This window comes from Porphyromonas levii (genome assembly GCF_018206105.1).
GTDB classification, from domain to species: Bacteria; Bacteroidota; Bacteroidia; order Bacteroidales; family Porphyromonadaceae; genus Porphyromonas_A; species Porphyromonas_A levii.
The window spans coordinates 57,672-115,342 of sequence record NZ_JADRGN010000002.1 but is presented as its reverse complement, the minus strand read 5'-3'; the positions used below and the strand labels follow the sequence as shown (position 1 = coordinate 115,342).

The window sequence follows — 57,671 nt, the reverse complement described above, 5'->3', positions numbered from 1 at the left end:
CTGTTTTCTCAGCCAATACCTTTTCTAACCGCTCTCCAGATAGCTTATCATACTCCTTTTGAGCAGACTTCAAGGCTTTAGCCTGCTCCTGAACCACACTATCCACCGCCTTTCCATCGAAGTAGGCTTTGCGCTGTGCCTCAATACTTTTGTAAGACTCCTTTACTTCAGACAGCTCCTTCCTTGCTTCCTCCTCCAGTTGTACCGACTTCCGAAGCCCCCCTATTTCCTCTCGCAATCCTTCCGCCTTCTCTCGTAGCTTCAAGAGACGAGCCGAAACCTCCTGTCGTTCCTCCTCCTCAGCAATCGGAGCTTGCTCACTCGCAGATGGGTGGTACAGCGCACCGCACACTGGACAAGGCGTACCATTGACCAGCTTTGACCTTAGGTGCGATACTTCGACCGAGAGAGAGCGCTGGAGCACCTCCATCTGCTCACTAACCTTAGTAATCTCTGCCTGAGTCTCTTGTAACGCAAGCACTTGGCGACTTAATTGCTCCGTACTCTTCGCTTTCAGCACGCGATTCAGCCTCTGGCTATCCTCCTTCTTTTGTTGCAAAGCCACATCAAGACGCCTTGCCTCACTCAGCATAGGTTCGCTCTCTGCAATTACTTCCTCTGCCGATACCATCCGTATTTTTGCCTCATCAATCTTGGTGTCCATAGCCACAAGGTCAGCTTGGAGGTCATGCAGTTCCTGCTCCAGTTGCTGTTGTTCATACTTATTATCTTTGAGTTGCTGTTCCTTATCCTTCTTCTCCTTATAAGTCGGAGCGATAGGTAATACAGCTTCTACCGCATTCAGTTCGGCTCGAAGAGGATCGGCCGAATCGTGTGCTTTACGAGCTGAGGACAATGCTATTTTTCCCTCCTCTACAGCACGTGTCCTTCGAGAATGCTCCTCCAACCATGCCAGACTACTCTTGCAAAACTCCTTCTGTTTACTCAGTTCCGTTTGCGTTTGTGCAATCTCCTTGAGTCTGCTTTGCTTCTCATGCAATACCTCCTCCGGTAATGGCATCAGCTGATTTATTTGACTATCTAACTGCTCAATCGCAGCCTGAGCCTCTCTATTTCTTTCATAGAGACGCATAGATATACGACGGTAAATATCTGTACCCGTTACTTTCTCTAAGAGCTGAGTCTTCTCGCGCTCCTCTGCTCTAAGGAAAGCTGCGAAGTCGCCCTGAGCTAAGAGGATGGTTCGTCGAAACTGATCGAAAGATAGTCCCACCAAGTGCTCTAGTTGCTCCCTAAGCTCCCGATTATTACCTTGTAATTGATGGCCGCCCTTTAGCTCCGTTACAGCTATTTGCTCACCCTGTATACGTCCCGCGGGTTTACGTCCTGCACGCCATACCGACCAACGACTACGATACTCTAGTCCATCTACCGCCTCAAAGTCCACTTCGGCATACCCTTCACCCATACCACGTCTCAATATTCGGCGGGCATCCTTAGGCGTTAGCTCCTCATCCCCTTCTCGCTTTCCGCTAGCGGCCACTAGTCTAGGTACCTCGCCATAGAGCGCTAGCGTAATAGCATCGAGCAAGGTACTCTTTCCTGCTCCTGTGCTCCCAGTGATAGCAAATAGCCCTGCCGACTTCAATGGCTCCTGACCGAAGTCTATCTCAAATTCTCCCTCGAGAGAGGCGAGGTTCATCCCTCTTACTGCCAATAGCTTCATAAGTCCTCGTCTTCCTGTATTTCACTAATTACCATGGATAGTAATGCCCGCATCTCATCGGGCATCTCAGCCCCGCCATATCTTTGGCTGAAAGCCTGCTCAGCCACTTCTAGCTCGGATGCACGCTCCAACACCTCTAGCGAGTGCAACTCCTGCCTCCCTATGCTAGAGGGGTATAGAGGCTGAGCCAATACCAACCTTGCCCGTTTCCCCTTAAGCGCTGCCTCCAGCTCTGCACGCAAAGCGGGCTCTGGCTCAGATAGCTCCACCAGCACCCTAAGCAAAGGTGCTTCTTTGGCTAGTTCTTCACCCTCGGGAAGGTCGGGTAGAGCGCTAATCTCCTCTAGCACCTTCTGCTTGCTATTAGGACCAATGGTCTTCAACTCTAATGGTGAAGGGTAAGAAATAGTACGCACTTCTGTGCGCTCGTGGTCCAACTCTGCTAGGAGTACCCCTTGGCTGTAGTGCTCCTCAGTGAAGGACATAGGGAGAGGTGCTCCAGAATATCGTATCTGCTCTATTCCCCCTACCCTCTGAGCCCTATGGAGATGCCCCAAAGCAGTGTAGGCTATGCGCTCCGAGAAAGCCTCCACAGGGACATACTCTAGACCGCCTACAATAGCCCTTTCGGAATGGTCATCGGGAAGTACCTCTCCGCCTACTACATGCAGATGCCCCATAGCGATGATAGGGGTACAATCGTTAGGCACTTGCGCCACTAACTCTTGATAAAACATCCGCACCCCATCGGCATAACCCCTATCTGATGAATAATCCCCCTGTCTAAGGTAGGGAACAGCCAAACAAGTCCCGCCTCCTCTTAGGGGAATCATAAGAGAATTGTAGTCTATAGTCCCTTCTTCTGTCTTGCGCACTACCCCTCTCACCTGAATATCCAATTGTTCGAGAAGCTCCCTGGGGGCTTCTAGCCTAGAAGCGGAATCGTGATTACCCGCGATAATCACGACCTGAGGCCGATGTGCCAAGGTAGACAGTTGAGCTAAAAAACGGTAGTAGAGTGCACTAGCTCGCGCTGCCGGATTCGGACTATCGAAGATATCCCCAGCTACTAATAGCAAATCGGGCTCTTCTTGTACCAATTGTGCCAAAAGCCAGTCCAAAAATAATGCCTGTTCCCAATGCCTATCCACACCAAGGAGCGACTGACCCAAGTGCCAATCTCCCGTATGTATTATCTTCATAACGTCTCTATGCTAAAGAGTAACTCCCCCTCTCAATGCTCAAAGATAACGATTATCAATGGAAATAAACAATCAGAAAACTAAGACAAAACAAAGCTCTGCAGCACCTCAAGAATACACCCAATCCAAACGTCTATCGTATATTCCCAAATAGCTCATAGGCAAGTACTTGCAACGAATCGCGCTTGCGGTAAAATTTATTCCTAGGAATAAATTTATTTTTCTGTACAAATAAAAATATTTATCTCTAGGAAAAGTTTTATTTATTCCTAGGAATAAATTTGGTTACTATGGCTATTCACAGTGAGCGCTCGTCAGAGGCGCAAACAAGGGTATATAGTCAATGAGTATAGGCAATTAACCCCGGAGGTTCGTAACCCACCATCTGAAGGGGACTTATGCTGTTATGTGGCAGTGGAAATAGCCTCCTTCAGGGGGTTGGGGGCTTATACAAATTTAGGCTTATGGCTGTAGTAACCTGCAGTGTATTTTAGTATCTTTGTCGTGTCGTTTAATAATGAAGTAAATTACGAATCAATTATGGTAAGAGTAAGGTTTGCGCCCAGCCCTACGGGTGCTTTGCATATTGGCGGTGTAAGGACTGCCCTCTTTAATTATCTCTTTGCACGCCACCATGGAGGCACTATGATACTGCGTATCGAGGACACAGATAGTAAGCGATTTGTCCCTGGTGCTGAGACATATATCGTGGAGTCGCTTCGGTGGCTCGGTATCGGGATAGATGAGGGGATAGGGACGGACAACCAGCCTATGGGACCTTACCGCCAAAGTGAGCGTAGAGGAATATATAAGGGCTACATACAGGAGCTCTTGCAAGCTGGGAAGGCGTATTATGCTTTCGACACAGTGGAAGAGCTAGAGGCAGCACGTAACGCAGCAGATAACTTCAGCTACGATGCGCGCACTCGTGGCAAGATGAGAAATAGTCTATCGCTACCAAAGGAAGAAGTTGAGCGCCTACTAGGGAGTGGGGCTGAGTATGTAGTGCGCTTCTTGGTAGAGCCAGATAGGGATGTGGAGGTGCAGGATCTGATAAGAGGTCGTGTGGTGATTAATTCTAACATCCTCGATGATAAGGTACTCTACAAGAGCAGTGATGAGCTTCCTACTTACCACCTTGCCAATATCGTGGATGACCACCTGATGGAGGTAACTCATGTGATTAGAGGTGAGGAGTGGTTGCCAAGTGCTCCGCTGCATGTATTGCTGTATGAGGCATTTGGCTGGAAGGCACCTGAGTTTGCCCACCTCTCATTAATTCTAAAGCCTACAGGCAATGGTAAGCTCAGCAAACGCGATGGAGACAAACTGGGATTCCCTGTTTTCCCACTAGAGTGGATAGACCCTACTGATGGCGCAGTATCTATGGGCTATCGTGAGCAAGGCTATTTGCCCAATGCGGTGGTCAATTTCCTAGCTCTACTTGGGTGGAACTCTGGTACAGAACAGGAGATTTTCTCGATGGAGGAGCTGGCAAAGCTATTCACGCTTGATAGATGTAGCAAGAGCGGGGCTAGGTTTGACTTCGAGAAGGCAAAGTGGTTCAACCACCAGTACATTCAGCAACTCTCTTTGGAGGAACTCTCTAAAATAGTTCGCCCAATGCTGGAGGCTGACGAGCTATCTCCATCTGAAGAAAAACTACAAGAAGCCATTGGGACAGCGAAAGAGAAAGTGCAGCTACTACCCGACTTCGTTCGCGAGATTCGCTACTTCTTTGTAGCTCCTGAGACGTTCGAGGAGAAGGGAATGAAGAAGCACTGGAAGGAGGAGACACCTGTATACATCCGCGAGATGATAGCTCTACTAGAGTCTCTAGATAATGAGGCTTCGGCAGAGGAGATAGAGCGGGCTCTATATGCACGCATCAATGGCGATGAGTCGCTACCAATGGGCAAGGTGATGAACGGCATGCGTATGGCGCTAGTGGGCGAAGGTCGTGGCGCGAAGATTCATGAGATTATCCATGTGTTGGGCATTCCTGAGGCGATAAGGCGTATGAAATATGCTCTAGAAGTGAATAAGTAGAGCCTTTGCACGAAAGCAAACTACGGCGTCGCTTTCGTGTAACATTCTCAAGTAAGACGACAATACTAGCGAAGGACTAGGAGAGAAGTGCATGTATGAGGACTGAGACTTGCAGACCTCGTACATGCACTTCTCTTTGTTGCCTTAATGGCTGAAGCCTACGAGAAAGTTTCTCTTTGGGTGGCCTTGCTATGCCACATCCTATGGCGAAAGGCGTATTGATAGAACTTCCGATAGAGGAGGTATACGAGGGGATAATAGAGAAGCAGGACGAGTGGATGCAATTGGGCATGAAGATTGATGCCGTAGTACTCTGGAGTAAAGAGATAAGTTAGTGTTTCCGTAGCGAAGGCAAGGTAGCGGAGGACAACAAGAAGGAATGTGGGAAGGCTCCCAAATACTTGTACTATTAGGAAGCTAAGGAGTGCAACAGGGATAAGAAGGCTTGTGAGAATCGTTATAGGGATATTGCTCCATAAGAAGCTTAGGGAAGCGGCACCAAAACTGGTAAGGAGTATTGGTAAGACTCCGACTTGGGCAGATAGACTAATAGCGATTAGGGTAGAAAGCCACTGGAGTCTACGGTTATGTGGTCTAAGATATAGCTTTATGAGAAAGGCAAAGGTATAGATGCCCCAAACGGCGCTAACACTGAGGAGTAGACCGATGCTATAGTACGCAAAGGGGTTGTGGAATAGGAGGAGTAGCAGGATAAGTGAGAGCATTTGGATGGGGTCGACAGGGCGATCTATCAACTTGGCTCCTAAGATGATGCTACTCATAAGAAGCGCACGTACGGTGGCAACTGAGGCACCAGTAAGGAGGGTATACAGGACGAGGAAAAGGAGGATGAGCCCATAACGGTAGTGGCGATAACGATGGCGCCAAAGGAGTTTGCCCATAAGGAGACTTAGGAGCCCATAGACAATACCGAGGTGGTAGCCACTAACGGCTAGGATATGAGCTACACCCGAGGCGGCAAACTGCTTCTTTAGGTCTTTGGAAAGATAGGATCTATCACCTAGGGCAAGGGCATAGATTAAGCCTCGATCTTGCCATGGGATATGGCAATGGGCTTGTAGCTCAAAGCTATCGATAAGGTATTGCCGGAACCGCTGTAGACGACTGATAAGCGGTGGATGGGACATTGTCTGGAGGGTGTGAAGGGTATGGAGATGTCCTTCGGCTTGGACGCCTTCGCTCTTGAGGTAGTTACGGTAACCTCGACTCGTAATCGTATGGAGGGATGAGAGGTCTAGGGTTGCCCGCCCTTCTTTGCCATAGCAGTCTGGTATCTCTTTGGGGGAATGGAGCTGAATCGTGAGCCATTGTCCCTGTGGTAGCTGTATCTGAGCTTTGTACTGTATTTGGCTCTCGGCACTAGCTCCTATGGGGTAGAGGATACGTATGGGTGTCTGATAAAGGGTGCTTCCTAAGGGAAGGCCATCAATGGGTCGGGCACGTAGTGAGAGGTAAGCGCCAAAGAGAATACCCACGATAGAAAGCCACATGAGTAGCTCTATCGTGGGTATTCTCTTGGATAATATCAGTGCTATGATGGATAATGCCCCTAGCACAATGCTGCCCCATAGGAAGTAACCACTTTCATAGAGGACAATACCGAGGAGGCATCCGATGAGGAGCCTAAGCGCAGGGCGATGCCGATAGCCTATGAGTGGGAATAAGGGGGACTGGGGTGTCAAGGCATGCGTGCTGTAGGCTAGGCTTGAAGGAGTTGGCGTATGGTCTCGGCAGGATTGTCCGACCCAAAGACGTAGCTACCAGCCACGAGAGCTTCGGCTCCTGCTTGGAACAGCTGTGGAGCGGTGATATCATTGACGCCACCATCAACTTCGATAACGACATTAAGGTCTCGCTCATCTATCATACGACGGAGCCTAGCTACCTTGTCGAGCGTCTGGGGAATAAATTTCTGTCCTCCGAAACCTGGATTTACGGACATAAGCAGTACGACATCTAGATATGGGAGGAGATCATAGAGCTGTTCTACTGGTGTATGAGGGTTGAGTACGACTCCTGCCTGCATCCCTGCGTCATGAATTTGCTGCATAGCCCTGTGAAGATGTCGGGAAGCTTCGTAGTGCAAGGTGAGGAGGTCGGCTCCAGCATCTGCAAAAGCGGTGATATACTTCTCTGGTTCCTCTATCATGAGGTGGACATCAAGCATCTTGGTGGTCGCCTTGCGTATAGCATGAACCACGGGTATGCCAAATGAGATGTTGGGAACAAAGCGACCGTCCATGATATCGAGGTGAATCCACTCTGCCTCACTGGCATTGAGCATCTCGATATCTCGCCCAAGATTAAGGAAGTCAGCGGATAGTACCGATGGGGCAATTATTCTTTTTCTCTCCATAGTATTTAGTTATTGATAACATGTATTCGCAATAAGTCATTCTCTTCTTTGAGTCTGCGGATCAGGTAGTTTAACTCCGACAGATTGGGCACACGTACCCTGATCTTACCGATAGCGCGATCGATAGAGCTGGAAAACTCTATCTGAATGAGTGGAATATGCAGCTCTCTAATAGAATTGAGGATATTAAGCACAAAGCCGTCTTGATTGACGCCCTCCACCTCCAGTGTGACACCGAAGTTGGAATGCACATGAGAACCCCATGATACCGCAAGTATCTTATCGCCATGGCTTGCTTTGAACCTTATAGCATTGGGACAGCTCTTCTTGTGAACCTCTACTTGGTTCTTATCGTTTAGGAGCCCATCTACCTCATCTCCGTAGATAGGCTTACAGCATAGTGCACGGATATAATTGCGACGCCCATCTCGAGCCGTAAGAGTATACATCTTCTTGCGGTCTTCTAGAGGTACGCTCGGCACCTGAGTCTCATCGGAGTCGAGCCATAGTTGCCTATCCTCGCCACCGTATCCACCTTTTTGGTGCAACTCTAATAACTTGTGAATCAACTCTTCATCAAGATTAACTTCACCCCTTAGCACAGCGAGATAAAAATCGTCTACACTGGGGAAGTTAAGAATAGAGCCCATGTGTGGCATGACTTCCGAGATATCGTACTCGTGCTCTCGCAAGAAAGCCTCCAGCATATTCTTGCCACGCTCTACGTCTTTACGTCGATTATTGATGAGATAGCTACGAATAGCTCGTTTAGCTTGTGGACTAGTGACGTAACTGAGCCACTCTACCCGAGGCTGGACTTTAGAGGCAGTGAGCACCTCTACCTGATCGCCATTGTGAAGAGGGTAATCAATGTTCACCATACCGTGATTGACCTTGGCACCAAGACAATGGTTGCCAAATTTCTCACCCAATCTATAGGCGAAGTCTAGTACTGTGAAGTCTTGCGGCACACGCATCTGCTCCCCTCCTTTAGTAAAGATGAGCATATCCTGTGTAGCGAACTTATACATCATGGTCTCGTAATCGTCCGAAGCACTAGGCCCAGGATTACTCAGTAGTGCACGAACATTATTGAGGATAGTCTGCTCTATCTCATCGACCTCCCCGGGAGTCTGCTTGTATCTCCAGTGTGCGGCGAGTCCGCGCTCTGCCATCTGATGCATTCGATAAGAGCGAATCTGTACCTCTACCCACTCACCCAATGGTCCCATTACAGTGATGTGCAGAGCCTGATAACCGTTTTCCTTTGGTTTTGTAAGCCAATCTCGGGTACGGTCATCCTTAATACGGAAGTGCTTGCTTATAGCTCGGTAGATACGGAAACAGTCGTCGTACTCAGTTTCAGGAGAGTTTGGAAAGAAGACGATACGTATAGCATAGAGGTCATAAATCTCACTGAAAGAGAGCTGTTTGCTAGTCATCTTCATCCAGATAGAATAGATGCCCTTCATCCTATGCTGTATCTCGTACTGCAGCCCAGTACGATCCAAGTCGTCCTTCACCTCGGCATAAAACTCCTGGAATAGCCTCGATCTCTTTGGTCCACTCTTCTCTATCTCCTTCTGAATCTCCTGATACTGTTGTGGATGGTCATATTTGAGCGATAGATCATTGAGCTCGCTCATGATATCATACATACCTAGTCGCTCTGCCAGAGGTGCGTAGAAGAGGCGTGTCTCAGAAGCAATCTTCACTTGCTTAGTCTCCGGCATACTTCCCAGTGTACGCATATTATGCAGACGGTCGGCAATCTTGACAATAACGATACGAATATCATCATTGGCTGTCAGTAATAGGTGACGAATATTCTCCAGCTGCGCCGAAGCATTCTCCTTACCCATCATCACTTCTGCCAATATCTCTCCCGATAGTTTGGTTAGTCCGTCTACAATTCGCGCTATCGTACTACCAAACATATCTCGGATATCCTCTACCGAGTAGTCTGTATCCTCCACCACATCATGGAGCAAGGCAGATGCTATTGAGGTAGACCCAAGCCCTATCTCGTTACAACAAATACTAGCGACAGCTATAGGGTGCAAAATATATGGCTCCCCACTCTTTCGCTTTGCTCCCTCATGTGCTGCACGTGCAAGGTTAAATGCCTTAACGATTACATCAGTGCGCTTTCGATGATTGGAATTAAGATAGTCGGCCAAGAGTTGATCAAAAGCCGACTGAACTACCAATCCATAATCTTGCTCAGTTTGTATACCCATACTTTGACTTGCTCCCCTACTTGTCTACCAAACAAAAGTACATAAAAATGAGGACATGCACCAATACTATAGCTTAGTACATAGTGAAAAAGAGTGCTACGATGATACCATCGTAGCACTCTTATATCGTAGCCCGTAGGGGAATCGAACCCCTCTTTCCAGAATGAAAATCTGATGTCCTAGCCGATAGACGAACGGGCCAAACCTATAACGACGCTATCTGTAGTGTGCTATTTCAGATTAGCCCCCAAACGCTTCTCCACGGCTTAGACAGCCAGGGCATTAACATGCTGTGCAAGAGAACTCTTGAGGTTGGCTGCCTTATTCCTATGAATCCTACCCTTAGATGCCATACGATCTAGGAGAGAATTAAGCTCTGGCAACTTGCTCTGAGCCTCAGCAGCATCTGTAAGTGCGCGGAAGTCACGAACAGCATTACGCATCGTCTTACCATAATAACGGTTGCGAACACGCCTAGTGCTACTCTGTCTTACTCTTTTTAGCGCAGACTTATGATTTGCCATACTTCTTGTATAAAACTTCTGTTATTCCTAATAAAAACCTGTAGCCCATAGGAGAATCGAACTCCTCTTTCCAGAATGAGAATCTGGCGTCCTAGCCGATAGACGAATGGGCCAACTTCAAAGCAATCCGTGCTTGAGTCTCTCAAAACTCGCTCATCACCTTTGCGAGTGCAAAGATACAAAACTTTTCCGAATCTCCAAAACTTCTCAAAAGAAATTTCAATCTAAACTCAAGCTCGCTTCCAGACGCTCCTGGAATCAACGACGAATGCCAAGCTCTTTGATGATGTGGCGATACCTTTCGATATCCTTCTCCATTAGATAATCGAGCAAGCGGCGACGCTTACCTACCAACATCTTAAGTGCACGAGACGTATTATAATCCTTTCGATTTGACTTCAAATGCTCAGTCAAATGCGAGATACGGTAGGAGAACAATGCTATCTGGCTCTCAGCGGAACCAGTATCAGTGTTAGACTTCCCGTGCTTCTCGAAGATCTCTTGCTTCTTCTCTGAATTCAAGTACATGACTTTATCCTGATATAATTAAACAAAACAACCATGACGCTCTCTCGAACGCTACCTACGCTTAGGTGATTGCTCGGCAAAGATACAAAAAATTGCCAAAGCGACAAACCAATTACCGACTAAGTTTTGAACAATTGCCCCTATACACTACTATTCTACCTACTACCGCCCAATTATGGTCACGTATAGCGATGAGCACAGACACGCCTCTTCCGAATCATTATCACCCACTTACACAATAACCTCACAGCAGTAGCAAAGCCAAATTGGGCTAGCGGTCAATTCCATAAGCCGAACTATAGACCAATTAAAGCGTGCATACTTTATTCCACTCGCCTGAGTAAGAGAATGCACTTGCCTGAGCAAAAAAAAGTCCCTCGCGGGAGGGACTAGAGTTTCTCCCCTGAGGGACTGGAGTCTCTCCCCTGAGGGACTAGAGTCTCTCCCCTGAGGGACTGGAGTTTCTCCCCTGAGGGACTGGAGTCTCTCCCCTGAGGGACTAGAGTCTCTCCCCTGAGGGACTGGAGTCTCTCCCCTGAGGGACTGGAGTCTCTCCCCTGAGGGACTGGAGTCTCTCCCCTGAGGGACTGGAGTCTCTCCAGCGAGAGACTTATATAAAACTAGGGAGGACAGTGGGAGCATATACGTTATCGTAATCTTGATGATTAATACAACGACCCCCTCCATTCAGTCCAAACCTTGAGCAGTTTAGAGAATATAATCGATGGCTATCGCTTGCGTCCGAAGAAAGTTCCAAAGATGGTGCGTGTAATCTCTCGTCCTATCTGCGTAGTCAGTTGGCGTTTGGTTGTCTTGAAAAGCGTACCCAGTGCTTCCTCCACAAAAGACTTAGGCTCATTTTTCTTAGCCCTTGCGGCTTCGGCTTCAGCCTTTTGCTGTGCTCTCAATTGCTTCTCACGCTCCTTCTGCGCTTCGAGCGCATCTGCTGCCTCTTGGGAAGCGAGCATCCGTGCTGTAAGTATCTCATGAGCGCTTTCAGGGTCTACCTCTTGGGCGTACTTACTGAAGAGGGACGACATCATCATAAGATTTTTACGCTCTATTTCGCTCAGAGGTCCTATGAAACTCTGAGGCGGAAGAATAGCTACCCGTTCGGTAATACCAGGGGCTCCCTTGGGTTCCAGCATACTCACTATAGCCTCTCCTGTACCAAGCCCCATGATGGTCTCCTGCATATCGAACTTAGGATTGGGGCGAAAACCATCGGCAGCCGCCTTGATAGCCTTCTGATCTTTAGGGGTATAAGCACGCAAAGCGTGTAGCACGCGATTGCCCAGCTGTCCGAGCACACTCTCGGGCACATCCGAAGGGGTCTGCGTGATAAAGTAAATACCAACTCCTTTGGAGCGGATTAGACGGACTATTTGCTCCACCTTCTCTAGCAGTACGGGGCTAATATCATTGAATAAGAGATGAGCTTCATCGAAAAAGAAAACCATCTTGGGCTTATCCAAATCCCCAACCTCGGGCAGATTCTCAAATAAATTGGAGAGTAACCATAGGAGCAGTGTCGAATATATCCTTGGCGAACGGCTTAGCTGGTCCGCAGCAAGGATATTAACGACCCCTTGCCCGTCTACTTGCCGAAAGAGGTCTGCAGGGTCAAGATCCGGCATACCGAAGAACTGATGCCCACCCTCACTTTCCAAGCGCATAAGTGCACGCTGAATTGCCCCTATAGATGCAGGAGAGATATTACCATAAGTGGTGATAAACTCCTTACGGTTGTCCCCCACAAAGCGCACCATGGTCTGGAGGTCATCTAGGTCTATCAAAAGGAGCCCTTGCTCATCTGCAATACGGAATATAATATTGAGTACGCCACCTTGGGTCTCATTAAGCCCTAATAGGCGCTCCAACAACAAAGGGCCTAAACTAGATACTGAGAGGCGTAGAGGATTACCCTTTATTCCGAAGACATCCCAAAACTCTACGGGACACCCTGCATACCTATAACCCCTCTCCTCTAGTCCGTACTGTGCTACACGATTCGTAACGCTCTCCTTATTGCCACCCGCCTTGGCAATCCCAGAGAGATCTCCCTTCATATCTGTGGCGAATACAGCTGTACCCATCTGGCTGAAGGTCTCAGCAAGAGATTGTAGTGTCACGGTTTTGCCCGTACCTGTAGCTCCAGCGATAAGCCCATGCCTATTCATCATCTTGGGGACAAACCCCACGAATCCCTCGCCACTATGCCCGATGAGTGGCAACTGCTCCTTATTCTCGATCATAATTACCTTTCTTTCTTAAATACAACTCTGTCCAAAGATAGCAATATTACCCAGACTTGAAGTGTTATCTGACTTTCTCAATGAGCACTTCTGGATTTTCGAAACGCACAGAGAGCCATCTCCTGATCACCTTTTCCTGCTCTTTACTAAGCGACTTGGTAATACGCAAGCGAATAAATGGCAAGGTATCGACTTGCATGGAATCGGTACTAAAACAATAGAGTTGGGCTACCTCAACTTTCGATACCTGATCAAAGAGTTGCTTCACCTCAGCACTTACATCTTGGCACTTTCGGTAAAAGGCTTGCTCCTTATTGAGCTGCAATTGAAGCGAGTCATTTCTCAGCTGTAGGAACTGGGCAACACTCTCCGAAGAACTCTTCTGTTGCTTCAAATCGCTCAGGATAGAGTGCCTTACTTCCTCACTCATGCTCTCATCATAACCTTGCCTTATCTTCAGCTGGGTATTACGCAGTCCGTAGTCCACCAAACGCTTCTGAAGCAGCAATAGATCACTCTCCTCCAAGCGCTTACCTATCATAGAAGCCGTAATAGTATTGATGCTATCCCCTCTATTGTATTCGTACTTAAGAAGGAAGCTATCCTCCATAACCATTTCGTTCTTAACAAAACTGGCAACCCTCTGCTCCTCTATGCTCTTGCTAATCATCTGGGATGCCAAGTACACACTGGGGATTGTAGTACAGAGGACAATCACAATCATCCAGCGATTTATACGCTTACCATGCTGGGGATCGACGTAGGTAAACTTTCGGAAGTTGAGGAGCTTGACCATCACATAAGTGGACAGGCAGATAAATACGGCATTGAGGATAAATAAGTAGAGCGCCCCAAAGAAGTAAGACATCTGCCCTGTCCCCAATCCATACCCTGCTGTACAGAGCGGTGGCATCAAGGCTGTAGCAATAGCTACTCCAGGGATGACTTGTCCTTTGGTACGGGTGGCACCCGCCACAATACCAGCGATACCACCAAGTAGTGCAATGAAAAGATCATAGACTGTAGGCTGAGTACGAGCCAATATCTCGGACTGAGCTGTAGATATTGGGGTAATCAAGAAGTAAAGCGTGGAGGTAAGAATAGCGACCCCAACGGCAAAAACGAAATTGCGAAGGCTCCTCTTCACTAGTTCGTAATCGACAATCCCAAGTCCTAGCCCTAATCCTATGATAGGTCCCATAAGGGGTGAGATAAGCATAGCTCCGATAATCACTGCAGTACTATTCATATTAAGACCTATAGAGGCTATAAATATAGCACATATCAGGATCCAGACCCTAGCGCCCCTAAACTCCACATCGGCACGAATCTGTTCTATCGTTTGCTCTTCATTTTCCTTCTCCCTATTGAGGTCGAAGTACTTTTTCAGCCAAGCCTTTAGAGTAACGTTGTTGGTCTCATTCATGATATCTATCTTTTATTATTGTGGCAAAGCAATTCTAGATAATATTCCTTGGATAGCAGCAATCGCTATCCCGTAATTAGTCATGGGTACACTCTGCGCTACCGCCATATCTTGACGATTGAGTAGGTGTTGGCGATTAAACATACAAGCCCCACAGTGGATAACGAGGTCATACTTCGTAAGATCTGCAGGGAAGTCGTTACCATTAACATGGTCAATAACTAGTCCTTCTCCGTACTTCTTCCGTAGCATCATTGGGAGCTTAACACGCCCAATATCTTCGGAAGTAGGTGCATGGCTACACGCCTCAGCAATCAAGATACGAGCATCAGGTGCTAAGTTGTTGAGTGCTTTTGCTCCTGCCAGTAGTTCGGGCAGAGACCCCTTATAGGCACTCATGAGTACCGAAAAGGAGGTCAGTGGCACCCCATCCGGTACCATCTCCTCTACTTGCTTAAACACTTGTGAATCGGTAATCACGAGATCAGGCAATACCGAGAGCTTATTGAGTGCAGGCAAAAACTCCGATGGCTGGAGACAGAGCACCTGACATTGCTTATCCAAAAGCTCTCTAATCGTTTGCACTTGAGGCAATATGAGTCGACCTTTAGGGGCAGCACTATCTTGTGGCATTACTAGGATTACAAGATTGCCAGCCTTCACCAGTGACCCAGTAATAGTATGCTCCTCTGCCTTTGACTCCGAAAGCACTTCGGCAAGCATAGAGATAACCTTAGCTCTTCTCTGAGGAGCATTATACTCCTCATTATCTCTACTAGATTGGATAGAGATGACTTTGGCACGAGGATACTCCTGCTCTAATCTGGTATCCACCTTAGCTCCATGGGGGACAAGGCAGAGAATCACATCGGCACGGCGAAGCGCACGCTCTGTTGCCTCCATTCGTCTCTGTCCCAATAAGGTTTCATCCCCTACTCCGGGAGTATCGACCAAGACAACAGCACCAATACCTGGCAGTTCCACAGCCTTGGAGACCGCATCGGTAGTAGTTCCAGCAATATCGGATACCACCGATGCCTCCTGACCGAGGAGGAGATTGAAGAGGCTCGACTTACCGCTATTTACCTCTCCGTATAGTACTATGTGGGGACGATCTCCTTGGGATATCTTCTGTTTCATACCGACAATAGCCAACTTATTCAAGTCCTAAAATATACTTTATCTTTCTCAGACAGCTCATTACGCTTACTCAGAAAGAACTGCTAGAAGCGGAAGTCGCGCTCGCCCTCTTTGATACGCTTAATCCTCTCGGCAGCTATGGAGCGGACTTTGAGGTGCGGGATATGCTCTAGCTCGTCCTGGATTGCCTCTTGGGCAAGAGCTCGAGTAGCTGGGGAAGCGTAGTCTTCTATATACTCTTGAAGGGTCATGAGGGCATTGGGGCCACAGCAATTTCCAATCTGTCCGCTCTTACAGAGCTGCATAAAGCGGTCTCCGGTACGTCCCTCTCTATAGCATGCAGTACAGAAACTAGGCACATGTCCCTGTTCTAGTAGCCAAGCAACCACTTCGTCGAGGGTACGATGGTCGTTGACCTCGAACTGCTGAGAGTTCTCTGCCTCGGAGGGAGAAGCATACCCGCCTACCGTAGTACGAGAACCGCCACTTACCTGAGAAACACCTACATGGAGTGCTGCAGAGCGTACAGATTCCTTCTCACGTGTAGAGACGATAATACCAGTATATGGGACTGCAATACGTGCTACCGCAATGATGTGTAAGAAGATATCATCGGGAATGGAGTTGGGGAAATCTTCTACATCAATATCATCGGCGGGACAGATACGAGGAACACTAATGGTATGGGGACCTACCCCATATTTAGCCTCGAGGTGCTCGGCATGCATCAATAATCCTATAAAGTCGTAGAGATAAGTATTGAGCCCGAAGAGTACGCCGCAGCCTACATCATCAATTCCTCCCTCCATTGCTCTATCCATTGCCTCTGTATGATAGGCATAATCGCTCTTAGGACCTGTAGGGTGTAAGGCTTCGTAGTTGGCTTTGTGGTAGGTCTCCTGAAAGAGAATATAGGTACCAATACCCGCCTCGTGAAGGAGGCGATAGTCCTCTACCGTAGTTGCAGCAATATTGACATTGACACGCCTGATGGCTCCGTTTTTATGCTTGATGGAGTAGATAGTCTTGATAGACTCTAGGAGATACTCCATGGTATTGTACTTAGGATGTTCGCCAGTCTCAAGAGCGAGTCGTTTGTGCCCCATATCTTGCAGTGCGATTACCTCGTTGCGAATCTCTTCCTGTGTAAGCTTACGTCGAGGGATACTCTTATTCTTCATGTGATAGGGGCAGTAGGTACAGCCATTGACACAATAGTTGGAGAGATAGAGGGGCGCAAATAGCACGATGCGCTTGCCGTAGAAGCGATGTTTGATTTCATTGGCTAGGTCGGCGGTAGCTTGCCTTATCTCTGGATCTGTAGCAAGAAGAAGCACAGCCGCTTCGCGATGCTCTAGCCCCTTGGCTTGGCGCCCTTTCTCTATAATTATACGCTGAAGGGCAATGTTGTCCTTATTAGCTTCGGCATAGGCAATGCTATCGAGGATCTCACCATGGTGGATAAACTCCTCTGCTTTGGATGAAAATTTATCGTATTGCATATATCATATTAATGTGAATAGCGGCTACAGTGTAGTGTAGCCATATTGAGAAAGCTCTGCACGGAGCAAGGTGAGCCCTTCGGCAGCTTCACTACCTGTGCGAGCTTTGTTATTGTATAGCGAATAGTAATCCCTATATGTAGGTGGTGAGAGATTGGGCATCACTACATTAGCTCCTGCATCTAAGGTTTTCCGACGACCATCGGAAGCTAAGGACGCTACTGCAGTAGTAGCTGGAATATTAGCATTGGGGCAAATGAGCCGACAAAGTGCCACCATACGGAGGGTAAGATCAAGACTGCCACTAGGATAGTGGCGAAATGGGGTATCATTGTGGGGGATAAAGGGACCAATACCAATCATATCTGGCTGAAACTGTTGTATAAAGCATAGATCCTTAGTTAGATGGTGGAGGGTCTGCCCTGGGGAACCGACCATACCACCTACGCCCGTTTCGAACCCTATTGCTTTGAGAGCGCGAAGCGCCTCTAGGCGAGTGGCAATGGTCTGATCTACTGGATGTAGTTGCTGGAAATGAATGGGATCTATGGTCTCATGCCGAAGGAGATATCTACGTGCACCTGCTTCGTAGAGAGCTTGGTATTCGTCCATCATCATCTCTCCCAAAGATAGTGTGATGGTAATATCAGGGTAGCTCTTATGTATTTGCGTAATGAGTTGCACTAGTCTTTCTCCCCTCCAATAGGGGTCTTCACCTCCCTGAAGTACGAAGGTCTGAAACCCTAGCTTTGCTCCTATCTGACACGTCTCTAATATTTCATCGTGCGACAGACGATAACGCACCACCTCTTTATTGCCACTTCGGATACCACAATAATAACAATTGCAGCGACAATAATTGGATATCTCGATAAGGCCACGCAGGAACACTGTGTACCCTAATCGATTCCTCGCCACCTGCCCAGCTATCTCTTCGATCTCGGTAGTTGGCAGAGAAAGAAGGGAGAGGAAATCCACTTCAGACAACCTCTCCCCATCTTTGAGTTTATTTATTAATATCTGCATAGGTGAGGTCAATCGTCTCCATCTCCTTTTGCAGTTGTTTCCTGCCGGAGACAATATCATTATGAGCACTTGGCCCATGGATACAGCCACCTGGGCAGCACATTACCTCTACAAATTGGCCTCCAGCTTTACCCTTAGCAGCATAGCCCTTTAGCTTAGCAATAGTACGCTTGTCAAGGTTGCTAATCATCTCAGTAGATATCTTATCTACCTTATCCGCCGTTGCTGGATTGGTACGCAAATAGCTCTGAACGGCACCCATAACTCCTCCATTTGCAGCGAATCCATGAGCTTCACGCACAGAGGTAAACTCAGGCACAAAGCGCTCCTGAGCTTTGAGGTCGATGTCCATGCCATCAAATATAGAGGCTAGCTCTTCGAAAGTCATTACATAGTCTACCTGCTGACCAGGGCGTCGAACTTCTTTGCGCTTCGCAACACATGGGCCAATGAATACGATCTTGCTATCTGGATACTTCGCTCTTGCTCTCTCCGCAATATAATACATTGGAGACTTTGAGTCTGAAACGTAATCGTGGAGCTTTGGAATATGCTTATCGATTGCCTCGTAGAATGATGGACAACATGAAGTAGTCATAAAGCTTTGACCAGACTGTAGCTTTTCGATAAGCTCATGCCCTTCGTGCTCAACGGTATCCATAGCACCCTGAGCTACCTCCAATACATCATGGAAGCCAAGCCCCTTGATAGCGCTATATACCTGCTGATGCTCTGCATCGTACTGTGCCAATATTGCTGGTGCCACAAGAGCGATGACTTGCTTGCCCTCACGGATATCCTGCAGGATATCGAAGACCTGAGAAATCTCGAAGATAGCACCAAAGGGGCATGCGTTTATGCATGAACCACAATAAATACACTTATCTTCATTGATATGCTCTATACCACGCTCATCTTTGCTAATAGCCTTAACCGGGCAAGACTCCTCACAAGGCACTGGGATATATACAATAGAGTGATAAGGACATGACTCATGGCACCTACCACAGCTTATACACTCATCGTGGTTGATTTCGGCCTGACCATTCTTCTTAAAGGAAATACACTTCTTAGGACATGCATTGTAGCAAGCTTTGCTTACACAACCACGACAGAGATTAGATACCTCATAATTAATGTCCACACAAGATGTACAAGCTTCGTCTACCACACACAGTAAATTTTGCTTCAGTACCTCCTTGCGCTCAAGAGCCATTGTAGCATATTCTGATAGTGGAGTAAGCTCATCCTTCTCATCCGACATATCTAGTCCCAAAAGAGGTAGCATCTTATACTTGAGTACTGCACGCTCCTTGTGGCGACAACAACGAACCCGATCCTTACCGAATTTGGGAATCATCTCTATTGGAACCTGATCTATCTTCTCGACCAATTGACTTTCATGCCATAGTCGCACGAGCTTTGCCAAAAGCTGGTGTCTGATTATCATCACATTATTGGAGTACGCCATACCAATCTTAATTTCTTATGAAGTTACAACTATCAATTACGAGTGCAAAGATAAGCTTTTTTAGCATATCCAAGAAAGGAAAAGAGTGGTAGAAGACGTATCTTCCACCACTCCGCACTATAAAATATTGTGTCTCTATTCCTTTTTAGAGAAAAGACGACCAATAAAGATCAGGATACATGCACCGATAATAGCGATGATAAGGTTAATCCACCAACCACCACCAGTAGCGATACCAAGCATATCAAACACCCATCCACCTACTAGACCACCTAGTAGACCGAGGATGATATCTACAATCCAGTGGCGACCGCCACCAGGCATAATCCAGCTAGCTAGTGAGCCAGCTATAAACCCTGTAATAAGAGAACCAATTAATCCCATAACATCTGTGTATTATATATTAATATTACTTTGTGAAAAATGAGAAGTGGACAGAGCCATAACGACGAACTTCCACAAAGCACTCATTATCACCAAAACTGATATCCCGAGGATGCTCTACTATCAGCAATCCATCAGGCGCAAGCAAGCTACTACCGAGTATCATACCAGGCAAGTCCGGTAGCTGAGGAAGAGCATAGGGAGGGTCAGCAAAGATTAAATCGAAAGGCTGATCCGCCCGAGACTCTTCTATATATTTAAGTGCATCTCTCGTCTGCACTTTATGGTTATGGTCAGAGAGGGCATCCTCTACTGACTTTATAAACGAAGCATGGCGAGGATCTTTCTCTACTGCAAGTACCTCGTGTGCACCTCGCGATAGGCATTCGAAGCCAATACTACCACTGCCTGCGAATAAGTCTAGTACTCGTGTTTGCTCCCAATCAATCCTATTTGCCAAGATATTGAACAACCCTTCTTTTGCCATATCGGTAGTAGGGCGTCCTTTGAAACTCGTAGGGAGTGGGAAGCGGCGCTTCCCGTATTGTCCACTAATTATACGCATAGTAGCTGTAATACAAGTTGTTGATGTATGGTCGTAAGCACCTTATTCTGTTGGTATTCCTTTGAGAGATATGGATAGCTATTCCACCTCACATCACTAATTATATCTCCGAGTAGGCTAAGCAACTTCCCTCTTCCCTCAAGGCTATACACCAAGAGAGGTGTATCCTGAGGACTAAACTTAAACTGCCGGTAAAGAGCTGTCACATAGTATAGAGTATCAATATCGCTAGCCACCTTATATCTATTAGCAAGCAACAACCGTCCTTCTGTAGCGATTACGACATTAATGGACTCTCCGAGATGCATCAGTATCACCACACGAGGCACGTCACGACGAGTAAATGTAACCGCCAATCGTATCAGCGGAACAATACAATGGGTATACGAAGGGATAGAAAACGAACGCTGACTAAAATCAAAGAGCTCCTGGCTTATCGAGTAAATTACAGTAGAGCGCTCCTCCTCCATATCGATAGACATTACCCTACGACCACTAAGTCCAGTAGCAACTCCTAGCCATTCTTCTTTAGAAGCGCTTCCTAATAAATCTTGAGGTACTACCACAAACGAGCTACTATCCTCTACGCTTATCACAGTACTCTTGTAAGGCAATGCAAATAGAGGATACTCCCAAAAGAGCTGTTGCATCCCTCCATCAGGATGGTTGACTAACTGTGCAGTAGCAGTATAAATAGTAGAGTTGTCATCGATAGGGCGAGCTGCATACTGTATTTGGGCACGGCTTACTACCAAGTACGCCTCCATATTAAGTGCCTTGTCGGCAGAGTATGAAGCTTCACGCTTAGGATCGATTGTGATTATATTACCCACCTCAATATTATATTATCGAAAAGCACACCCCAACACCTCACGCATGAGGTACAGAGGTGTGCTTTCTTAAAATCATGTAGGCACTAGATTACTCCCAGTTACCTGCGTAGTTATTAATCTCAGTTAGCGAACCGACCTTTAGACCAGGGAACTTACCGATCTGTACCTGCTTGTCAGTAAGATTACGCAACTCAGTGTTATTGAGGTCACCTAGATATACATCGTAAGTAGTGCTTGCTTCAAACACCTTGATATCAAAGCCTGAAGAAGTCTTCACGCTAGCAGTATCCATAGCGAATACAGCACCGTTAGAGAAAGGAACAATACCGAGCTTCTGAACATCGAAATCAGGACGATCCCTAAATACTGCAGTCTTTGCTAGTTCTGGCACGGTATCACGAACGAAAGAAACACGCTTACCGTCAACAATGCTAGATAGACCAGCAGCCTCAGCTTCAGCCCAGTTGCCCGTCGCCATTGCCTTACGGACAATAGCATTTGCTTTTGCCTCAGTCATACCATCCTCGAGCTGCTGCTCAGTAAGCTCCATCACACGGAAGATAGTAGTCACCTTACCCGTCTCGAGCCAGCTACGTAGCTCCTCAAAGTTGGCAGCATGCACATTATGTGCCTGCTTGTAAGCTATCTGAGCTGCACGGATATCCACTAGTTCCTTAATCACTGCACGCTCACGAGCTGTCTTGGTCTTATCAAAGTCCACTGGCACCTGGATACTGTTATACACAGCCCACCCCAGACCAATAACCGCTAAGGCCAACAAAATTTTCACTAAAGTCTTCATACCATCAAATATATTTGTTATTTTGCATTCACAAACAATCAACGCTCCATCTAGAGGAGAAGGAATTCCTTCTCATACTCACAGATAGTCTGTACAAAAGTAGCAACATTTATTCAGACTTCCACAGAAATGAGCGTTCAAATATAGTCAATTTTCAGGGAATATGACACACAACAGGCTTCAAATAGCGGATTATTTTGGTTTCAAGCCTACACTAAGCCAGCAGACAGTAATAGAAGAGCTTCAAAACTTTCTCTCAGACCCTACTGAGCACTCCATATTTCTCCTTCGAGGATATGCCGGCACAGGAAAAAGTAGCCTCATTGGAGCACTATCGCGCATGCTACAAGAGCACCACAGCCCTCAAATGCTACTTGCGCCCACTGGTAGAGCTGCCAAAGTCTTGGAGCACTACTGCGGGCTACCAGCTTTTACCATCCATAGAACCATCTACCGTCAGAGAGTCTCTAGCGAGGGGGTAATTTATGAGATTAACTTCAATAAGCACCAGCCTGGCACCTTATATATTATTGACGAAGCATCGATGATCAATAACTCGAGCGATGGATTTGGAACCTTCGGAAGTGGACACCTGCTCGATGACCTTACCGACTTTTGCTTTAGCATAGAAGGAAGCAAGATACTGCTTATCGGAGATGATGCCCAGCTTCCTCCCGTCGGCACAGAGCTCAGCCCCTCACTCAATCCAGACTACCTTCTTGGCTACTGCTCGGTGCTGTACCAAGGTGTTCTCAAAGATATCGTACGCCAGGAAAAAGGTGGAGAAATCGTCTACCTTAGCTATTTACTTAGGGGCAGAATCTTAGACCTACAGCAAGGCAAAGATTGGTCCGAACCACTCCTCCCTATGCCTGAGCCTGGAGGTGAAGTAGAAATCATATCGGGCTATGATCTACCAGAGCTGGTAGAAGACTCTTACCGACGAGTCGGACAAGAAGAGACGCTTCTTGTCACACGCTCCAATAGGGATGCCGAAGAATACAACAAAGCCATCCGCAACCGTTCATTGTACTACGACGAGGAGATTGTCCCGGGTGAAAACCTCATGGTCGTGCGCAATAATTATCTATACCAACCCGTAGACAGCCAAGGCAATGCCACAAGCAACTTCCTTGCGAATGGAGAAATTCTAAAAGTGTTAGGCACTCGACGAGAACAAGAACTTCATGGCTTTACCTTCAGAGAAGCTGAACTCCAAGACACCAGTGGAGACTTTATTTCGGCACAGCTCCTGATGGACAGCCTATTTACACAAGCGCCAGCACTCACTAAGGAGCAGCGCCAAGTGCTGTACGAAGGGGTTTGCAGTGACTACCCACATATTACCAATCGCAGAGACCTATACCTAAAGCTTCGTCAAGACCCTTATCTTAATGCCCTTCAAGTCAAGTACGCCTATGCTATGACATGCCATAAAGCTCAAGGTGGGCAGTGGAAAGAGGTATACCTCAGTTTCGGTTATCTCACTCCAGAGATGATTAATCTCTCCTTTTGCCGTTGGTTATACACCGCTATGACCCGAGCTACAGAAAAGTTATACATTCTCAATCCACCCTCCTTTATCTTTGGAGACCTAGAGCAGTGAAGATAAGGAAGAGGCTACGCAGTTTAGTGCTGCGTAGCCTCTTCCTTATTTAGTAACTATCCTTAGTTCGATTACTTAGTCATACCAACCTGAGTTAGCTTACGACCCTTGAGTATCTCAGAAAGCGCAGCACGAACATCAGCAGTAGTAATGCTACGAAGCGTCTCTAGATAGTTGTCATGGAAGTTCTCGCCCTTGAAATAGTAAGAACTAATAACATTTAGCCAGTAACTATTCTCTCGCACATTCTGGTCATAGGCTTTCTCCATGTTGAGCACTGTCTTATTGAAGTACTCATCAATATTGATCTTGCCATCTGCTACAAGCTGAAGCTCACTCATAATCTTATTGTTAAGCTTCTCTACCTGATCTGGATTAGTCTGGTAGTAAATCAGCAAAGACTCCTCACCTCTAGGAGCTTCTTGTACAGAAGCCTGTACACCAACACCGTAAGTACCTCCTTCATCCTCACGAATACTCTTGAAGAACTGCTGGCTAAGCACCTCACCAAGGATATCAACAACCATATTCTCCTTCATACCATACTTGCCGTCATTAACAAATACAGCTATAGAAGCAGCAATTGGGTTTGTTCCGGTAAGTGTGATAGTGTTATCTGTGCTCTTAGGATTCATCTTAGGAGCTAGAGCGCTCTGGTCCGCCTCCTTAGAATGAGTACTTGGAAGAGACCCGATATAGCGCTCAAGGAGTGGTTGTACGGTTGCCTTGTCAAAGCTTCCAACTAGGAAGAAAGTAAAATCGCTCGCATCAGCAAACCTACCCTTATATGCTTCTACAATCTTAGCGTAGTCAATCTGGTCGTACTCCTCCACAGTCTTCTGCTGGCGAAGCTCATTCCCTGGATAGAGGACACCTGGAAGCGCCTTCCAGAAAGCATACATTGGATCAGCTGTACTTGACTTAAGCATAACCTTCGCTTTCTCTACCTGAGCGGCGAAGTCGCTATCGCTGCTACGCATATCTGTCATACGGAGATACATCAGCTGCAACATGCTCTCGAGATCCTTATCTGAAGACTTACCTCTCACGCCCTCTGATAGACCATTTACAAATGTACTAGCAGAAGCGGTCTTACCAGCGAGCACCTTAGAGAGTGCAGTATTATCAAAGTTAGCAACACCTGCCACATCTGCCATATCGAAAGATCGAGTATTGACAGAACCAAGCTTGTCGGCAAGCTGTAGATAACCACCATGGCTGATACCATAAAGACGAATATCATTCTTCTTATAATCTGTTGGCAGTAGGTATACGGTGGCACCATTCTCAAAAGTCCACTTCGTAACACCAAACTTCAGGTCATTCTCCTCACTAAGTAACTTACCTGGATCTGGAAGATTATCCATTAGAGGTACGTTAGAGAACTCATCCTTATAAGCCTCTACCTCCTGCTCCATACCCTTTTTGTAAGCAGCCATTAGCTCCTCCTCAGTTGGGAAAGAAACACCTTCCTTCTCCTGTCCCATAAGAAGTACTACAGTATTATTGCTATTTAGCAACTGCTGGAACATCTGATTGATAACATCTACTTGTAGACCCTGAGCTAGCTGGCTCATAAGCTGGTACTCGAACTCGATACCTGGGATATAGCCACCACTAGTGAAGTAGCTGCTATACTCATCAGCATAAGAAGTGTTGGTACGGTTTGCCTTAGAATTAAGGCTATTCTCATAGCTATTCACTAGCTCTGCACTTGCACGCTGATACTCGGCCGCAGTAAATCCGAAATCCTTAGCTCTCTTGATCTCAGCAGCAATTGCGTTTAGTGCTATCTCTCCCTTATTAGGTTCGAATACAGCAGTAATATCCACGTTATCCTCAGTCATTGTCAATCCCATGATAGGACCAATACTCATCTCTGCACCGATAAATGGAGCATTAGGCTTCTGTGCAATCTCCTCCAGACGGGTATTCATCATCATGCTTAGTACAGTGGTCATATAATTATTAGAAAGACCAACAGCAGATGCTTTATACTCCTTTGGAAGAGCATCATAGCTGGTAGAGATAGAGATGTAATTGCTCGTAGCTTCGGGATCAGTTACCACGATGCTAATTGGAGCCTCACGATCAGGCACTTCCTCATATACACGCTCAGCAGGATTCACAGGAGCTTTCATATCAGCGAAAGTATCCTTAATCTTCTTTTCCACTGCGTCTACATCAACATCACCTACAATCACTAGACCCTGAAGGTCTGGACGATACCACTTATGGTAGTAGTCGCGTAGCTCCTGATAAGAGAAGTTACGGACAACATCCATACTACCGATAGGCATACGCTTACCATAGTTAAGTCCGGGGAACATTCTCTTGAGCACCTGAGTAAGTACACGAGTATTACCCTTTTCACTTTGACGCCACTCCTCCTCAATTACGCCACGCTCATTATCAATCTCCTCATCTAATAGAGCAATACCATCGCTCCAATCACGAAGGATAAGGATACAAGAGTCCACCACGCCATCGCGATTTACAGGCGCATCCTTAATCGTATAACGAGTTTCATCAAAAGAGGTAAAAGCATTTAGTTCTTCACCAAACTTTACGCCAATACGCTCTAAGTAGTTAATCATCCCCTTACCTGGGAAGTGGCGAGAGCCATTGAAAGCGAGGTGCTCGAGGAAGTGAGCCAAACCTGACTGATTGTCCTCCTCCTGCATTGACCCAACACGTTGTACGATGTAGAAGTTAGCACGTTCTTTAGGCATCTCATTGTGGCGAATAAAGTAAGTAAGCCCATTAGGCAACTTCCCTACTCGAACATCTTTGTCAATTGGAAGAGGCTGCACTTGAGGATCCTGTGCAGCAACTTGGGTATAGCTACCAAGTAGCGCTACCACGAATAGACTCATCCAAAGTTGTAAAGTCTTTTTCATTTGTAGTTGTAAATTATAATTTATTATTATTCTATCTCCACCTGGGATTCTATATAGTCTCCTATTGCGCAAATGTACCTATTATATCGGAAATATCAAGCTCTAAAAAATATAAATTGTGCTAATTCTACTACACAGACTAGACAGAATATCTCTGTAATACAGTATGGTAGATCAAAGAAATATAAGCGAGTATCGGCAACTCGACAAGTCTGAAGACCGATACCAAGACCACTGAGTGGATATTGTACAAGAGACTCTGACTAGGAGGAGTGATTGTCTCTCCCTTTCTCACAGATCGCCCTATACATAGGAAAAAGTATTACACTAGGGAGCAAGGAAAGTCTCTCTCGGGAGGGACTGCAGTCTCTCGCCAGAGAAACTCGAGTCCCTCGCGGGAGGAACTGGAGTTCATTGCGGGAGAGACTATACACGGAATACCTACCACAATTGGGTTCTTTACGACCTCAACGATCTTTGGCTATCTATCTAGAAAATACAAATACGGAAAGCGCAAAACGCCCCCAGCTCATCACCGCCCTACTATCAGGCAACTTATTCCGCTCCAATTTGGCAACTATGAAGTAGGCCTATCGAAATAGCCATTTTGTTTTAATTATTTTGTACTTTTGCGAAACTAGTATAATCATAACCATTGTAACCTATGAAGAAAGTTTGGATGTGGTTCTTAGTGGCAGCACTCACTGTAGTAGCATACCCTCTAAGGGCGCAAGAGACAAAGGAGGGAGATCATCCGATTTGCCCTAGTGTACAGATGAAGACTATCGAAACCATGAAGAAGGAGTTTCCCGCTGGTAGCAACAAGGAGCTACTAGAGAGAGGCGTGAAGCACGTTGCCACTCTTTGGACAGCAAGTGATGGTGATTGCGATGCATTCCAAAAGTTTTGCGTGGAGAACTTTGCCAAAGACAGCGAAGCCCGCAAGCTATTATTTGAAAGACTGTCTCGCACTTATGAGATTCTTCTCGGTCACTACAACCTAATCGATGTCAAGCTAAAGGAACCACTACATCTTAGTGGAGACCCTATGCAGGATATCGACCTCATAGTAGGAAGTTACGATGTATCATCACACTTCTCGGATGATATGTACGCCACAAAGCTAGCTTTCGTTACGGCACTCAACTTTCCGCCCTATTCGCTAGCTGAAAAGAGCACCAAAGGAAAGGAATGGAGCAGGCTAGAGTGGGCTTTCGCTCGTATGGGCGACCTATTTTCAGCTCGTGTACCTGCCGAGCTCAAGATGGAAGTCTCTAAAACTCTAACCGAAGCAGATGCCTACATCTCGGACTACAATATATGTATGGATAAGTTGCGCAACGAAGCTGGCGAGCAACTCTTCCCTGATGGCATGAAACTAATTACCCACTGGGGACTACGTGACGAAATCAAGAGCAACTACTCCATCGCGGATAAGGGGTTAGAGAAACAGCGCATGATCTACGAGGTGATGAAGCACATCGTAAAGCAAGATATCCCTGCCGTGGTTATGAATAACCCAGAGGTGACTTGGCAACCTATATCTAATAAGGTATTCCAATCGGGCAAAGAGCTAAGCAACCCAGCGAGAGAGGAGGATGTACGCTACAACCATCTGCTTACGGCTATGCGTCAGCACCAAAAGCTGGATCAGTACTATCCACAGATGCCTACGCAACTGCACCGTGCCTTTGAAGGCAATATGGAACTACTACAAGCCGATGTAGTAAAGCTATTTGAGGGACTTCTCTCCTCACCTCAGGTCAAGGAGGTTGCTGCCTTTATCAGTAAGCGCCTAGGTCGTCCTCTTGAGCCACATGATATATGGTACAATGGCTTCAAGGGTCGTGGCGGATTGCCCGAGTCGGAGTTAGATGCTATCACCAAGGCGAAGTACCCAAATGCTGAGGCTGTATGGAAAGACCTACCTCGTATCCTCATGAACCTAGGATGGGACGAAGCCAAGGCAAATGAGATTGTTTCGCAAGTAGTAGTAGAGCCATCTCGTGGAGCAGGACATGCTTGGGGCGCAACTATGAAGGGCGAGAAAGCTCACCTTCGCACCAGGATTACTCCAGAGGGGATGGACTATAAGGGCTACAATATTGCTATTCATGAGTTTGGACACAACGTGGAGCAGGTACTTACACTGGAGGATGTAGACTACTACATGCTCAGCGGTGTACCTAACACAGCATTCACAGAGGCTGTTGCATTCCTATTCCAAAAGCGTGATCTAGAGATGCTTGGACTATCCAACCCATCTCCAGAAGATGAGCATTGGGAAGCTCTGACTGCATTCTGGGGTACCATGGAGATTATGGGCGTTTCGCTAGTAGATATTGCCGTGTGGGAGTGGATCTATCAGCATCCAGAAGCCACACCTGCTGAGCTTCGTGAGGCTGTACTTACCGAAGCGAAAAGGGTATGGAATACTTACTTTGCCGATATTCTTGGAGGAAAGGATGAACCTCTTCTCGCTGTGTACTCTCACATGATTGATAACCCTCTCTACTTGCCTAACTACCCTATCGGACACTTGATTAGTTTCCAAATTGAGGAGGCAGTAAAGGACAAGAATATTGCCAAGGAGCTTACACGGATGCTCACCTATGGTCGTATCATCCCTCAGCAGTGGATGGAGCATGCAGTAGGACAGCCTATCTCAATAGACCCTCTACTTCGCAAGACTTCCATAGCACTCGAGAAACTAGCTAAGTAATCAGCGCTATTCAGATACCAATAACCAGAGAGAGAGGTTGTGCAGAGAATGTTTTGCACAACCTCTCTCTCTGGTATATATAATTAGGTATCTTTGCTGTATAGATAGGGCAAATAGTGAGATGAAGATTTTGTGATGATTGAGTTTAGTAACGCCACCTTTCGTTTTGGAGACAAACTGGTTATAGATCGCTTTACCGACTTGATAGAGACTGGCGAGCATGTAGCCATTACTGGCGAGTCGGGAGCGGGGAAAAGCACGCTCCTAAATAGTATAGTTGGGCTGGCAATACCAAGAGAAGGGAGTATCGTAGTGGATGGATTAGCGGTAGTGCCTGAGCATATCCGCAAGATTCGCACGCTAGTCGGTTGGTTACCTCAGGAGGTTCAGCTACCTTATGATACGGTACTGGAGATGCTTCAGGCACCCTATAAATACAAAGCGAATAGACAGCAGAAGTTCGACCGTCAGAGATACGAGGAAGCAGTAGAGCGGCTCGGGCTCCCCACTACCATATTGGGTAAACCGATGCAGAAGATATCGGGTGGTGAACGGCAAAGGATGCTGATTATTTCCGCTCTATTGCAGGGCAGGAAGATACTCCTGATGGACGAACCTACATCAGCACTCGATCATACCAATACTCAGCGCTTTATCGAATACCTCTCCCAGCTCCACGACACTACAATAGTAACGGTGACGCACGACACCCAACTTGCGGAGTCTATGCACAGACAGATAACACTGAACAAGCTATGAATACAGCGGACATTTCTATACCCAATCTCGTGATAGGCTTATGCCTACTGCTCATCCCAATAGCTGTACACATCTACTACAATACGGGACAAGCGATGTCTATCACCCTCTCTGCAATCCGCATGGTAGTGCAGCTTTTTCTGGTTGGGTTCTATCTCAAGTACCTCTTTGAGTGGAATAACGCTTGGATCAATATTGTATGGCTACTCATCATGGTGGGTGTTTGCAGCATAGAGATGATAGGAAGGGTGGATCTGAATAAGAAGATTTTCCTTCCTGGGATATATGCTTCCATACTCTTTGCGGTATTTGTGGTGATAATGTACTTCCTAAGATTTGTGGTACAGCTCGACTATCTCTTTGAGAGCCGATACTTCATCCCTATGTGTGGTAGCCTGATGGGCAATATCCTAGGGAGCAACGTCCTTGGGCTCAATGCCCTTTTCCAAGGGCTTAGCACCGGAGAACGCTACTACCACTATATGCTTTGTAATGGAGCAAATAGGGAAGAGGCTACTCGTCCATTTATTCGGGGTGCCCTTCATACCGCCTTTACCCCTACAATAGCTTCGATGGCAGTGATGGGGCTGGTCTCTATGCCTGGCACCTTGGTAGGACAAATCCTAGGCGGTAGTTCCCCAAATGTAGCCATCCGATACCAGATAATGATTATGGTTTTGCACCTCGTGTGCTCCACTATATCGATAGTCCTTGTCCTCAATATCGCTATCCACCAGTCCTTAGATGGGTATGGCTTACTCCGCCCTGAGACTTTCACGAAAAAGAAGAAGGGCTAAGACGCTAATGTCGAAAAGAATAGCTACATTTGTCACAGATAATCTACATATATTCATTAGCATAGATACAGATATATCATGGCGCTAAAATTTATGACCGCTGACGAAGCAGCGCAGTTTGTAAGACACGATGACAATGTTGGATTTAGTGGTTTTACCCCTGCAGGTTGCCCTAAGGTAGTACCTGCGGCTATCGCTCGCCATGCCAAGGCTGAGCACGAGGCGGGAAGACCATTCAAGATTGGAATGTTTACTGGAGCATCTACTGGCGATAGGCTAGATGGTGAGCTTGCAAGAGCAAATGCAGTGAAGTTCCGCACCCCATACCAGTCCAACAATGATCTTCGCAACCTAATCAATAACGGAGAGACTGATTACTTCGATATGCACCTATCGATGCTCGCTCAGGAAATCAGGTATGGTTTCTTGGGCAAGATAGATATTGCTATCGTGGAGGCTGCCGAGGTAACGGAGGATGGTGAGATTGTCCCTACCACTGGTGTGGGTATCACGCCTACCATTTGTCGTCTTGCAGATAAGATTATTGTGGAGCTCAACGACCGCCATCCTAAGGCTATCCGTGGCATGCACGATATCTGCGAGCTTCAAGACCCTCCTCATCGTGAGGCTATAGCGGTACTTGACCCACACGATCGCGTAGGGCAGGAGTGTGTAAAGGTAGACCCCGCTAAGATTGTAGCCGTAGTTAAGACCTCTGAGCCTAATGACGACTCTGCATTTGCTCCGCTAGACGAAGTGACCAAAGCGATTGGAGCCAATGTGGCTAAGTTCTTCGAGGAGGAAATGAAGGCAGAGCGCATCCCCTGTGACTTCCTACCAGTGCAGAGCGGTGTAGGTAATGTAGCCAATGCAGTGCTCGGAGCCATGGGTGAGAATGAGCATATACCAGCCTTTAATGTCTATACAGAGGTGATCCAGGACGCAGTAATCACCCTGATGGAGAAGGGTAAAGTGAAGTTTGCTTCAGGTTGTTCTCTTTCGGTCTCTCGTGAATGCATCCAGAAGATATACGGCAACCTTGACTTCTTCAAGGATAAGATTCTTCTCCGCCCACTAGAGTACTCCAACAACCCAGAGGTAGCACGCCGCATTGGTATCATTGCTATCAACACGGCTCTAGAGGCAGACATCTATGGTAATATCAACTCTACCCATGTCCTCGGTACCAAGATGATGAATGGTATTGGTGGATCTGGCGACTTTACTCGCTCAGGGTATCTATCCATCTTTACGACTCCATCGGTAGCGAAGAATGGTGATATCAGTTGCTTCGTGCCTATGGTATCGCACCTGGATCACTCGGAACACTCTGTGAAGATTATAATCAGCGAATACGGTATTGCAGACCTTCGCGGGAAGTCTCCAAGACAGCGTGCCGAGGAGATTATCAATAAGGTGGTACACCCAGACTACAGGGAGAAGCTACGTGAGTACCTAGAGATTGCTCCTCAAGGACAGACCAAGATGCACTTAGATGCCTGCTTTGAATTCCACCGCCAGTTCAAGGAGACTGGTTCCATGAAGAACGCAGACTTTAGCAAGTATAAGAAATGAACTTCAATACATTGAAAGTAAGCTCCCTCACGCTCCTAATAGCACTGCTACTAGGGGCGTGTGGCGGTTCTAAAAGCGAAGACAAGAAGTCTTCTGCGCAAGCACCCGAGATGCCTACCCCTCCGGCTATCATGACAGACCCCACTGAAAGGGCTGGATATATGCTCGGCGGTCTCTTTGAGGGCGTGGAGGAGATAACCCCCGATATGTTCGCCAATGACAGGGCTAGGGAAGAATGGCTTTCCGACTTATATGCCATCGGAAACAATGCCGATGAGGAGGTTCAACGCCGAACGATGGACACTTTCTTTAACCTTGCCACCCCAGCTATGGACTCTATAGCCTTGGAGATTGGAGCAAACTACCTAGGTCATCCCAATTCCCCTATATTTAATGAGGAGAGATACCTCCTTGTAATGGAAGAAGCCAATAAACAAGGGCTCCTAGATACTGCGGATCAAGTTCGACTTGAAGACCGCAAGGCGCTCTTCAATAGAAACAAAGTCGGTTTTCCTGCTGAGGACTTTACCTACCAAACGGCTGACGGCAGCAAACACACCCTCTACAATAGCTTTAAGGGCTATGAGCTGCTTCTGATGTTTTACAATCCCGACTGCGGTACATGCCAGAAGTTTATGGAGTACATTGGGACAAGCAACATCATCAAGAGTGCAGTAAAAAAAGGGCTAAAGGTACTTTGCATCTACGCCCAAGACGACGTGGAAGAGTGGCTCAGTAAACTCAGCATTGTCCCAGACTTCGCCACCGCTGGCTATAATGCTGATGGTGTCATTTGGAACGAAAGCCTCTACGACCTCAAAGCGCTCCCCACCCTTTACCTCCTAGATAAGGAGAAAAAGGTAATACTTAAGGATACTTTCCCTCAGGATATCGAAAATTATCTCGAGAACCGTTAATCATGAAAGGAATCGTACTAGCAGGAGGATCAGGGACTCGGCTATACCCTGCGACAATCCCATTTTCCAAACAACTCTTGCCCGTCTATGGCAAACCACTCGTCTACTACCCCATATCAGTACTGATGTTGGCAGGGATAAGAGAGATATTAATCATTACCACGCCGGATGACCAAGCACTCTTCAAGAAGTTACTAGGCGATGGAAGCCGTTTCGGTATCTCTCTATCTTACATCGTACAGGAACGACCTGAGGGGATTGCTCAAGCCTTTCTCCTAGCAGAGGATTTCCTCGCCGGTGAAGACGCTTGCCTGATCCTCGGTGATAATATCTTCTATGGCCAGTCTTTCGACCGCACGCTTAAGGAGGCATTAAGAAGGGTTAAGGAGGAGCGTGAGGCAGTAGTATTCTCCTACTATGTACGCGACCCCGAAAGGTATGGTGTGGTAGAGTTTAACCAAGATTTCAAGGTGCTCTCTATAGAAGAGAAACCCACAGAACCCAAGAGTAACTATGCTGTAGTAGGGCTCTACTTCTATCCTAACGATGTAGTAGAGGTAACCAGAAAAGTAAAACCATCTGCCCGTGGTGAGCTAGAGATTACCACGGTAAACCAGCTATACCTAGGTGAGAATAGGCTTGCTGTCGAACCTCTCGGACGTGGATTTGCTTGGCTAGACACTGGAACCTTCGAGTCCCTACATGAGGCAAGCGAATTTATTCGTGCCATAGAGCGCCGTCAAGGACTACAGGTAGCTAACCTCGAGGAGATAGCCCTAAACAAAGGGTGGCTCAATGCCGAAAGCATACGCGCTACTGCCGAGAAGTACAAAGGGAGCGAGTATGCCAAGTACCTACTCCACTTAATAGAGGAGTAGAGCATAAAATCTAAGAAAAGTGTGCTCTAGAGCACACTTTTCTTTAAGATACAGATACACAATATATTGAGTACGATAGACCTCTTATTAGAGTACATTATAGGATAGAAATAGGCACACAGAGAAAGATTTTCTTAGGGAAATGGGCAGAAATGTTTGGTAGATTAAAATATTCTATGTACCTTTGCATCGCAAACGAGAGAAAGACTTGAATGCAGGACTTATCGGGGTGTAGCGTAGTCCGGTTAGCGCACCTGGTTTGGGACCAGGGGGTCGTGAGTTCGAATCCCACCACCCCGACAGAAGTGAATCGAGCTTGAGGAAATCCTCAGGCTCGTTTTCTTTTATACCCTATCGTACTATCCCAGACTGCAGCGCATAAGAGTACCAAACACCATACTCGCAACACCCCCTCCTTACTTTACCAACCCCCAACCGCCATACATAAAGCAACCGACACAACCTCGCGCCTAACATACAACCGAAAAATAAAACGAGCCTAAGGTGATCCTCCTCAGGCTCGCTCTCTTCTTACTATCTATTGCCGTATTGCTGTTCGTAATAGCTTTGGTAGTCACCGCTCGTGACATACTCCAGCCAGTCTTGGTGCTTCAGATACCAAGCCACCGTGCGCTGCATCCCTTCCTCTACCGTCACACTTGGTTGCCAACCTAACTGATGAGAGATCTTACGTGAGTCAATCGCATAACGTACATCGTGACCTGGGCGATCTGCGACAAAAGTAATCAAACCTAGAGAGTGCCCCTCAGGGTGACCTAGAATACTATCGACCGACCTTATTAATAGCTTAACGAGGTCAATATTCCTCAACTCGTTATTTCCACCTATATTATAAGTCTCCCCAGGCTTTCCCTTAATCATAATGCACTCAATAGCCCTTACATGATCCAGCACGTAAAGCCAATCACGAACCTGAGAGCCATCCCCATACACAGGGATAGGCTTTTGATCAATAATATTGCGAATCACCAGCGGAATCAACTTCTCGGGAAACTGGAGTGGTCCATAGTTATTGCTACAATTACTAATCAAAGTAGGCATCCCAAAAGTGTCGTGATAAGCACGCACAAAGTGGTCGGCACTCGCCTTACTAGCAGAGTATGGAGAGTGTGGTTCATACCTATTCTGCTCGGTAAAGGCGTGCTCATCATGAGCGAGAGAACCATAGACTTCATCCGTACTTACTTGAAAGAAACGCTTATTGGAAAAATCTCCCTTCCACGCCTCATACGCAGTTTGTAGTAGATTTACCGTCCCCACCACGTTAGTGTACACAAAAGGGAGAGGTCCCAGAATACTCCTATCAACGTGACTTTCGGCAGCGAAGTTTACCACATTAGTAATCGGATATTTGGCAAAAAGCGCCTGTACCTCCTCTATCTTAGAGATATCCACACGCTCAAAGCAGTAATTCTCAGCACCCTCAATCCCTTTCAGATTCGCTAAACTACCTGCATAGGTTAGCGCATCGACATTGACAAATAGGTACTCCGGATATTCAGGCACCATAGTTAGCAAGAAATTGGATCCAATAAACCCTGCGCCCCCAGTTACTGCGACTACTTTCTTATAATTAATCCCAGACATAATGCTTATATCAGTACTTGGTTAGACTCTATGGCATGCCCCATAAGCGTAGCGCTCGACACCTCATCTACCACTACTCGAACAAATTCGCCTATACGATGCTGTTGCTTATCAAAAACGACCACCTTATTTTGTTGTGTCCTACCATAGTATTGCTCCCTACTTTTCTTAGAGAAGCCCTCTACCAACACCGTAAACTCTTTCCCTATATCCTCCTTATTACTCTCTGCCTGTATCTCCTGCTGCAGATCTATCATCCTTTGCAAGCGCTCTAGCTTCACCTCTTCAGGCACATGATCTTCAAGATGCTTTGCAGCGTATGTCCCGGGACGCTCCGAATACTTAAAGAGGAAAGCGGAGTCGAACCGAATCTCCCGCATAATACTTAACGTCTCCTCAAACTCCGCCTCTCCTTCGGCATGAAAACCACAGAAGATATCAGTAGAAATACCACAATCAGGTATCAACTCCCTTATCTTTGCCACTCTATCTAAAAACCACTCCCGAGTATAACCTCTACGCATAGCCTTGAGAACCGTATTGCTACCGCTCTGCAGAGGCAAGTGGATATGCTTGCAGATATTAGGATACTTAGCCATCATCTGAATGGTCTCATCGGTCATATCCTTGGGGTGAGGAGAGGTAAATCGGATGCGCATATTAGGCGCAGCTGTAGCCAAGAGCTCCAAAAGCCTCGGGAAGTCTACTACCTCCCCTTCTGGCGATTCATACCGATACGAATTGACCGTCTGCCCCAGCAGAGTCACCTCCCTATAGCCAAGGCGTTTCATCTCCTCCAGTTCATTGAGGATACTCTTCACCTCCCTACTCCGCTCACGACCACGAGTATATGGCACAATACAATAGCTACAGAACTTATTGCATCCCCTCATGATGGAGATAAAACCCGAGATATGTACGCCATCTAGCTTTAGCGGAATCACATCCTTGTAGGTCTCGTTGGTAGAGAGCTCCACATTCATAGCCTTCTCTCCAGCCTCGGCAGCTCCTATAAGGTTAGGTAGATCGAGATATGAGTCGGGGCCTACAACCACATCGGCATGGTGTTCGTCTATCAAACGCTCCTTAACACGTTCTGCCATACACCCAAGCACGCCAATAATCATCCCAGGGCGGTGCTTCCGGCGAATACCATCTATCTGCTCTAGTCGGTTAATCACCTTTTGCTCTGCGTTGTCTCGCACCGAGCAGGTATTAAGAAACACCACATCGGCATCCTCCATGCGCTCCGTCATACCGTAGCCTATGGTTTCCATTATCGCATACACGACTTCGGAGTCAGCTACATTCATTTGGCAGCCATAGGTCTCCATATATAGGAGCTTAGACTGTTCGCTATTATCTATTATCTTATCGTTCATTATTTGACATCTATTTGGTCAGCCCATACTATTTAGCTAACTTTGAGAAACAAAGATACCAAAAACAACTTGACAGACAGAACATAATAATATGAGTTGGATAATATGGGTTGCTATCATCTTCTTCATCTTCAAGAAGGGCTCCGACGGACTTAAAAAGATAATAGAAGAGCATCAGGAGCGAGAGAGAGAGGATATGGTGGAAGCAGCAGAGCATAACGCCAAACGTGATGCCCAGCTAGAGGCATGGCGAGAAGAGGCGCACATGAAACTAAATAATACCTTGCCCACCCCCAAAGAGATTACTCCCACCACAAACTACCAGAGCCTAGATGTCCTCACAGAGATAGAGGGAGGGAAACTGATGGTGGAAGTTCTAGACTCCAAAGAGGCAGGCAAGAGTAATCCTTTAGCCAAAGACATCCTAGACCTAGATAGTAACATCCAACAAAAGCTCCGCACTGCCGTAGTGATGAAAGAGATACTAGATAGAAAATACAACTAAATTTGCCCCCTCAGGTTAGACTCGTAACATCTAGCACAAGGCAGTGCAAATACAGCACATAGCTTATTCCAAATATTGGCGAGCGGTCTCAGTCTTTACGACGACCGCAATAAGGCAAATTTATTCCTAGAGATAAAAATATTTATTTCTAGGAATAAATATTTTTATTTGTACAGAAAAATAAATTTATTTCTAGGGAAAAATTTCCCTGGTTGCGCTAGCCATAATGAGTGCTCGCGCTAGTGAGATTCTTTGCTCTATATTGTCATATTATGGCATATATATTTATCCATCTGACAATCTAACACTTACAATGACGTAGCAAAGGAGCAACGAAAATATTTGGGGCAAATATTTGGCGGATTAAAATATTCATTGTATCTTTGCAGAGCAAAATCAGAAAGAGAGCTTTCTACTGGGGATGGACAATTTTGCGGCTGTGGCGTAATTGGTAGCCGCGCTAGACTTAGGATCTAGTGGAGCAATCCGTGGGGGTTCGAGTCCCTTCAGCCGCACACTTCACGTGTTTCACACGTTTTAGTAGATTGTAAGTTTTTTGGTTTTGGGTGCTCTGAGATGTGTCTGAACATCCCAGAGCTTTCTTTTTATGCTTTATTAATACCACAGGGCGACCATACTTGGGAGATTTACTTATTTTGTGGTAGATTTGTGGCGGAGAAGGTCTTCAGGAAACAGAGAGGTTAAACCTCTACTCCATTGGATCGTCGAAAAGATAAGGAAGGTAATGAATCGGGCAAGACCAAACTGGTCACCGTCCATTGACTAGAAGAAAAGAGAATATAAATATGAACAGTGTAAAGAAACTTGTACTACCTCTACTATTCGCCATCGCTATAGTTTTTGGCGCGCAGGTAGTGTATGCTCAAGACGACAGCAATGCAGCAAAGATTGAGGCAAAGGAGACTGAGCATGACTTCGGGGTATTTAAGGAGGGTGATGGAGATGTGAGCCACGTTTTCGTAGTAACCAACACCGGCAAGTCACCTCTTGTGATTACACGCGTTATCTCCTCTTGTGGATGCACAACCCCTTCATTCACCAAAGAGCCTATCGCTCCAGGAAAGAGTGGGGAAGTGACGGTGATATACAACCCTACCGGTAGGGTATACCCTTTCACCAAGACGGTTTCCGTATACAGCAATGGCAAAAAGGGGCCACTGGTACTAACCATTAAGGGTGAAGTAGTAAAGTAAATTGGACAATCGCTTTAGCTAGAAGCGGATGTCTTGGGATTAACTGTAGCGAAACCCTCTTGGCAAATGGAATATTTGCTTGAGAGGGTTCTTTTTTAGGATGATAGTAGAATATAGAGCATAGGATGGATTGGAAGGAAGGTGAAGAGCCTTTGAGGAAAGCAATAGAGCAGAGAAAAAGCTTCCTACAATTGGCAATGTACGATGGGCTAAAGGTAGGGTTACTATTTATGGCTCAGGCAATAGCACTGTTATTGTACCAACTGGGAAGCTTATCCTCCTTGTTACTTTTGGCTTCGATAATAGGCGTCCCTGTTATGCTATATATATTAGGAGTGAGGTTTAGAGATCATCAGATGGGTGGCAGCATAAGGTATATGCACATTGTAAGCTACCTTTCGTGGACCTATATCTTTGCCATTGGCATAGGATTTCTATCCTATTTCATTGCGACTACGCTTCTCTTCAAGGATCCTACATTTGTGGAGACAATGGAAAAATCATTCGAGATAGTCACACAGATTGTACAGCAAAACATGGATCAGGATGGGGAGGCTATCGCAAGTCTTAGGAACATCACACCTGTGAGAGTGTCAGGAGCCATTGCCATGCAGGCTCTATTCAATGGACTTATATACATATATATAATAGGACTGGTCATAAAAAAGAGCAATAGATAATGGATAATAGGGTGGACTTAACTATTCTGATTCCTCTGTACAATGAAGAAGAATCGCTCAGAGAACTACACAGCTGGATTACTCGTGTAGTAACCGAGATGGGCGTGAGCTATGAGGTGCTCTTTATCAATGATGGTAGCACAGACGGTTCTTGGCAAGTGATACAGGAACTAAGAGAGAGAGACCCCAACGTGAGGGGGATTAGCTTTATCCGCAACTATGGTAAGTCCCCTGGGCTACAAGTAGGCTTTCAGCACTGTCGTGGCAATGTGGTAATCACTATGGATGCCGACTTGCAAGACTCGCCCGATGAGATTCCTGAGCTCTACCGTATGATTGTGAAGGACGGCTTCGACGTAGTAAGCGGGTGGAAAAAGAAGAGGTACGACCCGCTCAATAAGACTCTGCCAACCAAGCTATTCAATGCAACGGTTCGAAAGTTCTCAGGTATCAAACTCCACGACTTCAACTGCGGTCTCAAGAGCTACAGAGGGGATGTAGTTAAGAATATTGAGGTGTACAACGACATGCACCGTTTCCTACCCTATATGGCTAAACTAGCTGGTTTTGAAAATATTGGGGAGAAGTCGGTTCAGCATCAGGCGAGGAAGTACGGGCACACGAAGTTTGGCATGAGTAGGTTTGTCAATGGTTACCTAGATCTACTTGTACTATGGTTTACTGGCAAATTCAGTCGCAAGCCGATGCACTTCTTCGGGCTCTGGGGCAGTGTCATGTTTATTATAGGCTTCCTTGCGCTCATGGGCATTCTTATCTATAAGTTTGTTGCGCTGCAGAAGGGCATCCCAGCACGATTAGTAACAGATTTGCCCTATTTCTATATCTGCATCCTTGCCATTATACTCGGCGTACAGCTCTTCCTCACAGGATTTATTGGAGAATTGCTGGCTCGGCAGTCTCCCAACCGTAATAGTTATATCATCAAAGATGAAATATAAAGTGCTACTCACTATTCTACTGACCATAGTAGTTTTGGGCTGTGGTCATAAAGATGCCCAGTATTTCCGTGAAAGCGGTACCCGCTTCCACACCCTTTACAATATCACCTACCAGTCGGATAGGGAACTCACACGAGAGATAGATAGCACGATGTCGGCATTCAATGCTTCGCTCAATCCGTTCGATAGCACTACTCTCATCTCAAGAGTCAATCGCAATGAGAGCTCCACGATAGATAGCATGCTTAAAACAGTGGTGCTGAAAGCGTTAGAGGTAAGCTCCATAACGGACGGTGTCTATGATATTACAGGTGCCCCTTACTTCGACATTTGGGGCTTCGGCACCAAGAAAGGGGTGACTCGGGAAGCTACTCGTCAGGAGATAGATAGTATTGCCGAATTTGTAGGCTGGCAGAAGCTCACCATATTGGGAGACACTCTGCTGAAGACCGATCCAAGGATACAGCTCAACCCTTCATCGCTATCCAAAGGCTATGTAGTAGACCTCGTAGCGCGCACGCTCGAAGCAAACGGCGTGGAAAATTACCTAGTGGAGATTGGCGGAGAGATTGTAGCCAAAGGGCTTAATCCCAGCGGTAAGTGCTGGAGGCTGGGGATAAACAAGCCTATTGAGGACAATACGGGATTGGTCAATGAGATTGTATATGCCGTGGACATTTGCGATGGTGAGGGGATGGCTTCCAGTGGAGACTACCGCAACTTCAAGATAGTTGACGGACAGAAAGTAGCGCATACTATTGATGTATGCTCTGGCTTACCTGCGCACCAAAACATCCTTAGCGCCACGGTGGTAGCGCCAAACTGTATGGAAGCCGATGCTTGGGCTACTGCATTTATGGCTCTAGGCTTGGAGCGAAGCAAAGCAATACTAGCACACCAACCACAACTCAAGGTATGCCTGATCTATATCGATAGTATCACGGGTAACTACCAGACCTACGAGAGCGGCATTGAACTAATAGAACTAGAGGACTAAAGGCATGACACACGACGAAGGTAAGTGGCACGACACTCTGCAGCAACTGAGAATACAACTGCGCCGAGCAATGGACGGAGAAACATCTAGCCACCAAAGAAACTTAGGGCTGGAGTATAAGATCAACTTTGGCGTCAATATCCTTCGGCTGAAAGCGATAGCAGAGACGCTTCCCAACGATCAAGAACTGGCCGACCTCATGTGGAGCAAGGACGTGCGAGAGATGAAACTACTCTCCCTCTTCCTTAGGCAGCCCAGCACGCTCACTACCACGGAAGCACTAAAGCTAACCTCTGAAGTCCCAACGCTCGAAGTCGCCGAACAGCTGGTATTCCGTCTCCTTCGGTTTGTACCGTTTGCCCCTTCGCTACTGTCTACTCTATTCGAGCAGCGGTACGCACCCAACACACCGCCAGCAGTAGTCCCCTACCTCTTGCTCAACCATCTTACGAATGATGAGCGCCTAACCCCAGAGCTATTCGATAGGCTATCCCCAATGATAATAGAGGACTTTTCAGAGTGTAGTAAGTATCTTCCTACCATTATATATAATGCCCTTCAGCGGATTGTCTACAACCGTCCGGATCTGAATGTCCGTACCATCTGCGAAGAAGTGTGCTCAAAGGGCGACATGGTAGTCGTGGGGCTAGCCACAGATATCATTACCATCATAGAGGAGAAAGGGGTATGAAAGTAGCTATTCACCCATCGTGGCAGGAAGTACTACAGCCCGATTTCGACATGCCCTACTTTGAGAAACTTACGGCATGGGTAAGGCAAGCCTATCAGACCACCGAGGTATATCCACCCGCATCACTGATATTCAACGCATTCAACCTTACGCCCTTTGACGAAGTAAAGGTCGTAATTTTAGGACAAGACCCTTACCACAATCCCGGGCAGGCGATGGGGCTTAGCTTCTCCGTACCCGAAGGAGTCCCGCTCCCCCCATCCCTCCAAAATATATTCAAAGAGGCTTCGGATGACCTGCAGCTACCAGCACCCACCAGTGGTGATCTCACACACTGGGCAGAGCAAGGGGTGTTGCTCCTCAATGCCATACTAACGGTGCAGGCACACCAACCTCGCTCTCACCACTCCTTCGGCTGGCAGATTCTGACAGATAAAGTCATCGAGCTGCTCAACAAAAAGCGCGAAGGGGTTGTTTTCATACTATGGGGCAGTGATGCCCAGCGAAAAGAATGGCAGATAGATACAACGAAGCACTTGGTGCTAAAAGCCCCTCACCCTTCACCGCTATCCGCCTACCGAGGTTTCTTTGGGACAAAACCCTTTTCGCAAACCAATTACTACTTGATGAGTAGAGGCAAACGCCCTATTCAGTGGATTAAGTAACCCTTTTAGACTGATTAGACAAAGATGAATATTGCAATAGTAGGTGCCTCAGGTGCCGTTGGTCAAGAGTTAATAAAGCTCGTAGAGGAGCGCAACTTCCCATATACCTCGCTCCGACTCTTTGGGTCGAAGCGAAGTGCTGGGCACAAGTACACTGTCAGAGGCGAAGAAATAGAAGTAGAGCTTCTCCAGCACGGTGACGCCTTCAAGGGTATAGACATTGCTTTTGTCTCCGCTGGCGGTGACACCTCTAAGGAGTTTGCCGAGACCATCACTAAGCATGGCACCATCATGATAGACAACTCGAGCGCCTTCCGAATGGATACCGATGTCCCTCTTGTTGTCCCTGAGGTGAATGCGCACCGTGCACTTGAGACCCCAAGGAATATCATTGCCAACCCCAATTGCACTACCATCCAAATGTTGGTACCGCTCAAGGCTATCCACAATCTATCCCCTATCACCAAGGTACACGTTGCCACCTACCAGAGTGCAAGTGGTGCAGGACAATCTGGTATAGAGGAGCTGGAGCATCAGACCCATGAGTACGCCGAGGGGAAAGAGACCACGGTAGAGAAATTCGCCTATCAACTACTCTTCAACCTTATTCCTCAGGTAGACCAGTTTACCGAGAATGGCTACACCAAGGAGGAGCTCAAGATGATTAATGAGACACAGAAGATCATGGAATCCCCGATCTCCGTCAGTGCCACTTGCGTCCGAGTGCCCGTACTACGCGCTCACTCCGAAGCCATTTGGGTAGAGACACAAGAGCCACTCACCGTGGCACAAGTCCAAGAAGCTATACGGGAAGCCGACGGAGCAGTACTCATCGACGAACCATCCAAGAAAGAATACCCCATGCCACTATTCCTATCTGGCAAGGATCCGGTATACGTTGGTCGCATTCGTAAAGACCTCACCAACCCCAATGGTATAGCTTTCTGGTGCGTCAGCGATCAGATCCGAAAGGGTGCTGCCCTCAACGCCATTCAGATAGCCGAATACCTGATCAGCCATAAGTAAGCGTAAGCATCAACACATCCGTAAGCAGGAGCGCAAAGAGAGTGATACTTTGCGCTCCTGCATTCTTCTCTCTGGGAATTGCTATATAGCCACTTATAGCCGCTTTTCTCCGCCATCTCGCATATTTTTACTACATTTGCGCCAAAGAAATTATCACACACATTAACATTCATTTCGTATGAAGAATATTCTTATCATCGGTTCTACCGGGCAGATTGGTACAGAATTAGCCATGCACCTCCGTGGCATCTACACAGATGGTCAGGTAGTAGCAGGATACATCAAGGCTCAGCCACCAAAGAAGGAGCTCCTAGAGAGCGGTCCTTGTGAGGAGGTAGACATTACCAATGCTCAGCAGATTGCAGACGTAGTGAAGAAGTACAATGTAGATACCATCTACAATCTAGCAGCTCTTCTCTCGGCAGTCGCTGAAGCCAAGCCACAATTAGCATGGCAGATTGGCCTAGGTGGTCTATTCAACACCCTAGAGGTAGCACGTGAAATGGGCTGTGCTGTATTCACTCCTAGCTCTATTGGCGCCTTCGGACCAGCTACGCCTAAAGACAAGACACCACAGGACACCATCCAGCGCCCTACCACTATGTACGGTGTCACCAAGGTATCTGGCGAGCTCCTTAGCGACTACTACTTCCGCCGTTTTGGCGTAGATACGCGCTCAGTACGCTTCCCAGGGCTTATCTCCAATGTAGCGCCTCCTGGAGGTGGCACCACCGACTATGCCGTAGACATCTACTACAAGGCAGTCCAAGAGGGCAAGTTTGTATGCCCAATTGCCGAGGGTACCTACATGGATATGATGTATATGCCCGATGCCCTCAATGCTATGGTACAGCTCATGGAGGCTGATCCTACCAAGCTCGTTCACCGCAATTCATTCAACATTGCAAGCATGAGCTTCCAGCCTGGTGACATCTATGAAGCCATCAAGAAGGAGATTCCAACCTTCGAGATGACCTATGAAGTGGACCCTCTTCGCCAAGCTATCGCAGAATCTTGGCCTAACTCCCTCGATGACAGTTGCGCTCGCAACGAATGGGCTTGGAACCCTAAGTACAATCTCGAGACGATGACGACCGACATGATACGCGTCCTCAAAGAGCGCTTCAATAAGTAAGCACAACCTCAGAGGAAGGAATACGAGGAGCTCCTCTACCACAATGGTAGAGGAGCTCTACATTTGTAGGCTATACCCCTCGTGATTATGGGAGGAGTAGCAAATAAATAAGTATATTTGCGAAGGATGACAAGCATGTTTTATTACACGCATTTCAGCGTACAAACTACGACAATGACGGAGCGCTACACACGCTCCACCTTCACCACATATACGACATACAGAATGGAATACTTCAGTTGCTACACACCGAACTGCCCTCGCAGAGAATCCTGCACGCTATGGCAAAACGCCCTCCTAGAGATAGAACACGAAGCTAAACTCCTATCCCTTACCAACCCCCGCCTCATAGAAAAAGCCGGAGGTTACGACCATTGCCCCAACTACCACGAATACAAGCTGAGGCGCTTTGCGAGAGGACTCGTGTGGACTTACGACGACTTGACCATTGCTCAGTGGCGGGACATCAGGTCAGAGCTTAGTGCCCACTTCAGCAAAAGCGCCATTACGCGCATGCGCTGTGGTTACGAAGCCATAAGCCCAGAGGAACAGGAGCTGATTGCCCACATCTTCGACTCCGCGGCACCAGGGAGTAAGCCTCGGTACATCACGTACGAAGAGCACTACACCAAGCCCCCAAGAGTAGAGGGCAAGGCTGCGCACGAACTCCTTCATTCGTAGGATCATCCCCTTACCAACCATAGACAGGAAACTTTCCGTCGTAGGTACGTGAAGTTTCCGTCGATGGAAAGCAAAGTTTCCACCGTTGGAAACAAAAGTTTCCGTCGACGGAAATAAAAGTTTCCACCGTTGGAAACCTACCGTTCCAAAGCTGGAAAGTTTTTTGGAAAACTATTGTACCAGCCGATAGATAGGTGAGGAGCTTGAGGTGGAAGCCCAAGAAGAGACTGTTGCACGGTGGCGAACTACTGCGTTACTTTCGACATTCGGTTTCGGTCACGTACGTGAGTACGCTCCCGTCAGCCTCAGCCTCAGTCTCAGTGCCTTGTATTTCACCACCGTGCAACATTCTCAAGAAGTCCCCACGACCCACCCTAGTAGTTGGCGTTTCGAGCATAGAAAAAGAGCCACCCACAGGACGTGGGCAGCTCTTACTATGCTTATTAGTGTAATAGACTATTACAGCTTTGGGCCAGCAGCTACGAGAGCCTTACCAGCAGCATTGCCAGTGAACTTCTCGAAGTTCTTGATAAAGCGGCTAGCCAAGTCCTCAGCCTTGGTGTTCCACTCGCTAGCGTTAGCGTAGGTATCACGAGGATCGAGGATTGCTGGGTCTACACCAGGAAGGGCTAGTGGGATATTGAACCCGAAGTATGGCATCTCGCGCGTCTCAGCCTTGTCGATAGAACCATCGAGGATAGCATCGATAATACCACGGGTATCCTTGATAGAGATACGCTTACCGGTACCATTCCAACCGGTATTCACGAGATATGCCTTGGCACCATTTGCCTGCATCTTCTTCACAAGCTCCTCGGCATACTTCGTTGGGTGGAGCGATAGGAACGCTGCACCGAAGCAAGCAGAGAATGTAGGCGTTGGCTCAGTGATACCGCGCTCTGTACCTGCGAGCTTTGCAGTAAATCCGCTTAGGAAGTAGTACTGAGTCTGCTCTGCATTGAGGATAGAGACTGGAGGAAGTACGCCGAATGCATCTGCCGATAGGAAGATAACCTTATTGGCATGACCAGCCTTAGAGACCGGCTTCACAATGTTCTCAATGTGGTAGATTGGGTAAGACACACGGGTATTCTCGGTTACCGACTTATCTGCGAAGTCAATCTTACCATCCTTATCTAGGGTAACGTTTTCGAGAAGTGCATCCCTGCGGATAGCGTTGTAGATATCTGGCTCGCTCTCCTTGCTTAGGTTGATGACCTTTGCATAGCAACCGCCCTCGAAGTTGAAGATACCATCATCATCCCATCCGTGCTCGTCGTCGCCGATGAGTAGACGCTTAGGATCGGTAGAAAGGGTAGTCTTACCTGTACCTGACAGACCGAAGAAGATTGCGGTCTCCTTGCCGTCCTTGCTGGTATTAGCAGAGCAGTGCATAGATGCCATGCCATTGAGAGGGAGGCGGTAGTTCATGTAGGAGAACATACCCTTCTTCATCTCACCACCATACCAAGTATTGATAATTACCTGTACCTTCTCCTTTAGGTTGAAGACAACCGCAGTCTCGCTATTCAGACCTAGCTCCTTGTAGTTAGTCACCTTAGCCTTAGAAGCATTGAGGATCACGAAGTCTGGCTCACCGAAGTTCGCAAGCTCTTCCTCGGTTGGGCGGATAAACATATTCTTTACGAAGTGAGCCTGCCAAGCTACCTCCATGATAAAACGAAGCTTGAGGCGGCTATTCTCATTGGCACCTACGAAAGCGTCTACAACAAATAGGCGCTTATTAGAGAGCTCATCCGTAGCAATCTTCTTGATTGTAGCCCAGTGCTTCTCATCTACTGGCTTATTATCGTTCTTATACTCATCTGAAGTCCACCATACAGTGTCGCGAGATACCTCGTCCATGATGAAGAACTTATCCTTAGGTGAACGACCAGTATATACACCAGTCATGACATTTACAGCACCTAGCTCGGATACTTGTCCTTTCTCAAAACCCTCCAAATCACTGCGAGTCTCCTCCTCGAAAAGCTGATCATACGAAGGATTGTAGATGACTTCAGTGGATCCAGTGATACCGTACTTAGTTAAATCGACGTTCTTTGCCATATTAAAAATGTTTGATACATGTTATTTGAATCTCAATCTATCTTACTTACTAAGCACAAAGATACGTAATAATAGTATCCCCACCAACGATTTAAGTAATTATTTCTCCATTGAGTAGTTCCCCTCACGAATAGGCGAGGGGCGATGAAGAGCGAATACTCAGAAAACCAATGGTTAGTAGTCGGGATATAGCAGGTACTTAGCTCGCAGTGCCCGATAGGCATCAAGGTCTTTTGCCCAGCTCTGCCGCATCTCCTCGGCCGAGAGACCAGCCATGATTTGCTGGTAGAGTGTGCCATTGCCCGCTAGGAGATTGAAGGTAGACTTTCTATTGACGAAGTCGATGCCATATTGCTTGCTGGCTTGGTACGCTTCTATGATTACCTCTAGGTTGATACCCTTATGCCACTCACGCAACTGCAAAGTGGGGCCATAGCATAGCATGCCCTTGTGTTTGGGAGAAGTAGCCCCTTTCATCGCGATAGGGGTAAAGGTATGGTCGCCTATCCGTTTGTCGGGATAGCCAATTTGCTCGAAAGGTGCATCGGTACCCCTACCCTCGCTCCAGGTGGTCGCCTCGAAATAGCAGAGCGTAGGGTAGTAAAGAATCGCCCTATCGGTTCGGAGATTGGGGCTTGGCGGTACTGGGAGCGAATAATCCTCGCCATGCTTCCAGCCCTTTACAGTAATAACGGAGAGCTTTGCCCGAACATTATTCCTCAGCCAACCCTCATTATTCATCATGAAAGCGGCTTCACCTAGTGTGAGCCCATGCACAGTAGGGATGGGGAGCAGGCTAATGAAGGAGCGGTACTTGTGCTTCTTCCTCACCGCGCCATCAATACAATCATGCGGATTAGGTCGGTCTAGCACCAGTAAAGGGATACCCTGCTCTGCGCAAGCCTCTAGGACGTAGGTAAGCGTACTTATATAGGTATAGAAGCGGACACCCACATCCTGCATGTCAAATATCATTAGGTCAATCCCTGAAAGGTCTTTGGGCGAAGGCTTTTTATGCGTACCATAAAGCGACACCACCGGTAATCCGGTCTTGGCATCTCGCCCTGAACTGACCTTAGCACCCGCATCGACGTGACCACGTAGCCCATGTTCCGGACTATAGAGCCTTATCACCTTTACCCCGCTAGCAATGAGCGTATCCACCACATGGGTGTGCCCGTCGGAGAGGAGGCTGGTATGGTTCACCGTCATCCCTACCCTTTTGCCCTCGGCATGCGTCAGTATCTGATCTATTTGGTCTGCACCAACCTGCACTTGGGCGATAGCTTGTAAAGGGAATAATAGGAGGAGTAAAAGGAATTGTCTCATGGCTCAAACTTGAAAAGTACTACCTCGAAAGGAGCAAATAGATAACTCATGGAGCTCTGAAGGCTCAAACTCTCCTCCGCCACCTTGCGCACATAGTGGGTGAAGCCCTCCAAGTCGCTACTTGTAGATGGCTGAGCAGAGGTGTAGGATATTATCTCCACACGTGCAAAATCGCGATTCTGCCCCTTTAGCTTTATCTGATAATTGAGCGGGTGACGTGTCATATTCACCGCTTTAAGGTAATAATTCCCTGTCTCCTCATCGGAAGTAATAGATAGGATGATATCACTCGAGAGGGGTTCAGGCATATCCCCCCGATGCAAATGTGCGCCCCTAAATGTCTTGAAGTCTATAAGATAATCATACAACTGAGTAGGTCTATAAGCACCACCCACGACTTCTATGATAGGGTAGTCTTGCTCTATGTTGGAGGAGAGCAGTGGAGTAATCCCAAGCGTTAGGAGGTAAGGCGTCCTCCGCTCTGCCAAGATAAGAAACGCAGCACGTAGAGCCAGGGGTGGTAGGAAGTACCCTGTATCGTAGTGCTTATCGAAGTTCACCTCACTCACCAAGTGCGGGAAGAGTAGTTGGTCGTTGTGTACGATTAGTGAGTCTACCTCCTCAAGGTTATCATAACTCACTTCAGGCAGAATCAAGTCGTAAGGATAATCACTATACTTCTGGTACTCCATCCTATTGCCAGCACTGATAATCTGAAGGTCGGGGTACTTTGGCTCCAGCTCCTCAAGTAGCTTTGCAAAGCGTCTGTCGTACTCCAGACCTGTGAGATTATACCCTGGCTGTATCGTCACCTTACTCGACCGCCCTCGCCGTATCAGTCGGTCGATATAAGCAATACGACTGGGCAATTCCTTAATATCCTCCACCCGCTGAATGGTAGAGGGATCGGTAAAGCCGAAGTTGGCAACCAACACCGGAGCGCTCCCTATCTCCTTAGCTAGCCGAAGTAGTTCTGCGTACCCGAAATCTCCTGTCAACTCATTTTCCCGAAGCGTCCACAGACTCTTCTGCTTCAGGGAGTCGAGATGCAGAGGGTAGGTTCCAGGCATCAGTCCATTGGCAGTAGCGCCACTTGGATAACGTAGAAAGGCAGGTTCAAGGTCTTTCAGCAAAGCATACAAGTCGGCACTCACACCAGCCTTAATCGTACCTCCGCTACGCTGCAAAGCGAAGTCATCTAGTTCCACTACGGCACGTCGGCTACTGCTCCAGTAACTCATGCTATCACGCTGTACCAAGTACGCCTCGCCCTCAGCGACCTCCACCTCCAATAGTAGCCGTGTACTCGGAGCGTATTGCGTAGTGGTCAGCACACCTTTATATATTGTCCAATCTTCTACTGGTGTGAGCGCAATTCTATTGGACACCACTCGCAGTGAGTCATCCACTAGAGAAGCGTATAGGGTAGCACTACCCACAGCTCGCCCTCTGCATGAGAAGTCGAAGCGCTCTCCCTGCTCCATCGCTCCGCCTTGTATTGTCTGAGCCCAAGCCACTATAGAGTCATTGCTCGACGCAGTGATAGACAAGTAGTGATTATCTATTCCGCTAGCCACCGAAATAGCTCCACCCAGAACCTCCCAACCATAGTGCTGGTCTGGAAGAGGGTAAAAGAGCCTAGAGCCATTGGGGGTTACCGCTACCCGCTCTGCCGCATCGTAGCCCACATTCGCTGGACGAGTGGCAAGCTCAAAGCCTCCATTGATAAGGAGATTACGACTGAGGAGGTCACGCCCACCGCTACCAGGATCCAGCGTAACCCCTATGGGCAGCTGACCCTTGTACATGGTGGGCAAGTCGGTATCCACCACTATCACGCCTACATAAGGTTGCTTAGACTCGCATGAGCTAAGTAACCCCAGTAGGATAAGCAAATTAATAACTACTAAGAATTGCTTCAAAGTCTCGCCCTATTAGTGGTTGTGAATCGCACACGAGGTAGCTCGAGGTGCTGCTTCTACGTAGACGGGCACCGCGTTACTCCTCATAGGACTCTTGGGAGACGCAACCTTAATGCCTGGCACTGTATAGCTATTGTAGAGCACCTGCCTCATACGCGCAATCTGATTGGGGGTAAATTCATCACTATGCGTATAGTCATAGTCCATGATATTGGTCGCCTCAAATCGCCCACTACTACAGTCATTACGCTTCAGTAGCCCAGCAAACTCCAGTACACTCGTATTGCCAGAAGCTATAATCGAGCGCCTATTCTCCTCGTACTTCTTACGGTTGTAAGTCTTTGTATCGGCACAATGATCTGTGTCTTCACAGCTATCGAGGATGATAGTATTATTCCCTCCCTGAACTTCGGAGAAGGTATGATAGAGCCCTAGATAGTGTCCTAGTTCGTGCGCAATAGTATTCTTCCCAAGGTTACCCCGCAAGAAGGCATACCGCCACGTTAGCCAATCGAAAGCATCGGCATTGATGGTCACACAGTGATTATAGTTACTAAAACCATCCAGTCCACCCGCCGTCTTTATCTTCGCCTCGTCTGCTGGGGTAAGCTGAGCTAGTCCCTCTATCGGAGCCGAACTAAGCGCAAATGGGAGGTGAGATATACCAAGGGTAATCTGATTAGCATCCCCTTCTCGTGTAAATGGGAAGACAAATACATTGACATACGACTTGATAGGCCACGCCATGGAGTGAAATCGTCCTCCCGACTTATCATTCATCACATCGGTGGGCTTAAGAGACTTCTCCGGCATTGCCACAGCATGGACTCCGGCGGGGCTTATACGATTACCCTTAGGATCTACCGTAGCCAATACAAAACGTATATTCGTCTCTTTGGGCATATAGTAATTCTCCGCCGGAGATGTTGGATCGCTCCATCTCTTTACGCCACGGTATTCAGTATTACCATCCAGTTTGGGACGCTGCCCATACAGTTCATTGACATACTCTAGTATCCTCTGCGCATCTGTACTATTAAGGACATACTTTCTGCGCAGTGTATCGGTTGCCACCTTGTCCTCTTCATTGTAGAGCACATGAAATATCACAGGTATCTCATACTGCACTGTGCTGATATCTATGTCGTGTCCGCCAGCTTGCTTCACTCGGACCTCCACTTGCTCCTTGGTAGTAGCGAATGTCAGCACCCCCATACGCTCTTGTCCCGATAGATTGGGCTGCACCTTCACCCCCACTACTGTGCGAGAAATACCGCCCATCTGTGCATTCGTGGTCAGCCACGATACGTTGCTCGACACCTTCCACTGTTCGTCCGAAGAAACCACCACACCCAGTGCCCGCATGGTATCTACAGGATTACCATTCTGATCCGCCAATAGCTCCTCCACCGAAGCACTTAGCCCCTTTATCTGCGTGCTCTTCGCACAGCCACCTAGTGCCACAAGGAGTACCACCAATGGTGCTACGCCCCATTGAAGCATGCTCTTGAGATTTCGTTTCATCGCATAGACCTTCTAATCACATTTCGTATCCTCTCGGGCGTACCTAATCCTCGTTCTCCAAGGGCTCCACCTCGGTGCTCAAACCGAGTAGCCACCTCCTCAGCAACCGTCTCAGATATACCGCCCTCTTTCATAGAAGCTGCCAAGCCAAGGCTATGGATAAAGTCCTCCACGGCTTGTATTGTTGCCCCTATTGTCGCCTCTTCGCTCAACCCGGTAAGGCCAAAGACACGCCGACCTAGCTGAACTATCTTCTCCCCCTTCTCCTGCCTAAATTCCTCCATCACAGCAGGCAATACCAGCATCAAAGATGCACCATGGGTAGTCCCCGTAAGTGCCGTAAGTTCATGACCGATATAATGGGTGAGCCAGTCTTGCTCTACACCCATAGAAAGCATATAATTGAGCCCCAAGGTAGCCGAAAGCATATACTCACACGCCACATCGTAGTCCGTATTGCCCTTCATCAGACTAGGAGCAATATCAAGTAGATTGAGGAGTACGCCCTCCGCCATACGATCCATCACGCCACTCTGACCTGTAGTTGTCAAATATTGCTCCAATATGTGCATCAAAACATCTGCCACCCCACAAGCCACCTGATGGCTACTGAGAGTATAGGTATAGGTAGGATCCAGAATAGAGAAGAGAGGATGATGACAAGTGATAGCGAACTTCTCCTCTAGCGCTCTATTGGAGAGCACTGCACCCGCATTCATCTCCGATCCCGTAGCTGGTACTGTGAGCACCACGCCTAAGGGCAATGTCTCTCCCCTGTAGCCGTTCTTCACCATCTCCCAGCTACTCATAGGTGCCTTTACGCCCATGGCAATCACCTTACTCGCATCTATCACCGAGCCCCCACCCACAGCAAGTACAAAGTTACAACCCTCCTGTCGAGCGACCTCAATAGCACGATCTACGGTAGAGCAGTCGGGATTAGCCTCAATGCCGCCAAAGGGTACTACAGAAATCCCCTCTAGTTGTGCCATTACTTGGTCATAGATTCCATTCCTCTGTACGCTACCACCTCCGTAGGTCAGTAACACTTTGCTTCCTCCTGGTATATTATTGCGCAAACGCCCCACGCTCCCTTTGCCAAAGACAATCTTCGTGGGATTGCAAAAAGTAAAGTTATTCATCAATAAGCCTCCTTGATATACATCATTAATAACTAGCCACTAAGGTACCAATTTCCCATGATATAGCCACAGAGAAGCCATATACCTCCCTCCAACAAAACCATTTAGACCCGCCACCCCAAACGATACCGATAACCAAAACACTATTAGGCGAGCACCCATAACGAATGGCGCGAGCAAGAAAATTTATTCCTAGGAATAAATTTATTTTTCTCTAGGAATAAAAATATTTATCTGTACAAATAAATTTATTTATTCCTAGGAATAAATTTCGCTACTTGCGCTATCCAGAGTGATGGCAATGGCGACAAAAATTTATTACATTTATATTCAGCAATTTAAGAGCATTCATCGCAGGTCTATTCCCCCTTAATACAACGACTCACCCCTCTGTAGAATCGTCTTGATGAATCTACAGAGGGGTGAGTCGTTGTATTACTTAAGAAGTTATGCCGAGGTAGATATTCCAGTGCCCGTCCAAGGGATTATCCCAAAGATAGAGACTAGACAGTCAGATCAAAGATAACATCCCTCTCGTGCTGCTTTACTAACTTCGTTGTTACTGGTTTGCCTGCGCCCACCCAGCCTACGATACCACTGTCGAGATTCTTTACCTGAAAACCTTGTTTGGCTAGCATAGTAGCGGCTTGCATGCTTCTGCCACCAGTACGGCAGTAAACATATACCGGGTGCGACTTATCAAGCGAAGAAGTCGCCTTCTGCATAAAGTTACCGCTGGTGACATCAATATTCTGTGCCTTTTCAATATGTCCTTCTGCAAATTCTTCTGCGGTACGCACATCCACAAGCTGCACCTTGTCTGAGGCAATAGCCTTGCTAAACGCCTCCACACCCATATTCTCCACACCCTCTGGAGTGCCACATGCGCCCATCAGAAATGATAATAAACTCATTGCTAATACGTAAAAAAGTTTGTTCATTTTCCTATATCTTCTCTATGAAATAACATTCAAATCTATAACACACACCGAACTAATAATGTTTAGATACGACTCCGCCCAGCCCCCGTTCCCTCTACACCTACCATCAATAACCCAATTATATTTCTTTTGGTGTTAGTCAATTTTTACGTACCTTTACGACTCAAGAGGATTACAAGCGTAATTATTAATTAAAACTCCGTCTTCTAACTATGCGAACATTGAAGAATATGATACTTAAGTCTTCAACCACAAACAGCAAACACAGTAGAAGAACGAGTATTCTGATAGCTTTTATGCTCATCTGTACCGTTCTCTCATGTGGAGAAACAAAGGCTCAAGACAATATGGGTAGGTACATCTACCATAATGAAGTCCAATTTGAAAAGGTTAAATCTTATTCTTTAGCTATCGACACAATGATGATGCCAAAGGTGTCTTACCTATGTTATGATGAGGGAGCGCACCAGTTAAGTCTACTGAATCCGGATAACAATCAGATTTATAACTATCAACTAGGCACTCAAGAAGAGGTGAAGCCAAAGTCTATTACGGCTATTGGCTTCCCGGGGCGCACCTTAGGGTTTATGGTACTCTCCAATGATTCGATCTTGTGTTTTGATGACAATGCTTCTAGTCTACGATTGTTTTCCTTGCCTGGTTGGACTAAACAATGGAGCGTAGCCCCTTTTGAAGCGATAGAAGAGGCTGCAGGAGCTCATCTGGAGGCAGGTAATGATATCTCCACTTTCGACGCCCTATTCTTTGGTGTTCCATACGTCGACTATGCACACCCTATGGTAAAGGTGGGGAATAGTGTGTATATCCCTCTTCTGGGATCAGATCCCTCTGAAATGGGAGTGCCTTTAGATGGCCGTTTTGTACCGTCTGTGGTCAGTATTGATCTAATCAGCAAGGCTATCGACTACTCTATACCATTTTCTCCAGTCTATGACGAGGGCAATTGGGGCGACGGATTTTTCTTCAGACACACAAGCATCGCTCCGTATAAGGAGGGGAAGCTATTGATAAGCTATTCAGCTGACCATAATCTTTATTCTTGGGATATTGCTGACAAAAAACTCAACGGCATGTATGCTGGTGCCTACGATATTAAGAGTATTATCCCCAAAGATGGGACAAAAGAGTTCCTTAAAATGAGCCAGATTGAGTGGGGAAATGGACAGCCCAGATATGCGACAGTGCTGTATGACAAATACAGAGACCTTATCTATAGGATTGCGACACTTCCAGTGGAGAAAGACCCGAAAACAAATACCGAGTATAGACCTATGGTAGTTGTAGTATTGGATGGGGATATGAACTATATAGGGGAGTGGACTATACCACATCCTGAGGAGTATGGTTTTTCTTCTTTCTTCGTATCGTCTGAGGGGTTAAATATTGAGAGAAAGAATAGCAGAGACAACCACCACATCTATTTCGATACTTACGCGCCAGTATTCTAGTCAGTTGGTCTTCAAAGCGCAACGGACAACGTTCTCTTTTACTCTTTATTATTGATTGTATACATAAAAGATAGTGATATGAAGCAGATTCTCTTTATCTCCTTGCTTATTCTCTGTCCCTTGCAAATATTTGCTCAGCAAGGATTCAGGCAGGGTCAGGCGGTTAAGGCACAAGAGCTTGGAATAGCGCCTGACTTTCAACTGACGACTTCGTATGATGTAATAGATGAAGCGAAGCTCATCGTGACCTATACTGTAACCATGAATTTGGCGCCAGAATACGAGGAGGGGACTTTCGAGGATATCTTAACCTTAGAGATTGGGACGAAAGTCTCCAAGTGCTATAGCCAAACTCTGCACAAAGAAGATTTATTATGGACTAATGAAGAAGTCTCTAGTGGCGAACGTGTGTGGGTACGGAATGCCTTTATTTACCCTACCGTTGGGGAGGAGGTATATAAGTATTCGCCTTATGGTGGGCAGAAGGAAGATATTGTCACGCTTCGCTTATTTGGTTTTGATGATGTCTATAGATATGCGGACAATAAACCAGCTTTCAACTGGCGACTCACTGGAGAGAAGAAAGTTATCCTCGGATATAACTGCCAGAAAGGAGTAACGGACTTTAGGGGGCGCACCTACGAGGCCTGGTTTACTACCGAATTGCCTTTCCGTGACGGACCTTATAAGTTTGATGGATTACCAGGACTCATCTTGGATATTCAAGATAAGGAGGGACACTACCACTGGAGCTGCACAGGGATTGTAGTGCCCAAGACAAAAGAGACAATTAACCAATACCAGTGGAACTATGTGCCAACAACGAGGGAGAAAGTAAGAGCGACCGTAGAGAAAGCCTACAGCAAAACTACACAGTATCTGCTGACTACTAGGATATATTTGGTAGAGAAAGTCAATGATAGGTATCAGAAGATAAATAAGTTTTCATTACCCTACAATCCTATCGAACGCAACTAACCCCGTCTAGAATTGGCTTTATCGCTACAGTACATCATTATGAGGAGAATAGTCTTTGTTATCTTGCTACTCACCCTAATAGTAGGGCGAGCCTTAGGTCAAACAACAATCAAAGGACATGTCTTGGATACCAAGGGAGACCCATTGGTAAATGTCACTATCCTGATACAGAACCCAAGCGATAGTACTGTACTTGCTTTTGGGAACACCTCCCAAGAGGGTTATTATAGCGTAGCGGTGTCTGCGGCTTCTCTTCCTCAACTATCTGTGACCATCTCTGGGTTGGAGATTAAACCCCAGAGCCAACAAGTAGAGAACAAAAGCCAAATAGTAAACTTCTCTGCAGAATATAATCTGATGCAGATTAGTGAAGTGGTCGTAGAGGCTAATAAAGTGTGGCAACAAAGGGATACAATCAACTACCTCGTATCTAGCTTTACGGGGACTAATGATATCTCAATCGGAGATGTGATAAAGAAACTTCCGGGACTGACGGTATCCGAAAGCGGCTCTATTAGTTATATGGGGCGCGAGATAAATAAGCTGTATATAGAAAACATGGACTTACTCAAAGGGCGCTATGGTATC

General features: G+C 47.0%; 46 protein-coding genes, 4 tRNA genes and 1 pseudogene (2 of these 51 cut by a window edge). 23 read left to right on the top strand and 28 right to left on the bottom strand.

Annotated features, from left to right (window positions below; genetic code table 11):
* Together IX315_RS01080 and IX315_RS01075 are read right to left on the bottom strand one after the other, a co-directional pair.
* Positions 1–1,651: pseudogene (locus IX315_RS01080) on the bottom strand (AAA family ATPase) (its annotated part extends 956 nt beyond the left edge of the window); the annotation flags it as partial.
* A 32-nt stretch (positions 1,652–1,683) separates the two neighbouring features.
* Complete coding sequence (locus IX315_RS01075; protein ID WP_211636308.1) at positions 1,684–2,889, bottom strand: metallophosphoesterase family protein; 1,206 nt, start codon at positions 2,887–2,889, stop codon at positions 1,684–1,686.
* Positions 2,890–3,429: 540 nt separating this feature from the next.
* Between IX315_RS01075 and gltX the strand changes: the two genes are divergently transcribed.
* Positions 3,430–4,938: a glutamate--tRNA ligase gene (gltX, locus tag IX315_RS01070; RefSeq protein ID WP_211831828.1), complete on the top strand. Its 1,509-nt coding sequence runs from the start codon at positions 3,430–3,432 to the stop codon at positions 4,936–4,938.
* A 158-nt stretch (positions 4,939–5,096) separates the two neighbouring features.
* Here gltX and IX315_RS01065 read toward each other — a convergent pair whose 3' ends face one another.
* From IX315_RS01065 to IX315_RS00985, 17 genes are all read right to left on the bottom strand, one after another.
* Positions 5,097–6,641 (bottom strand): ComEC/Rec2 family competence protein, encoded by a 1,545-nt coding sequence (locus IX315_RS01065; RefSeq protein ID WP_211837092.1) that lies wholly within the window; start codon positions 6,639–6,641, stop codon positions 5,097–5,099.
* Between the two features lie 17 nt (positions 6,642–6,658).
* A complete protein-coding gene (gene rpe / locus IX315_RS01060; protein ID WP_018357729.1) occupies positions 6,659–7,315 on the bottom strand; it encodes a ribulose-phosphate 3-epimerase in 657 nt (218 codons plus the stop codon).
* A 5-nt stretch (positions 7,316–7,320) separates the two neighbouring features.
* A complete protein-coding gene (locus tag IX315_RS01055; protein WP_134849508.1) occupies positions 7,321–9,555 on the bottom strand; it encodes a RelA/SpoT family protein in 2,235 nt (744 codons plus the stop codon).
* A gap of 129 nt (positions 9,556–9,684) precedes the next feature.
* Positions 9,685–9,756 (bottom strand) — tRNA-Glu (locus IX315_RS01050).
* A gap of 65 nt (positions 9,757–9,821) precedes the next feature.
* On the bottom strand, positions 9,822–10,079 hold the full coding sequence (gene rpsT, locus IX315_RS01045) for a 30S ribosomal protein S20 (RefSeq protein WP_018357727.1): 258 nt from the start codon (positions 10,077–10,079) through the stop codon (positions 9,822–9,824).
* Positions 10,080–10,120: 41 nt separating this feature from the next.
* Positions 10,121–10,192 (bottom strand) — tRNA-Glu (locus IX315_RS01040).
* Positions 10,193–10,337: 145 nt separating this feature from the next.
* A complete protein-coding gene (rpsO, locus tag IX315_RS01035; protein ID WP_018357726.1) occupies positions 10,338–10,607 on the bottom strand; it encodes a 30S ribosomal protein S15 in 270 nt (89 codons plus the stop codon).
* Between the two features lie 728 nt (positions 10,608–11,335).
* Positions 11,336–12,862 (bottom strand): helicase HerA-like domain-containing protein, encoded by a 1,527-nt coding sequence (locus tag IX315_RS01030; protein ID WP_134849507.1) that lies wholly within the window; start codon positions 12,860–12,862, stop codon positions 11,336–11,338.
* Between the two features lie 64 nt (positions 12,863–12,926).
* Positions 12,927–14,288 carry a TIGR00341 family protein gene (locus IX315_RS01025; RefSeq protein WP_018357724.1) on the bottom strand — a complete coding sequence of 454 codons (1,362 nt, stop codon included), beginning with the start codon at positions 14,286–14,288 and terminating at the stop codon, positions 12,927–12,929.
* A gap of 15 nt (positions 14,289–14,303) precedes the next feature.
* Positions 14,304–15,428: a [FeFe] hydrogenase H-cluster maturation GTPase HydF gene (hydF, locus tag IX315_RS01020; protein ID WP_211636279.1), complete on the bottom strand. Its 1,125-nt coding sequence runs from the start codon at positions 15,426–15,428 to the stop codon at positions 14,304–14,306.
* Between the two features lie 83 nt (positions 15,429–15,511).
* Entirely contained in the window at positions 15,512–16,930 is a 1,419-nt protein-coding gene (gene hydG, locus IX315_RS01015) for a [FeFe] hydrogenase H-cluster radical SAM maturase HydG (RefSeq protein WP_211837091.1), read from the bottom strand.
* A 24-nt stretch (positions 16,931–16,954) separates the two neighbouring features.
* Positions 16,955–17,956, bottom strand: a complete 1,002-nt coding sequence (gene hydE, locus IX315_RS01010; protein ID WP_211636271.1) for a [FeFe] hydrogenase H-cluster radical SAM maturase HydE — start codon at positions 17,954–17,956, stop codon at positions 16,955–16,957.
* Positions 17,937–19,427, bottom strand: a complete 1,491-nt coding sequence (locus IX315_RS01005) for a monomeric [FeFe] hydrogenase (RefSeq protein ID WP_018357720.1) — start codon at positions 19,425–19,427, stop codon at positions 17,937–17,939. Before IX315_RS01005 ends, hydE begins: the two co-directional genes overlap by 20 nt.
* 135 nt (positions 19,428–19,562) lie before the next feature.
* Complete coding sequence (locus IX315_RS01000; RefSeq protein WP_018357719.1) at positions 19,563–19,811, bottom strand: GlsB/YeaQ/YmgE family stress response membrane protein; 249 nt, start codon at positions 19,809–19,811, stop codon at positions 19,563–19,565.
* A 25-nt stretch (positions 19,812–19,836) separates the two neighbouring features.
* On the bottom strand, positions 19,837–20,376 hold the full coding sequence (gene rsmD, locus IX315_RS00995) for a 16S rRNA (guanine(966)-N(2))-methyltransferase RsmD (protein ID WP_018357718.1): 540 nt from the start codon (positions 20,374–20,376) through the stop codon (positions 19,837–19,839).
* A complete protein-coding gene (locus IX315_RS00990; RefSeq protein WP_018357717.1) occupies positions 20,367–21,209 on the bottom strand; it encodes a DUF3822 family protein in 843 nt (280 codons plus the stop codon). Before IX315_RS00990 ends, rsmD begins: the two co-directional genes overlap by 10 nt.
* Positions 21,210–21,297: 88 nt before the next feature.
* Complete coding sequence (locus IX315_RS00985) at positions 21,298–22,011, bottom strand: hypothetical protein (RefSeq protein ID WP_134849504.1); 714 nt, start codon at positions 22,009–22,011, stop codon at positions 21,298–21,300.
* 163 nt (positions 22,012–22,174) lie between these two features.
* Between IX315_RS00985 and IX315_RS00980 the strand changes: the two genes are divergently transcribed.
* Entirely contained in the window at positions 22,175–23,617 is a 1,443-nt protein-coding gene (locus IX315_RS00980; protein WP_018357715.1) for an ATP-dependent DNA helicase, read from the top strand.
* 71 nt (positions 23,618–23,688) lie between these two features.
* On the opposite strand, the gene IX315_RS00975 is transcribed toward IX315_RS00980, so the two are convergent.
* Complete coding sequence (locus IX315_RS00975) at positions 23,689–26,517, bottom strand: M16 family metallopeptidase (protein WP_018357714.1); 2,829 nt, start codon at positions 26,515–26,517, stop codon at positions 23,689–23,691.
* A gap of 664 nt (positions 26,518–27,181) precedes the next feature.
* Here IX315_RS00975 and IX315_RS00970 point away from each other — a divergent pair.
* From IX315_RS00970 to IX315_RS00940, 7 genes are all read left to right on the top strand, one after another.
* On the top strand, positions 27,182–29,239 hold the full coding sequence (locus tag IX315_RS00970) for a hypothetical protein (protein WP_244973043.1): 2,058 nt from the start codon (positions 27,182–27,184) through the stop codon (positions 29,237–29,239).
* 135 nt (positions 29,240–29,374) lie between these two features.
* Complete coding sequence (locus IX315_RS00965; protein WP_134849041.1) at positions 29,375–29,998, top strand: ABC transporter ATP-binding protein; 624 nt, start codon at positions 29,375–29,377, stop codon at positions 29,996–29,998.
* A complete protein-coding gene (locus tag IX315_RS00960; RefSeq protein WP_018357711.1) occupies positions 29,995–30,795 on the top strand; it encodes an ABC transporter permease in 801 nt (266 codons plus the stop codon). Before IX315_RS00965 ends, IX315_RS00960 begins: the two co-directional genes overlap by 4 nt.
* Positions 30,796–30,873: 78 nt before the next feature.
* On the top strand, positions 30,874–32,370 hold the full coding sequence (locus IX315_RS00955; protein WP_211635665.1) for a butyryl-CoA:acetate CoA transferase: 1,497 nt from the start codon (positions 30,874–30,876) through the stop codon (positions 32,368–32,370).
* Positions 32,367–33,287, top strand: coding sequence for a DUF5106 domain-containing protein (locus IX315_RS00950; protein WP_211635667.1), 921 nt, complete (start codon positions 32,367–32,369; stop codon positions 33,285–33,287). The genes IX315_RS00955 and IX315_RS00950 overlap by 4 nt, the downstream gene beginning before the upstream one ends.
* Positions 33,288–33,289: 2 nt before the next feature.
* On the top strand, positions 33,290–34,165 hold the full coding sequence (gene rfbA, locus IX315_RS00945) for a glucose-1-phosphate thymidylyltransferase RfbA (protein WP_211640754.1): 876 nt from the start codon (positions 33,290–33,292) through the stop codon (positions 34,163–34,165).
* Between the two features lie 225 nt (positions 34,166–34,390).
* Positions 34,391–34,465, top strand: a tRNA-Pro gene (locus IX315_RS00940).
* A gap of 234 nt (positions 34,466–34,699) precedes the next feature.
* Here the strand turns inward: IX315_RS00940 and rfbB are convergent.
* Both rfbB and miaB read right to left on the bottom strand, forming a co-directional pair.
* A complete protein-coding gene (gene rfbB, locus IX315_RS00935) occupies positions 34,700–35,773 on the bottom strand; it encodes a dTDP-glucose 4,6-dehydratase (RefSeq protein WP_211837090.1) in 1,074 nt (357 codons plus the stop codon).
* 5 nt (positions 35,774–35,778) lie between these two features.
* Complete coding sequence (gene miaB, locus IX315_RS00930; RefSeq protein ID WP_134849045.1) at positions 35,779–37,155, bottom strand: tRNA (N6-isopentenyl adenosine(37)-C2)-methylthiotransferase MiaB; 1,377 nt, start codon at positions 37,153–37,155, stop codon at positions 35,779–35,781.
* A gap of 91 nt (positions 37,156–37,246) precedes the next feature.
* Here miaB and IX315_RS00925 point away from each other — a divergent pair, with 91 nt between their 5' ends.
* The 11 genes from IX315_RS00925 to IX315_RS00875 all read left to right on the top strand — a co-directional run bounded on the left by IX315_RS00925 (position 37,247) and on the right by IX315_RS00875 (position 45,708).
* Positions 37,247–37,660: a hypothetical protein gene (locus IX315_RS00925; RefSeq protein WP_134849046.1), complete on the top strand. Its 414-nt coding sequence runs from the start codon at positions 37,247–37,249 to the stop codon at positions 37,658–37,660.
* A gap of 433 nt (positions 37,661–38,093) precedes the next feature.
* Positions 38,094–38,175 (top strand) — tRNA-Leu (locus IX315_RS00920).
* Between the two features lie 291 nt (positions 38,176–38,466).
* Positions 38,467–38,874, top strand: a complete 408-nt coding sequence (locus IX315_RS00915; protein WP_018358681.1) for a DUF1573 domain-containing protein — start codon at positions 38,467–38,469, stop codon at positions 38,872–38,874.
* Between the two features lie 125 nt (positions 38,875–38,999).
* Positions 39,000–39,554 carry a DUF4199 domain-containing protein gene (locus tag IX315_RS00910; protein WP_018358682.1) on the top strand — a complete coding sequence of 185 codons (555 nt, stop codon included), beginning with the start codon at positions 39,000–39,002 and terminating at the stop codon, positions 39,552–39,554.
* Positions 39,554–40,513: a glycosyltransferase family 2 protein gene (locus tag IX315_RS00905; RefSeq protein WP_244973042.1), complete on the top strand. Its 960-nt coding sequence runs from the start codon at positions 39,554–39,556 to the stop codon at positions 40,511–40,513. Before IX315_RS00910 ends, IX315_RS00905 begins: the two co-directional genes overlap by 1 nt.
* Positions 40,503–41,510, top strand: coding sequence for an FAD:protein FMN transferase (locus IX315_RS00900; RefSeq protein WP_018358684.1), 1,008 nt, complete (start codon positions 40,503–40,505; stop codon positions 41,508–41,510). Before IX315_RS00905 ends, IX315_RS00900 begins: the two co-directional genes overlap by 11 nt.
* A gap of 4 nt (positions 41,511–41,514) precedes the next feature.
* The gene (locus IX315_RS00895; RefSeq protein ID WP_211642272.1) at positions 41,515–42,201 is read left to right on the top strand and encodes a DNA alkylation repair protein; all 687 of its coding nucleotides are present in this window, start codon (positions 41,515–41,517) and stop codon (positions 42,199–42,201) included.
* Positions 42,198–42,866 carry a uracil-DNA glycosylase gene (gene ung / locus IX315_RS00890; RefSeq protein ID WP_134849049.1) on the top strand — a complete coding sequence of 223 codons (669 nt, stop codon included), beginning with the start codon at positions 42,198–42,200 and terminating at the stop codon, positions 42,864–42,866. The genes IX315_RS00895 and ung overlap by 4 nt, the downstream gene beginning before the upstream one ends.
* Before the next feature lie 24 nt (positions 42,867–42,890).
* Positions 42,891–43,892: an aspartate-semialdehyde dehydrogenase gene (locus IX315_RS00885; RefSeq protein ID WP_134849050.1), complete on the top strand. Its 1,002-nt coding sequence runs from the start codon at positions 42,891–42,893 to the stop codon at positions 43,890–43,892.
* Positions 43,893–44,070: 178 nt separating this feature from the next.
* Positions 44,071–45,027 carry an NAD-dependent epimerase/dehydratase family protein gene (locus IX315_RS00880; protein ID WP_211635676.1) on the top strand — a complete coding sequence of 319 codons (957 nt, stop codon included), beginning with the start codon at positions 44,071–44,073 and terminating at the stop codon, positions 45,025–45,027.
* Positions 45,028–45,153: 126 nt separating this feature from the next.
* Positions 45,154–45,708 (top strand): DUF6078 family protein, encoded by a 555-nt coding sequence (locus tag IX315_RS00875; RefSeq protein WP_317129959.1) that lies wholly within the window; start codon positions 45,154–45,156, stop codon positions 45,706–45,708.
* Between the two features lie 459 nt (positions 45,709–46,167).
* Here the strand turns inward: IX315_RS00875 and pckA are convergent, their stop codons facing one another.
* The 6 genes from pckA to IX315_RS00845 all read right to left on the bottom strand — a co-directional run bounded on the left by pckA (position 46,168) and on the right by IX315_RS00845 (position 54,609).
* Complete coding sequence (gene pckA / locus IX315_RS00870; RefSeq protein WP_134849051.1) at positions 46,168–47,778, bottom strand: phosphoenolpyruvate carboxykinase (ATP); 1,611 nt, start codon at positions 47,776–47,778, stop codon at positions 46,168–46,170.
* 174 nt (positions 47,779–47,952) lie between these two features.
* Positions 47,953–49,107, bottom strand: coding sequence for an exo-beta-N-acetylmuramidase NamZ family protein (locus IX315_RS00865; RefSeq protein WP_211837089.1), 1,155 nt, complete (start codon positions 49,105–49,107; stop codon positions 47,953–47,955).
* Positions 49,104–51,029 (bottom strand): hypothetical protein, encoded by a 1,926-nt coding sequence (locus tag IX315_RS00860; protein ID WP_211637859.1) that lies wholly within the window; start codon positions 51,027–51,029, stop codon positions 49,104–49,106. Before IX315_RS00860 ends, IX315_RS00865 begins: the two co-directional genes overlap by 4 nt.
* A gap of 12 nt (positions 51,030–51,041) precedes the next feature.
* Positions 51,042–52,553 carry a zinc-dependent metalloproteinase lipoprotein gene (locus tag IX315_RS00855; protein ID WP_018358694.1) on the bottom strand — a complete coding sequence of 504 codons (1,512 nt, stop codon included), beginning with the start codon at positions 52,551–52,553 and terminating at the stop codon, positions 51,042–51,044.
* Positions 52,550–53,695, bottom strand: a complete 1,146-nt coding sequence (locus tag IX315_RS00850; RefSeq protein WP_134849054.1) for an iron-containing alcohol dehydrogenase — start codon at positions 53,693–53,695, stop codon at positions 52,550–52,552. Before IX315_RS00850 ends, IX315_RS00855 begins: the two co-directional genes overlap by 4 nt.
* Positions 53,696–54,198: 503 nt before the next feature.
* Entirely contained in the window at positions 54,199–54,609 is a 411-nt protein-coding gene (locus IX315_RS00845) for a rhodanese-like domain-containing protein (protein WP_134849055.1), read from the bottom strand.
* A 257-nt stretch (positions 54,610–54,866) separates the two neighbouring features.
* Between IX315_RS00845 and IX315_RS00840 the strand changes: the two genes are divergently transcribed.
* The 3 genes from IX315_RS00840 to IX315_RS00830 all read left to right on the top strand — a co-directional run.
* Complete coding sequence (locus IX315_RS00840) at positions 54,867–56,105, top strand: DUF4221 family protein (protein ID WP_211836583.1); 1,239 nt, start codon at positions 54,867–54,869, stop codon at positions 56,103–56,105.
* A gap of 78 nt (positions 56,106–56,183) precedes the next feature.
* Positions 56,184–57,083, top strand: coding sequence for a GLPGLI family protein (locus IX315_RS00835; protein WP_211837088.1), 900 nt, complete (start codon positions 56,184–56,186; stop codon positions 57,081–57,083).
* A 39-nt stretch (positions 57,084–57,122) separates the two neighbouring features.
* Positions 57,123–57,671 carry the beginning of a carboxypeptidase-like regulatory domain-containing protein gene (locus IX315_RS00830; protein WP_211837087.1) on the top strand. 2,091 nt of this gene lie beyond the right edge of the window, so the window shows 549 of its 2,640 coding nt (coding positions 1–549); the start codon lies at positions 57,123–57,125; its stop codon lies beyond the right edge, outside the window.

Excerpts from the sequence above, each read along its gene's own strand:
- IX315_RS01075 (WP_211636308.1), bottom strand. The coding sequence starts at position 2,889 with ATGAAGATAATACATACGGGAGATTGGCACTTGGGTCAGTCGCTCCTT.
- gltX (WP_211831828.1), top strand. The coding sequence starts at position 3,430 with ATGGTAAGAGTAAGGTTTGCGCCCAGCCCTACGGGTGCTTTGCATATT.
- rpe (WP_018357729.1), bottom strand. The coding sequence starts at position 7,315 with ATGGAGAGAAAAAGAATAATTGCCCCATCGGTACTATCCGCTGACTTC.
- IX315_RS01055 (WP_134849508.1), bottom strand. The coding sequence starts at position 9,555 with ATGGGTATACAAACTGAGCAAGATTATGGATTGGTAGTTCAGTCGGCT.
- rpsT (WP_018357727.1), bottom strand. The coding sequence starts at position 10,079 with ATGGCAAATCATAAGTCTGCGCTAAAAAGAGTAAGACAGAGTAGCACT.
- rpsO (WP_018357726.1), bottom strand. The coding sequence starts at position 10,607 with ATGTACTTGAATTCAGAGAAGAAGCAAGAGATCTTCGAGAAGCACGGG.
- IX315_RS01030 (WP_134849507.1), bottom strand. The coding sequence starts at position 12,862 with ATGATCGAGAATAAGGAGCAGTTGCCACTCATCGGGCATAGTGGCGAG.
- IX315_RS01025 (WP_018357724.1), bottom strand. The coding sequence starts at position 14,288 with ATGAATGAGACCAACAACGTTACTCTAAAGGCTTGGCTGAAAAAGTAC.
- hydF (WP_211636279.1), bottom strand. The coding sequence starts at position 15,428 with ATGAAACAGAAGATATCCCAAGGAGATCGTCCCCACATAGTACTATAC.
- hydG (WP_211837091.1), bottom strand. The coding sequence starts at position 16,930 with ATGCAATACGATAAATTTTCATCCAAAGCAGAGGAGTTTATCCACCAT.
- hydE (WP_211636271.1), bottom strand. The coding sequence starts at position 17,956 with ATGCAGATATTAATAAATAAACTCAAAGATGGGGAGAGGTTGTCTGAA.
- IX315_RS01005 (WP_018357720.1), bottom strand. The coding sequence starts at position 19,427 with ATGGCGTACTCCAATAATGTGATGATAATCAGACACCAGCTTTTGGCA.
- IX315_RS01000 (WP_018357719.1), bottom strand. The coding sequence starts at position 19,811 with ATGGGATTAATTGGTTCTCTTATTACAGGGTTTATAGCTGGCTCACTA.
- rsmD (WP_018357718.1), bottom strand. The coding sequence starts at position 20,376 with ATGCGTATAATTAGTGGACAATACGGGAAGCGCCGCTTCCCACTCCCT.
- IX315_RS00985 (WP_134849504.1), bottom strand. The coding sequence starts at position 22,011 with ATGAAGACTTTAGTGAAAATTTTGTTGGCCTTAGCGGTTATTGGTCTG.
- IX315_RS00980 (WP_018357715.1), top strand. The coding sequence starts at position 22,175 with ATGACACACAACAGGCTTCAAATAGCGGATTATTTTGGTTTCAAGCCT.
- IX315_RS00975 (WP_018357714.1), bottom strand. The coding sequence starts at position 26,517 with ATGAAAAAGACTTTACAACTTTGGATGAGTCTATTCGTGGTAGCGCTA.
- IX315_RS00970 (WP_244973043.1), top strand. The coding sequence starts at position 27,182 with ATGAAGAAAGTTTGGATGTGGTTCTTAGTGGCAGCACTCACTGTAGTA.
- IX315_RS00965 (WP_134849041.1), top strand. The coding sequence starts at position 29,375 with ATGATTGAGTTTAGTAACGCCACCTTTCGTTTTGGAGACAAACTGGTT.
- IX315_RS00960 (WP_018357711.1), top strand. The coding sequence starts at position 29,995 with ATGAATACAGCGGACATTTCTATACCCAATCTCGTGATAGGCTTATGC.
- IX315_RS00955 (WP_211635665.1), top strand. The coding sequence starts at position 30,874 with ATGGCGCTAAAATTTATGACCGCTGACGAAGCAGCGCAGTTTGTAAGA.
- IX315_RS00950 (WP_211635667.1), top strand. The coding sequence starts at position 32,367 with ATGAACTTCAATACATTGAAAGTAAGCTCCCTCACGCTCCTAATAGCA.
- rfbA (WP_211640754.1), top strand. The coding sequence starts at position 33,290 with ATGAAAGGAATCGTACTAGCAGGAGGATCAGGGACTCGGCTATACCCT.
- rfbB (WP_211837090.1), bottom strand. The coding sequence starts at position 35,773 with ATGTCTGGGATTAATTATAAGAAAGTAGTCGCAGTAACTGGGGGCGCA.
- miaB (WP_134849045.1), bottom strand. The coding sequence starts at position 37,155 with ATGAACGATAAGATAATAGATAATAGCGAACAGTCTAAGCTCCTATAT.
- IX315_RS00925 (WP_134849046.1), top strand. The coding sequence starts at position 37,247 with ATGAGTTGGATAATATGGGTTGCTATCATCTTCTTCATCTTCAAGAAG.
- IX315_RS00915 (WP_018358681.1), top strand. The coding sequence starts at position 38,467 with ATGAACAGTGTAAAGAAACTTGTACTACCTCTACTATTCGCCATCGCT.
- IX315_RS00910 (WP_018358682.1), top strand. The coding sequence starts at position 39,000 with ATGGATTGGAAGGAAGGTGAAGAGCCTTTGAGGAAAGCAATAGAGCAG.
- IX315_RS00905 (WP_244973042.1), top strand. The coding sequence starts at position 39,554 with ATGGATAATAGGGTGGACTTAACTATTCTGATTCCTCTGTACAATGAA.
- IX315_RS00900 (WP_018358684.1), top strand. The coding sequence starts at position 40,503 with ATGAAATATAAAGTGCTACTCACTATTCTACTGACCATAGTAGTTTTG.
- IX315_RS00895 (WP_211642272.1), top strand. The coding sequence starts at position 41,515 with ATGACACACGACGAAGGTAAGTGGCACGACACTCTGCAGCAACTGAGA.
- ung (WP_134849049.1), top strand. The coding sequence starts at position 42,198 with ATGAAAGTAGCTATTCACCCATCGTGGCAGGAAGTACTACAGCCCGAT.
- IX315_RS00885 (WP_134849050.1), top strand. The coding sequence starts at position 42,891 with ATGAATATTGCAATAGTAGGTGCCTCAGGTGCCGTTGGTCAAGAGTTA.
- IX315_RS00880 (WP_211635676.1), top strand. The coding sequence starts at position 44,071 with ATGAAGAATATTCTTATCATCGGTTCTACCGGGCAGATTGGTACAGAA.
- IX315_RS00875 (WP_317129959.1), top strand. The coding sequence starts at position 45,154 with ATGACAAGCATGTTTTATTACACGCATTTCAGCGTACAAACTACGACA.
- pckA (WP_134849051.1), bottom strand. The coding sequence starts at position 47,778 with ATGGCAAAGAACGTCGATTTAACTAAGTACGGTATCACTGGATCCACT.
- IX315_RS00865 (WP_211837089.1), bottom strand. The coding sequence starts at position 49,107 with ATGAGACAATTCCTTTTACTCCTCCTATTATTCCCTTTACAAGCTATC.
- IX315_RS00855 (WP_018358694.1), bottom strand. The coding sequence starts at position 52,553 with ATGAAACGAAATCTCAAGAGCATGCTTCAATGGGGCGTAGCACCATTG.
- IX315_RS00850 (WP_134849054.1), bottom strand. The coding sequence starts at position 53,695 with ATGAATAACTTTACTTTTTGCAATCCCACGAAGATTGTCTTTGGCAAA.
- IX315_RS00845 (WP_134849055.1), bottom strand. The coding sequence starts at position 54,609 with ATGAGTTTATTATCATTTCTGATGGGCGCATGTGGCACTCCAGAGGGT.
- IX315_RS00840 (WP_211836583.1), top strand. The coding sequence starts at position 54,867 with ATGATACTTAAGTCTTCAACCACAAACAGCAAACACAGTAGAAGAACG.
- IX315_RS00835 (WP_211837088.1), top strand. The coding sequence starts at position 56,184 with ATGAAGCAGATTCTCTTTATCTCCTTGCTTATTCTCTGTCCCTTGCAA.